The sequence below is a fragment of the Synechococcus sp. MU1643 genome (genome assembly GCF_020514095.1).
Taxonomy (GTDB): domain Bacteria; phylum Cyanobacteriota; class Cyanobacteriia; order PCC-6307; family Cyanobiaceae; genus Parasynechococcus.
In genome coordinates this window covers 1-55,554 of record NZ_VTKY01000004.1, presented here as the reverse complement: position 1 = coordinate 55,554, position 55,554 = coordinate 1, and the positions used below count along the sequence as shown (strand labels likewise).

Annotated in this window: 58 protein-coding genes and 2 pseudogenes (1 of these 60 only partly in view); 32 read left to right on the top strand and 28 right to left on the bottom strand. The window is 62.2% G+C overall.

The annotated features are described in order from the left end of the window. The 11 genes from FZX09_RS07790 to FZX09_RS07745 form a co-directional block, all read left to right on the top strand. Positions 1-1,624 carry the 3' portion of a DNA-directed RNA polymerase subunit gamma gene (locus tag FZX09_RS07790; RefSeq protein ID WP_226401779.1) on the top strand. The gene continues 281 nt to the left of window position 1, outside the view, so 1,624 of the gene's 1,905 nt are visible here — the last part of the coding sequence; its start codon lies beyond the left edge, outside the window; its stop codon occupies positions 1,622-1,624. A gap of 46 nt (positions 1,625-1,670) precedes the next feature. After that, positions 1,671-5,759 carry a DNA-directed RNA polymerase subunit beta' gene (locus FZX09_RS07785; protein WP_226401777.1) on the top strand — a complete coding sequence of 1,363 codons (4,089 nt, stop codon included), beginning with the start codon at positions 1,671-1,673 and terminating at the stop codon, positions 5,757-5,759. A gap of 35 nt (positions 5,760-5,794) precedes the next feature. Further along, entirely contained in the window at positions 5,795-5,947 is a 153-nt protein-coding gene (locus tag FZX09_RS07780; RefSeq protein ID WP_006850847.1) for a hypothetical protein, read from the top strand. Then, complete coding sequence (rlmN, locus tag FZX09_RS07775; protein ID WP_226401776.1) at positions 5,944-7,002, top strand: 23S rRNA (adenine(2503)-C(2))-methyltransferase RlmN; 1,059 nt, start codon at positions 5,944-5,946, stop codon at positions 7,000-7,002. The genes FZX09_RS07780 and rlmN overlap by 4 nt, the downstream gene beginning before the upstream one ends. 10 nt (positions 7,003-7,012) lie before the next feature. Next, complete coding sequence (locus FZX09_RS07770) at positions 7,013-8,767, top strand: sodium:solute symporter family protein (protein WP_226401775.1); 1,755 nt, start codon at positions 7,013-7,015, stop codon at positions 8,765-8,767. 30 nt (positions 8,768-8,797) lie between these two features. Next, positions 8,798-8,923, top strand: a complete 126-nt coding sequence (locus FZX09_RS11915; protein WP_255444647.1) for a hypothetical protein — start codon at positions 8,798-8,800, stop codon at positions 8,921-8,923. Between the two features lie 30 nt (positions 8,924-8,953). Beyond that, positions 8,954-9,766 carry a HEAT repeat domain-containing protein gene (locus FZX09_RS07765; protein ID WP_226401774.1) on the top strand — a complete coding sequence of 271 codons (813 nt, stop codon included), beginning with the start codon at positions 8,954-8,956 and terminating at the stop codon, positions 9,764-9,766. A gap of 74 nt (positions 9,767-9,840) precedes the next feature. Beyond that, positions 9,841-10,044 carry a DUF2997 domain-containing protein gene (locus FZX09_RS07760; RefSeq protein ID WP_115010030.1) on the top strand — a complete coding sequence of 68 codons (204 nt, stop codon included), beginning with the start codon at positions 9,841-9,843 and terminating at the stop codon, positions 10,042-10,044. Beyond that, a complete protein-coding gene (locus FZX09_RS07755) occupies positions 10,044-10,436 on the top strand; it encodes a DUF1257 domain-containing protein (RefSeq protein WP_226401773.1) in 393 nt (130 codons plus the stop codon). The genes FZX09_RS07760 and FZX09_RS07755 overlap by 1 nt, the downstream gene beginning before the upstream one ends. 3 nt (positions 10,437-10,439) lie before the next feature. After that, positions 10,440-10,790: a ferredoxin gene (locus FZX09_RS07750; RefSeq protein WP_226401966.1), complete on the top strand. Its 351-nt coding sequence runs from the start codon at positions 10,440-10,442 to the stop codon at positions 10,788-10,790. Continuing rightward, on the top strand, positions 10,790-11,989 hold the full coding sequence (locus tag FZX09_RS07745) for an aldo/keto reductase (RefSeq protein ID WP_226401772.1): 1,200 nt from the start codon (positions 10,790-10,792) through the stop codon (positions 11,987-11,989). Before FZX09_RS07750 ends, FZX09_RS07745 begins: the two co-directional genes overlap by 1 nt. 9 nt (positions 11,990-11,998) lie before the next feature. Here the strand turns inward: FZX09_RS07745 and rsmG are convergent, their stop codons facing one another. Beyond that, a complete protein-coding gene (rsmG, locus tag FZX09_RS07740) occupies positions 11,999-12,730 on the bottom strand; it encodes a 16S rRNA (guanine(527)-N(7))-methyltransferase RsmG (protein WP_226401771.1) in 732 nt (243 codons plus the stop codon). Positions 12,731-12,755: 25 nt separating this feature from the next. On the opposite strand from rsmG, the gene FZX09_RS07735 reads away from it, so the two are divergent. Beyond that, the gene (locus tag FZX09_RS07735; protein WP_226401770.1) at positions 12,756-13,295 is read left to right on the top strand and encodes a J domain-containing protein; all 540 of its coding nucleotides are present in this window, start codon (positions 12,756-12,758) and stop codon (positions 13,293-13,295) included. Next, entirely contained in the window at positions 13,237-13,509 is a 273-nt protein-coding gene (locus tag FZX09_RS07730) for a DUF3143 domain-containing protein (protein WP_226401769.1), read from the top strand. The genes FZX09_RS07735 and FZX09_RS07730 overlap by 59 nt, the downstream gene beginning before the upstream one ends. Positions 13,510-13,520: 11 nt before the next feature. Here the strand turns inward: FZX09_RS07730 and bioA are convergent, their stop codons facing one another. Continuing rightward, positions 13,521-14,819: an adenosylmethionine--8-amino-7-oxononanoate transaminase gene (gene bioA / locus FZX09_RS07725; RefSeq protein ID WP_226401768.1), complete on the bottom strand. Its 1,299-nt coding sequence runs from the start codon at positions 14,817-14,819 to the stop codon at positions 13,521-13,523. 31 nt (positions 14,820-14,850) lie between these two features. Between bioA and FZX09_RS07720 the strand changes: the two genes are divergently transcribed. Next, the gene (locus tag FZX09_RS07720) at positions 14,851-15,111 is read left to right on the top strand and encodes a hypothetical protein (RefSeq protein WP_226401767.1); all 261 of its coding nucleotides are present in this window, start codon (positions 14,851-14,853) and stop codon (positions 15,109-15,111) included. Between the two features lie 4 nt (positions 15,112-15,115). Here the strand turns inward: FZX09_RS07720 and FZX09_RS07715 are convergent, their stop codons facing one another. From FZX09_RS07715 to FZX09_RS07695, 5 genes are read right to left on the bottom strand one after another with little or no spacing between them, the layout of a single operon-like run. Next, entirely contained in the window at positions 15,116-15,271 is a 156-nt protein-coding gene (locus FZX09_RS07715; RefSeq protein WP_226401765.1) for a hypothetical protein, read from the bottom strand. Then, a complete protein-coding gene (bioD, locus tag FZX09_RS07710; protein WP_226401763.1) occupies positions 15,268-15,927 on the bottom strand; it encodes a dethiobiotin synthase in 660 nt (219 codons plus the stop codon). The genes FZX09_RS07715 and bioD overlap by 4 nt, the downstream gene beginning before the upstream one ends. Further along, positions 15,924-16,736 carry a methyltransferase gene (locus tag FZX09_RS07705; protein ID WP_226401761.1) on the bottom strand — a complete coding sequence of 271 codons (813 nt, stop codon included), beginning with the start codon at positions 16,734-16,736 and terminating at the stop codon, positions 15,924-15,926. Before FZX09_RS07705 ends, bioD begins: the two co-directional genes overlap by 4 nt. After that, positions 16,670-17,356, bottom strand: coding sequence for an alpha/beta hydrolase (locus FZX09_RS07700; protein WP_226401759.1), 687 nt, complete (start codon positions 17,354-17,356; stop codon positions 16,670-16,672). The genes FZX09_RS07705 and FZX09_RS07700 overlap by 67 nt, the downstream gene beginning before the upstream one ends. Beyond that, positions 17,356-18,495 (bottom strand): 8-amino-7-oxononanoate synthase, encoded by a 1,140-nt coding sequence (locus tag FZX09_RS07695; protein ID WP_226401757.1) that lies wholly within the window; start codon positions 18,493-18,495, stop codon positions 17,356-17,358. Before FZX09_RS07695 ends, FZX09_RS07700 begins: the two co-directional genes overlap by 1 nt. Before the next feature lie 54 nt (positions 18,496-18,549). Between FZX09_RS07695 and FZX09_RS07690 the strand changes: the two genes are divergently transcribed. Next, complete coding sequence (locus FZX09_RS07690; RefSeq protein WP_226401755.1) at positions 18,550-19,482, top strand: bile acid:sodium symporter family protein; 933 nt, start codon at positions 18,550-18,552, stop codon at positions 19,480-19,482. An 832-nt stretch (positions 19,483-20,314) separates the two neighbouring features. Here the strand turns inward: FZX09_RS07690 and FZX09_RS07685 are convergent. The 3 genes from FZX09_RS07685 to FZX09_RS07675 all read right to left on the bottom strand — a co-directional run bounded on the left by FZX09_RS07685 (position 20,315) and on the right by FZX09_RS07675 (position 22,002). Next, positions 20,315-20,512, bottom strand: coding sequence for a hypothetical protein (locus FZX09_RS07685; RefSeq protein ID WP_226401753.1), 198 nt, complete (start codon positions 20,510-20,512; stop codon positions 20,315-20,317). A gap of 2 nt (positions 20,513-20,514) precedes the next feature. Further along, positions 20,515-20,691, bottom strand: coding sequence for a hypothetical protein (locus FZX09_RS07680; RefSeq protein ID WP_226401751.1), 177 nt, complete (start codon positions 20,689-20,691; stop codon positions 20,515-20,517). A gap of 1,080 nt (positions 20,692-21,771) precedes the next feature. Continuing rightward, positions 21,772-22,002: a hypothetical protein gene (locus FZX09_RS07675; protein WP_226401749.1), complete on the bottom strand. Its 231-nt coding sequence runs from the start codon at positions 22,000-22,002 to the stop codon at positions 21,772-21,774. Between the two features lie 245 nt (positions 22,003-22,247). Between FZX09_RS07675 and FZX09_RS07670 the strand changes: the two genes are divergently transcribed. Then, a complete protein-coding gene (locus FZX09_RS07670) occupies positions 22,248-25,022 on the top strand; it encodes an RNA helicase (RefSeq protein ID WP_226401747.1) in 2,775 nt (924 codons plus the stop codon). A 2-nt stretch (positions 25,023-25,024) separates the two neighbouring features. Here FZX09_RS07670 and FZX09_RS07665 read toward each other — a convergent pair whose 3' ends face one another. From FZX09_RS07665 to dusB, 6 genes are all read right to left on the bottom strand, one after another. Beyond that, a complete protein-coding gene (locus tag FZX09_RS07665) occupies positions 25,025-26,458 on the bottom strand; it encodes a class II fumarate hydratase (RefSeq protein WP_226401745.1) in 1,434 nt (477 codons plus the stop codon). A 38-nt stretch (positions 26,459-26,496) separates the two neighbouring features. Then, positions 26,497-27,642, bottom strand: coding sequence for a dTDP-glucose 4,6-dehydratase (gene rfbB, locus FZX09_RS07660; protein WP_226401743.1), 1,146 nt, complete (start codon positions 27,640-27,642; stop codon positions 26,497-26,499). Positions 27,643-27,700: 58 nt separating this feature from the next. Beyond that, positions 27,701-28,585: a dTDP-4-dehydrorhamnose reductase gene (rfbD, locus tag FZX09_RS07655; RefSeq protein WP_226401741.1), complete on the bottom strand. Its 885-nt coding sequence runs from the start codon at positions 28,583-28,585 to the stop codon at positions 27,701-27,703. Further along, positions 28,582-29,172, bottom strand: coding sequence for a dTDP-4-dehydrorhamnose 3,5-epimerase (rfbC, locus tag FZX09_RS07650; protein ID WP_226401739.1), 591 nt, complete (start codon positions 29,170-29,172; stop codon positions 28,582-28,584). Before rfbC ends, rfbD begins: the two co-directional genes overlap by 4 nt. Continuing rightward, positions 29,162-30,100 (bottom strand): glucose-1-phosphate thymidylyltransferase RfbA, encoded by a 939-nt coding sequence (gene rfbA, locus FZX09_RS07645; RefSeq protein ID WP_226401737.1) that lies wholly within the window; start codon positions 30,098-30,100, stop codon positions 29,162-29,164. The genes rfbC and rfbA overlap by 11 nt, the downstream gene beginning before the upstream one ends. 122 nt (positions 30,101-30,222) lie before the next feature. Continuing rightward, positions 30,223-31,227, bottom strand: coding sequence for a tRNA dihydrouridine synthase DusB (gene dusB / locus FZX09_RS07640; RefSeq protein ID WP_226401735.1), 1,005 nt, complete (start codon positions 31,225-31,227; stop codon positions 30,223-30,225). Positions 31,228-31,233: 6 nt separating this feature from the next. Here dusB and FZX09_RS07635 point away from each other — a divergent pair, with 6 nt between their 5' ends. Beyond that, complete coding sequence (locus FZX09_RS07635) at positions 31,234-31,701, top strand: DUF1823 family protein (protein ID WP_226401733.1); 468 nt, start codon at positions 31,234-31,236, stop codon at positions 31,699-31,701. Position 31,702: 1 nt separating this feature from the next. Here FZX09_RS07635 and FZX09_RS07630 read toward each other — a convergent pair. Then, positions 31,703-32,086, bottom strand: a pseudogene (locus FZX09_RS07630) (L,D-transpeptidase). 130 nt (positions 32,087-32,216) lie between these two features. Between FZX09_RS07630 and der the strand changes: the two are divergent. From der to proC, 6 genes are all read left to right on the top strand, one after another. Continuing rightward, a complete protein-coding gene (der, locus tag FZX09_RS07625; protein ID WP_226401731.1) occupies positions 32,217-33,584 on the top strand; it encodes a ribosome biogenesis GTPase Der in 1,368 nt (455 codons plus the stop codon). A gap of 3 nt (positions 33,585-33,587) precedes the next feature. Next, positions 33,588-34,496 (top strand): energy-coupling factor transporter transmembrane protein EcfT, encoded by a 909-nt coding sequence (locus tag FZX09_RS07620; protein ID WP_226401729.1) that lies wholly within the window; start codon positions 33,588-33,590, stop codon positions 34,494-34,496. A 14-nt stretch (positions 34,497-34,510) separates the two neighbouring features. Next, complete coding sequence (locus tag FZX09_RS07615) at positions 34,511-34,777, top strand: PipX family protein (protein ID WP_226401727.1); 267 nt, start codon at positions 34,511-34,513, stop codon at positions 34,775-34,777. 4 nt (positions 34,778-34,781) lie between these two features. Continuing rightward, positions 34,782-35,444 (top strand): YggS family pyridoxal phosphate-dependent enzyme, encoded by a 663-nt coding sequence (locus FZX09_RS07610; protein ID WP_226401725.1) that lies wholly within the window; start codon positions 34,782-34,784, stop codon positions 35,442-35,444. Positions 35,445-35,519: 75 nt separating this feature from the next. After that, positions 35,520-36,086, top strand: coding sequence for a cell division protein SepF (locus tag FZX09_RS07605; RefSeq protein ID WP_226401723.1), 567 nt, complete (start codon positions 35,520-35,522; stop codon positions 36,084-36,086). Positions 36,087-36,130: 44 nt separating this feature from the next. Then, complete coding sequence (proC, locus tag FZX09_RS07600; protein ID WP_370624216.1) at positions 36,131-36,907, top strand: pyrroline-5-carboxylate reductase; 777 nt, start codon at positions 36,131-36,133, stop codon at positions 36,905-36,907. Here proC and cobI read toward each other — a convergent pair. After that, positions 36,904-37,614 (bottom strand): precorrin-2 C(20)-methyltransferase, encoded by a 711-nt coding sequence (cobI, locus tag FZX09_RS07595; RefSeq protein ID WP_226401719.1) that lies wholly within the window; start codon positions 37,612-37,614, stop codon positions 36,904-36,906. The genes proC and cobI overlap by 4 nt on opposite strands. A gap of 68 nt (positions 37,615-37,682) precedes the next feature. On the opposite strand from cobI, the gene FZX09_RS07590 reads away from it, so the two are divergent. The 4 genes from FZX09_RS07590 (at position 37,683) to FZX09_RS07575 (ending at position 39,840) form a co-directional block, all read left to right on the top strand. Continuing rightward, positions 37,683-38,243 carry an acireductone dioxygenase gene (locus FZX09_RS07590; protein ID WP_226401717.1) on the top strand — a complete coding sequence of 187 codons (561 nt, stop codon included), beginning with the start codon at positions 37,683-37,685 and terminating at the stop codon, positions 38,241-38,243. Positions 38,244-38,348: 105 nt separating this feature from the next. Beyond that, positions 38,349-38,630 carry a hypothetical protein gene (locus FZX09_RS07585; RefSeq protein WP_226401715.1) on the top strand — a complete coding sequence of 94 codons (282 nt, stop codon included), beginning with the start codon at positions 38,349-38,351 and terminating at the stop codon, positions 38,628-38,630. 124 nt (positions 38,631-38,754) lie between these two features. Next, positions 38,755-39,321: a hypothetical protein gene (locus FZX09_RS07580; RefSeq protein WP_226401713.1), complete on the top strand. Its 567-nt coding sequence runs from the start codon at positions 38,755-38,757 to the stop codon at positions 39,319-39,321. Further along, the gene (locus tag FZX09_RS07575) at positions 39,322-39,840 is read left to right on the top strand and encodes an isoprenylcysteine carboxylmethyltransferase family protein (RefSeq protein WP_226401711.1); all 519 of its coding nucleotides are present in this window, start codon (positions 39,322-39,324) and stop codon (positions 39,838-39,840) included. Between the two features lie 9 nt (positions 39,841-39,849). On the opposite strand, the gene FZX09_RS07570 is transcribed toward FZX09_RS07575, so the two are convergent. The 5 genes from FZX09_RS07570 to hpf are packed head-to-tail and all read right to left on the bottom strand — an operon-like array spanning position 39,850 to position 44,516. Beyond that, complete coding sequence (locus tag FZX09_RS07570; RefSeq protein ID WP_226401709.1) at positions 39,850-41,019, bottom strand: glycosyltransferase family 4 protein; 1,170 nt, start codon at positions 41,017-41,019, stop codon at positions 39,850-39,852. Positions 41,020-41,051: 32 nt separating this feature from the next. Beyond that, positions 41,052-42,431 carry an MFS transporter gene (locus FZX09_RS07565; RefSeq protein WP_226401707.1) on the bottom strand — a complete coding sequence of 460 codons (1,380 nt, stop codon included), beginning with the start codon at positions 42,429-42,431 and terminating at the stop codon, positions 41,052-41,054. Between the two features lie 28 nt (positions 42,432-42,459). Next, positions 42,460-43,233 carry a DNA repair protein RecO gene (gene recO, locus FZX09_RS07560; RefSeq protein ID WP_226401705.1) on the bottom strand — a complete coding sequence of 258 codons (774 nt, stop codon included), beginning with the start codon at positions 43,231-43,233 and terminating at the stop codon, positions 42,460-42,462. After that, a complete protein-coding gene (locus FZX09_RS07555; RefSeq protein WP_226401703.1) occupies positions 43,234-43,914 on the bottom strand; it encodes a 2-deoxyribose-5-phosphate aldolase in 681 nt (226 codons plus the stop codon). A 14-nt stretch (positions 43,915-43,928) separates the two neighbouring features. After that, on the bottom strand, positions 43,929-44,516 hold the full coding sequence (hpf, locus tag FZX09_RS07550) for a ribosome hibernation-promoting factor, HPF/YfiA family (RefSeq protein WP_226401701.1): 588 nt from the start codon (positions 44,514-44,516) through the stop codon (positions 43,929-43,931). A gap of 11 nt (positions 44,517-44,527) precedes the next feature. On the opposite strand from hpf, the gene lipB reads away from it, so the two are divergent. From lipB to queA, 5 genes are all read left to right on the top strand, one after another. Continuing rightward, the gene (gene lipB, locus FZX09_RS07545; RefSeq protein ID WP_226401699.1) at positions 44,528-45,226 is read left to right on the top strand and encodes a lipoyl(octanoyl) transferase LipB; all 699 of its coding nucleotides are present in this window, start codon (positions 44,528-44,530) and stop codon (positions 45,224-45,226) included. Between the two features lie 28 nt (positions 45,227-45,254). Next, a complete protein-coding gene (locus FZX09_RS07540) occupies positions 45,255-47,168 on the top strand; it encodes an AMP-binding protein (RefSeq protein ID WP_226401697.1) in 1,914 nt (637 codons plus the stop codon). Positions 47,169-47,265: 97 nt separating this feature from the next. Next, positions 47,266-47,709 (top strand): YlqD family protein, encoded by a 444-nt coding sequence (locus FZX09_RS07535; protein ID WP_114989554.1) that lies wholly within the window; start codon positions 47,266-47,268, stop codon positions 47,707-47,709. Positions 47,710-47,765: 56 nt separating this feature from the next. Then, positions 47,766-49,085, top strand: coding sequence for a dihydrolipoamide acetyltransferase family protein (locus FZX09_RS07530; RefSeq protein WP_226401695.1), 1,320 nt, complete (start codon positions 47,766-47,768; stop codon positions 49,083-49,085). A 12-nt stretch (positions 49,086-49,097) separates the two neighbouring features. Beyond that, positions 49,098-50,198, top strand: a complete 1,101-nt coding sequence (queA, locus tag FZX09_RS07525; RefSeq protein ID WP_226401693.1) for a tRNA preQ1(34) S-adenosylmethionine ribosyltransferase-isomerase QueA — start codon at positions 49,098-49,100, stop codon at positions 50,196-50,198. Between the two features lie 69 nt (positions 50,199-50,267). Here the strand turns inward: queA and cysK are convergent, their stop codons facing one another. From cysK to FZX09_RS07500, 5 genes and pseudogenes are all read right to left on the bottom strand, one after another. Then, positions 50,268-51,254, bottom strand: coding sequence for a cysteine synthase A (gene cysK, locus FZX09_RS07520; protein ID WP_226401692.1), 987 nt, complete (start codon positions 51,252-51,254; stop codon positions 50,268-50,270). A 96-nt stretch (positions 51,255-51,350) separates the two neighbouring features. Beyond that, on the bottom strand, positions 51,351-52,805 hold the full coding sequence (locus FZX09_RS07515; protein WP_226401691.1) for a PLP-dependent transferase: 1,455 nt from the start codon (positions 52,803-52,805) through the stop codon (positions 51,351-51,353). Continuing rightward, entirely contained in the window at positions 52,802-53,944 is a 1,143-nt protein-coding gene (locus FZX09_RS07510) for a PLP-dependent aspartate aminotransferase family protein (RefSeq protein ID WP_226401690.1), read from the bottom strand. The genes FZX09_RS07515 and FZX09_RS07510 overlap by 4 nt, the downstream gene beginning before the upstream one ends. Positions 53,945-54,053: 109 nt before the next feature. Continuing rightward, positions 54,054-55,442: a photosystem II reaction center protein CP43 gene (gene psbC, locus FZX09_RS07505; RefSeq protein WP_011364942.1), complete on the bottom strand. Its 1,389-nt coding sequence runs from the start codon at positions 55,440-55,442 to the stop codon at positions 54,054-54,056. Continuing rightward, positions 55,426-55,554: pseudogene (locus tag FZX09_RS07500) on the bottom strand (photosystem II D2 protein (photosystem q(a) protein)); the annotation flags it as partial. The pseudogene FZX09_RS07500 and the gene psbC, both read right to left, overlap by 17 nt.

Here is a 55,554-nt window from a genome sequence, read left to right as displayed (position 1 = left end):
GGAGGTCACCGAGAGCCGCGTGCGTCGTCACCGCATGGGCTTCATCAAGCTGGCTGCACCGGTCTCCCACGTCTGGTACCTGAAGGGGATCCCCAGCTACGTGGCCATCCTGCTGGATATGCCCCTGCGGGATGTGGAGCAGATCGTTTACTTCAACTGCTACGTGGTGCTGGATCCCGGCGACCACAAGGACCTGAAGTACAAGCAGCTGCTCACGGAAGACGAATGGCTGGAAATTGAAGACGAGATTTACGCCGAAGATTCCGAGATCGAGAACGAGCCCGTGGTAGGCATCGGTGCTGAGGCCCTCAAGCAACTGCTGGAAGATCTCACCCTCGATGAAGTGGCTGAGCAGCTGCGTGAGGAGATCAACGGCAGTAAGGGTCAGAAGCGCGCCAAGTTGATCAAGCGTCTGCGCGTGATCGACAACTTCATCGCTACCAACGCCCGTCCCGAGTGGATGGTGCTGGATGTGATCCCGGTGATTCCGCCTGATCTTCGTCCGATGGTCCAGCTCGATGGCGGTCGCTTTGCCACCAGTGATCTCAACGATCTCTACCGGCGGGTGATCAACCGCAACAACCGTCTGGCGAGGCTCCAGGAAATCCTGGCCCCTGAAATCATCGTCCGCAACGAGAAGCGGATGCTGCAGGAGGCCGTCGATGCCCTGATCGACAACGGCCGTCGGGGTCGCACCGTGGTAGGTGCCAACAACCGTCCGCTCAAGTCACTGAGCGACATCATCGAAGGCAAGCAGGGCCGCTTCCGTCAGAACCTGTTGGGTAAACGGGTCGACTACTCCGGTCGTTCCGTGATCGTGGTGGGTCCGAAGTTGAAGATGCACCAGTGCGGTCTGCCTAAGGAGATGGCGATCGAACTGTTCCAGCCCTTCGTGATCCACCGCCTGATCCGCCAGAACATTGTTAACAACATCAAGGCTGCCAAGAAGCTGATCCAGCGTGCCGACGATGAAGTGATGCAGGTGCTGCAGGAGGTGATCGACGGTCACCCGATCCTGCTGAACCGTGCTCCAACCCTGCACCGTCTCGGCATCCAGGCCTTCGAACCCAAGTTGGTGGATGGCCGCGCCATTCAGCTGCACCCCCTGGTCTGTCCAGCGTTCAACGCTGACTTTGACGGTGACCAGATGGCCGTTCACGTGCCTCTGGCCATCGAGGCTCAGACCGAAGCACGCATGCTGATGTTGGCCAGCAACAACATACTGTCGCCCGCCACAGGCGAGCCGATCATCACTCCGTCTCAGGACATGGTGCTCGGCTCCTACTACCTGACAGCGCTTCAACCCGGTGCCACCAAGCCCGACTTCGGCGATCGCAGCTGCACCTTCGCGGGTCTGGAGGATGTCATCCATGCCTTCGAAGACACCCGTATTGGGCTGCATGATTGGGTTTGGGTCCGCTTCAACGGTGAAGTTCAGGACGATGAAGAGCTGGATGCGCCCAGCAAGAGCGAATCCCTCAGCGATGGCACGCGAATCGAAGAGTGGAGCTTCCGTCGCGATCGCTTCGATGAAGACGGTTCCTTGATAAGTCGCTACATCCTCACCACGGTGGGCCGCGTAGTGATGAATCACACAATTATCGACGCGGTGGCCGCCGCCTGAATCGAGCCAGACGCCCTTTTCTTCCATTCCTGATCCGCGCGCAGCCATGACCTCGTCCTCGAAATCCCGAAAGTCCAAATCCAGCAAAGCTTCCAAGGCCGCCAAGGAAGTTCCTGTGAGCGCATCGCGTCCGCTCTCGAAGACCCCGCCACCGTTCCGCAATCAGATCATTGACAAGCGGGCCCTCAAACAGCTCGTTGCTTGGTCTTACAAAAACCACGGCACGGCGGTGACTTCGTCTATGGCCGACAACCTCAAGGATCTCGGCTTCAAGTACGCCACCCAGGCGGCTGTTTCGATCTCCGTCGACGACCTCAAGGTTCCAGAGGCCAAGAAGGATCTGCTCGGCCAGGCCGAGGAGCAGATTACGGCTACCGAAGAGCGTTATCGCTTGGGTGAAATCACCGAGGTGGAGCGTCACACCAAGGTGATCGACACCTGGACCGAGACCAACGAGCGTTTGGTCGATGCCGTCAAAAAGAATTTTGACGAGAACGCACCGCTGAACTCGGTGTGGATGATGGCCAACTCCGGCGCCCGGGGCAACATGTCCCAGGTGCGTCAGCTGGTGGGCATGCGCGGCCTGATGGCCAACCCGCAGGGCGAAATCATTGACCTTCCGATCCGCACCAACTTCCGTGAGGGTCTGACGGTTACCGAGTACGTCATCTCCTCATACGGCGCCCGGAAGGGTCTGGTGGATACGGCGCTGCGAACCGCTGACTCGGGCTACCTCACCCGTCGTCTGGTGGACGTTGCCCAGGATGTGATCGTCCGCGAGGACGATTGCGGCACGACCCGTCACATCGTGGTGGACGCCGAGGACGGCAAATTCGGCAGCCGGCTTGTGGGTCGCCTGACCGCCGCCCAAGTGGTGAATGCCGATGGTGAGGTGCTGGCCGAGCGCGACACCGAAATCGATCCGCCGCTGTCCAAGGCCTTTGAGGCCGCTGGCGTGAAGGCCGTGAGTGTGCGTTCGCCTCTCACCTGCGAAGCCAACCGTTCCGTTTGCCGTAAGTGCTATGGCTGGGCACTGGCTCACAACGAACTGGTCGACCTGGGCGAAGCCGTCGGCATCATCGCGGCCCAGTCGATCGGTGAGCCTGGAACCCAGCTCACCATGCGGACCTTCCACACCGGTGGTGTGTCCACCGCTGAAACCGGTGTCGTCCGCTCCAAAGTGGCTGGCACCGTAGAATTCGGTAGCAAGGCGAGGGTGCGTCCCTACCGCACCCCCCATGGTGTGAACGCTCAACAGGCTGAGGTTGATTTCAACCTCACGATCAAGCCGTCCGGCAAGGGCAAGGCTCAGAAGATCGAGATCACCAACGGCTCTCTGCTGTTTGTCGACAACGGTGCTGACATCGATGCCGACGTCACGGTGGCCCAGATCGCTGCTGGTGCGGTCAAGAAGAGTGTGGAGAAGGCCACCAAGGATGTGATCTGCGACCTCGCCGGTCAGGTGCGTTACGAGGAGGCGATCCAGCCCCGTGAGGTCACCGACCGCCAGGGCAACATCACCCTGAAGGCCCAGCGCCTCGGCCGGATGTGGGTGCTGTCGGGTGATGTGTACAACCTGCCGCCCAACGCCCAGCCTGTGGTCAGCGGTGAAACTCAGGTCACTGAGGGTCAGGTGTTGGCCGAAGCCAGCCAGCGCAGTGAGTACGGCGGTGAAGTCCGCCTGCGCGACTCCATCGGCGATTCCCGCGAGGTGCAGATCGTCACCACGGCGATGACCCTCAAGGACTTCAAACTCCTGGAGGAGTCGACCCACTCCGGTGAGATCTGGAATCTCGAGGCCAAGGACGGAACCCGTTACCGCCTCAACACCATTCCCGGCAGCAAGATCGGTTCCGGTGAGGTCATCGCTGAACTGGCGGATGATCGTTTCCGCACCGGTACAGGTGGCCTCGTGAAGTTTGCCCCTGGTTTGGCAATCAAGAAGGCCCGTTCCGCCAAGAACGGTTACGAGGTCAACAAAGGCGGCACCTTGCTGTGGATCCCCCAGGAGACCCACGAAATCAACAAGGACATTTCCCTGTTGATGATCACCGATGGTCAGTGGATCGAGGCTGGCACCGAGGTGGTTAAAGACATCTTCAGCCAGAACGCGGGTATCGTCACCGTCACCCAGAAGAACGACATTCTGCGCGAAATCATCGTCCGCAGTGGTGAGTTCCATCTCTGCACCGATGCCAAGGCGTTGGAGCGCTTCGAGGGGGATGGACAGATGGTCAATCCCGGTGAGGACGTCGCCAAGGGATTGTCTGTCGACACGATGAAGTACGTGCAGACGGTGGAGACCCCTGAAGGCAAGGGGATCCTGCTGCGTCCCGTTGAGGAGTACACCATTCCCAACGAGGCCCAGCTGCCTGAGCTGTCCCACGTGAAGCAGGCCAATGGCCCTCACCTCGGCATCAAGGCCACTCAGCGTCTGGCGTTCAAGGACAACGAACTGATCAAGTCCGTTGAAGGTGTGGAGCTGCTTAAGACCCAGCTGCTGCTCGAGACCTTCGACACCACCCCGCAGATGACGGTGGATGTGGAGAAGGCCCCCGACAAGCGGGCCAAGACCATTTCCCGTCTGCGTCTTGTGATCCTCGAGTCGATCCTGGTGCGTCGTGACACCATGTCCGACTCCAGCCACGGCTCAACCCATACCGAGCTGCAGGTCGAAGATGGCGTATCAGTGAAGGCTGGCGATGTCGTCGCTACCACGCAGATCCTCTGCAAGCAGGCAGGTCTGGCGCAGTTGCCGGAAGCCACCGAAGCTGACCCGGTGCGTCGGATGATCGTGGAACGCCCCGAAGACACCACTACCCTGAGCACCACTGGCAAGCCTGTGGTGAGCGTCGGTCAGCGGATTGTCGATGGCGATGCCCTTGCTGAGGGCGAGACCGCCAGCTGCTGTGGTGAGATCGAGGCTGTTAGCGGCAACAGCGTCACCCTGCGCCTGGGACGTCCCTACATGGTGTCTCCCGATTCAGTCCTGCACGTGCGGGATGGAGATCTGGTGCAGCGAGGTGACGGCCTAGCCCTGCTGGTGTTCGAACGCCAAAAGACCGGTGACATCGTTCAGGGTCTGCCACGAATTGAGGAATTGCTGGAGGCCCGGCGCCCCCGTGAATCCGCAATTCTCTGCAAGAAGCCCGGCACCGTTGAGATCAAGCAGGGTGAAGACGACGACTCCCTCGCCGTCAACGTGATCGAATCCGATGACGCCATCGGTGAATACCCGATCCTGCTCGGCCGCAACATCATGGTGAGCGATGGCCAGCAGGTCACTGCCGGTGAATTGCTGACCGATGGCCCGATCAATCCCCACGAGTTGCTCGAGTGCTATTTCGAGGATCTGCGCAGCCGCAAGCCTCTGATGGATGCCGCTCAAGAGGCGATCGCCAACCTGCAGCACCGTCTGGTGACTGAGGTTCAAAACGTCTACAAGTCCCAGGGCGTCTCGATTGACGACAAGCACATCGAAGTGATCGTCCGTCAGATGACCAGCAAGGTGCGGATCGAGGATGCCGGTGACACCACCTTGTTGCCGGGTGAGCTGATCGAACTGCGTCAGGTGGAAGACACCAACCAGGCCATGGCGATCACCGGTGGTGCTCCCGCCGAGTTCACCCCGGTTCTGCTGGGTATCACCAAGGCGTCGCTCAACACCGACAGCTTCATCTCCGCCGCCTCCTTCCAGGAGACAACCCGGGTGCTCACCGAAGCCGCAATCGAGGGCAAGAGCGACTGGCTGCGCGGTCTCAAGGAGAACGTGATCATCGGTCGCCTGATTCCTGCAGGTACTGGCTTCAGTGGCTTTGAAGAGGAGCTACAGAAGGAGGCTGGCCCCCACCCCGACATCCTTTCAGAGGATCCGGCCGGCTACCGCCGCATGCAGAACCTGCGTCCCGACTACACCGTCGACATGCCCCCTGCGGCTAGCGCCAGTGCGGTGCTGGATGACCCCAGTGACGCCGACCTCGAGGCCACCCGCACCCGCCACAACATCGACCCCTCGGCGAGCAATTTCGCCGCGTTTACCCGTCCGGACGCCGACAATGAGCTGAAGGAAGAGCAGGTGGTCGATGCTGAAGCCGTTGAGGGTCTTCAGGAAGAGGGCCTGCTCTCTGACGAATGAGTTCCGCTCAAACGTTCACCATTGCAGCCCCTTCCATGCTTGAGCCCACTGAGATTCCCAAGAGACGCCTGCCCAAATATGGGTTCCACACCCATACAGAGCGGCTGAATGGACGTTTGGCCATGCTTGGCTTCATTGCCTTGATGGCGGTGGAGATCAAGCTGGGCCATGGTCTGCTGATCTGGTGACCCAGGCTCTGCTGGGTCGCAGCGCGGCCGAGCTGCAGGACTGGGCCGTCGCCCAGGGGCAAAAGCCGTTTCGCGGCCGTCAGCTCCATGACTGGATTTATGCCAAGGGGGCTCGATCCTTGGCCGAAATCACGGTTTTCCCCAAGACCTGGCGTGCCTCCTTGTTGGAGGACGGCATTGATGTTGGCCGACTGAAGGAAGTGCATCGTTCGGTGGCCACGGATGCCACAACCAAATTGCTGCTCTCCACAGAGGACGGCGAAACCATTGAAACCGTGGGTATCCCCACCGACCAACGGCTCACCGTCTGTGTGTCCAGCCAGGTGGGTTGTCCCATGGCCTGCCGTTTTTGCGCCACAGGCAAAGGGGGCCTGCAGCGTTCACTCCAGACCCATGAAATCGTGGATCAGGTGCTGAGTGTGCGTGAGGCGATGGACCGTCGTCCCTCCCACATCGTGTTCATGGGTATGGGCGAGCCCCTGCTTAACAGCAGCGCTGTCCTGGAGGCGATTCGCTGCCTTAATGATGACCTTGGTATCGGCCAAAGGCGCATTACCGTCAGCACGGTGGGTGTTCCGAAAACCCTGCCGCAACTGGCAGAGCTGGCCATGCAGCGGTTAGGCCGCGCCCAGTTCACCCTGGCGGTGAGTCTCCATGCCCCCAACCAGCGGCTGCGCGAGGAGCTGATTCCCACAGCCCATGCCTACCCCTATGACGCCCTGCTTGAGGATTGCCGTCACTATCTGGACGTGACCGGTCGGCGGGTGAGTTTTGAGTACATCCTTCTGGGTGAACTCAATGATCAGCCAGAGCACGCCGCAGAGCTGGCGGATCGAGTTGGCGGTTTCCAGAGTCACGTGAACCTGATCGCCTACAACCCGATTGAGGAGGAGGAGTTCAAGCGACCGACGCCGCAGCGGATTGAGGCGTTTCGTCGTGTTCTGGAGCGACGCGGTGTCGCCGTGAGTCTGAGGGCAAGCCGGGGGCTGGATCAAAATGCGGCTTGCGGTCAGCTCCGGCGTCAGCAGATGGCTCCCAATTCATCGGGGAACTAAAGGTCTGCGAATGACAGCAATCGATTGGCTGCTTCTCGCTTCTTACCTCGTTCTAACCCTGGTGTTGGGGTTGTGGCTGGCCCGCCGCAACAGCGGCGAAGCGGATTATTTCGTGGCTGGCCGTCGTCTGAACGGTTGGTTGGCCGGCGCCTCGATGGCGGCGACCACCTTCTCTATCGACACGCCGCTCTACGTCGCCGGCCTGGTGGGTGCCCGCGGCCTGGCGGGCAACTGGGAGTGGTGGAGTTTTGGTTTGGCCCATGTGGCGATGGCGGTTGTCTTCGCACCCCTCTGGCGCCGCAGCGGTGTGCTCACCGACGCCGCCTTTACCGAGTTGCGCTATGGCGGAGCGGCGGCGGCTTGGTTGCGCGGTATCAAGGCTTTCCTGTTGGCCGTGCCGGTGAACTGCATCGGCATCGGGTATGCCTTCCTCGCCCTCCGCAAGGTGGTGGAAGCCCTGGGTCTGGTGTCGGGTCAACCCGCTGCACTGGGACTGACGGACACGGTCTGGTTGTTGATGGTCGTGGCCCTGCTCGTGATGAGTTACACCGTGGCCGGTGGGCTCTGGGCTGTTGTGGTGACCGATCTGGTCCAGCTCGTCTTGGCGTTGGCAGGTGCCGTGGCCGTGGCCGCGGCTGCGCTCCATGCCGCAGGAGGGATGACGGCGCTGTTGGAGCAACTGCAGGCGCTGCAGCGTCCAGAGCTGCTGTCTCTGGTGCCCTGGACCTGGGATGACTCGGGCTTCCGCTGGTTGCAGGGCAGTGGCATCAGCATCCCGATGTTCACGGCCTACATCGCTGTGCAGTGGTGGAGTTTCCGTCGTAGCGATGGTGGCGGCGAGTTCATCCAGCGGATGCTGGCAACCCGTGATGAGCATCAGGCCAGGCTGGCGGGTTGGGTGTTTCTGGTGGTGAATTACCTCCTGCGCAGCTGGCTCTGGATCGTGGTCGCCTTGGCGGCCCTGGTGCTGTTGCCAGCTGGCGCTGATCTGGAGCTCGGCTATCCCACCCTGGCCGTGCAACTGCTGCCCCCCGTGGCGCTTGGCCTGGTGGTGATTTCCCTGGTGGCGGCGTTCATGAGCACCGTGAGCACCTCGGTGAACTGGGGAGCCAGCTACCTCACTCACGACCTCTATCAGCGCTTTGTTCGACCCTCCGCCGGTCCGCGCGAGCTGTTGTTGGTGGGACAACTCACCACGGTTCTGCTGCTTGTTCTTGGGGTGATCACCGCTTTGATTAGCGACAGCATCGGCACGGTGTTTCGGCTGGTGATCGCCATCGGGTCCGGCCCAGGTGTGGTTCTGGTGCTGCGCTGGTTCTGGTGGCGCGTTAACGCCGCAGCGGAGCTGTCGGCGATGCTCTGCGGGTTTTTCGTTGGGGTGTTCACCTCGGTGGTGCCCCTGGTTCGGATCGAGGATTATGGGGTTCGTATTGCGGTGATCACCGGCCTCTCAGCTCTGGTCTGGTTGGCGGTGATGCTGAGCACACCTCCGGAATCCGACGCTGTCTTGGAGCGGTTTGTGCGGACGGTGCGTCCTCCGGGCCCCGGTTGGTCACACCTGCGCCAGCGCTTCGGTGTCATGCCGATGGAGTCTCTGCCCGCCATGCTGCGGCGCTTTGTGCTGGCCTGCGGTGTGCTGTTCGGCGGTCTGCTCGGCACCGGAGGATTCCTGTTGCATCAACAGTGGACTGGTTGGATCGGTCTGTCGGTGCTGATCCTCTCGATCTGGCAGCTGAGGCGGCGTGTCGATGCAGTGCCGTCTTGAGCAGAATGGCGCCTTGATTGGCGTGTTCCGGTGTCGTTTTTTCGTTCCACACTTCTGCCGGCTCTGATTGTTCTCCTGTTTGCCCTGGCGTTGGTGGCCGTGAGTGCCCGCATCTGGCTTCCCGGTGACATGCTGGCTCCAGCTCCCATGGGTTGAGCCCTGGAATGGCTCCCGTAGCATCCACGCATGACTGACGATCGCAGCCAACAGAAGGACCAGGGGCTTTCCAACCTTTCCGTGGATCCTGATCTGCTGGCGCGTGAGCTAGCGGCCGAAGACGATGTTGATCCGCTTGATGCGATCCAGCTCGACGACGCCGAGCAGGATTCCTCTCTGCAAATTGCCCGGTCTTGTGACCAGGGTCTTGTCTGGTTGCGTGGCAACCATGGAGAACGGCTCCAAGGCCTGCAGGTGTTCTGTGAACACCGCGATCCACGTGCAATCGCCCTGCTGCTGCCCTTGCTCCAGAACTTCTGTCCGGTGGAGCGGATGAGTGCCGTCTATGCCTTGGGTCGCAACCCATCTCCTCCGGCTGTTGAGCCGCTGTTGCAGCTGCTGCAGCTCGATGCCAATGCCTACGTCCGTAAGGCTGCGGCCTGGAGCCTGGGCAATTTCCCAGATGCTCCGGTGCTGAATCCGCTGATCCGGGCATTGCAGACGGATGTCGCGGCGGTGCGCCTTTGGTGTCCAGGCTCACTGGCGGAGGCCGGCAGCCGTTCACCGGTCAAGGCCGACCCCGCGGCGGGTCAATTGCTGGTGAGTCTGCGCATCGACAGTGAAGCGGTGGTGCGCAGCAACTGCATCTGGGCTTTGGGCCGTTTGATGGATCAGTTGGTGCAGCCGCGACAAGCTGAGATCGTTGAGTCTTTGGTGAGTGCCCTGCTCCATGACGGAGAGATTTCTGTGCGCGATGAAGCCAGAACCGCCCTAGAGCAGCTTGAGGACCCGCTGGTCCTAGAACGTCTACAGGCCTTGATCAACGACGGTTTCATCCTGTAACTGGGCTGTGTAACGAGGAAGGCAACACTCGGGGGAGACCACCACTAGATTGCAACGCAAATCGCGCTTCTTCAATGCCCCAAAAGACCATTCGTTTCACCATTCGGCCTGATGGTCGTGTGGAAGAACGGGTCGAGGGTGTTGCAGGCGAGGCGTGCCAGCAGCTCACTGAAGAAGTTGAAGCTGCTCTTGGAACAGTTGAACGTCAGGAGTCCACATCCGAAGCGTTTCTGCAGCCTGAGGTCCAGTCCCAGTCTCTCCCAGCTCATCTGAACTGATGTCGCATTTCAGCACCGTCAAAACCGAACTGCGTCAGCTGGAGCCTCTGGTGAAAGCTTTGGAAGACATGGGTTACGCCCCTGATCAGGGTGAACGCCCTGTGCGTGGTTACCGCGGTCAGACCGTTTCGGCTGATCTGGCCATTGCAGTGCAGGACGGTGGTGATATCGGCTTCCGCTGGAACAGCGCATCGGAGTCCTACGAGTTGGTCACCGATCTTGATCTGTGGAAGCAACAGATTCCTGTGGAACGCTTCCTCTCCAAGCTTGCCCAGTGCTACGCCTTGAACACGGTTCTGGCTGCCACTACTAAGGAAGGTTTTCAGGTTGCCGAACAGATCCAAACCCAAGATGGTTCGATTGAACTCGTGGTGACCCGCTGGGACGCCTGAATCCTGCCTGATCCTTCTTCACACGCTTTTTCTGCTCCAGCCCGGCCGCCGGAGCAATCCACAGGTAGGGAGCCTCTGCTCGGAGGTGACATGCGCGACCAGGCTGTCTGGGTCGACGAAGCCATCTGCATTGGCTGTCGCTACTGCGCACACGTGGCCGCTAATACCTTCGTTGTGGAGCCAAATCTGGGACGTTCCAGAGCTATCCGACAGGACGGCGACTCCACTGAATGCATTCAGGAGGCCATCGATACCTGTCCCGTGGATTGTATCCACTGGGTTCCCTTTGAGTCGTTGGAAACGTTGCGGCAAAACCTGATTCGCCAGAATCTGCAGCCTCGTCCCCAGGGTTGATGGCGCTGCCCACCCGCCGATTCGGCCGAACGGAGCTTGAGATCCCCTTGTTGTCTCTGGGGGGGATGCGCTTTCAGCAGAGTTGGACTGACCTCCCTGCCGATGAAATCACGTCTGCGTCGCAGACTCAGCTCGAGGCGACCCTGAAGCGCTCTGTGGATTTGGGTTTTCATCATGTGGAAACAGCGCGGCACTACGGCAGCTCTGAGCGTCAGCTGGGTTGGGCCCTGCCGCGTATACCCGATCCCTCCCGTCTGCTGCAGAGCAAGGTGCCTCCCCGGCCCGATCCCGACGCCTTCGAAGCGGAACTGGAGCTCAGTTTTGAGCGGCTGGGATGTGATCGCCTGGATTTATTGGCTATCCATGGCATCAACCTGCCGGAGCATCTCGAGCAGACCCTTCAGCCCGGGGGGTGCATGGAGGTGGTGCGCCGCTGGCAGGCGGAGGGTCGCATTGGTCATGTGGGCTTCTCCACCCATGGCCCCACAGCCTTGATCGCAGAGGCCTGCGATTCCGGTGCCTTCGATTACGTCAATCTGCACTGGTATTACATCCGCCAGGACAACAGTCCCGCCCTGGATGCGGCCCGCCGTCAAGACATGGGGATGTTCATCATTAGCCCCACTGACAAAGGCGGCCATCTGCACACGCCATCCCAACGGCTGTTGGAGCTTTGTGCACCGTTGCATCCCATCGTCTTTAACGACCTGTTTTGTCTCCAGGATCCGCGGGTGCACACCATCAGCGTGGGAGCGGCCCGGCCGGAGGATCTCGAGCTTCACCTGGAGGCGTTGCATCTGCTGTCTGATGCAGCGTCCTTGATTGCGCCGGTGGATCAGCGGCTTCGGCAAGCGGCCGATGAAGCACTGGGTCGTGACTGGATGGCCACCTGGTCCGTCGGGCTGCCGCCTTGGCATGCGACGCCTGGGGGGATCAACCTGCCGGTGTTGCTTTGGTTGTACAACCTTCTGGAGGCCTGGGACCTCGAGAGTTATGCCAAAGCCCGATATGGGTTGTTGGGCTCCGGCGGGCACTGGTTCGCCGGCGCCAACGCCGATGGCTTTGATGGGGAGGTCAGTGCTGAAGAGCTGCGGAGCGTCCTGCAGGGGAGCCCATGGCGTCAGCGCATCCCCGAGATCCTGCGCAGCCTCAAGCACCGGCTCAAGGGCGAATCCCAGATGCGCTTGTCGAGCGTCTGAGTGTTCGTTTTATTCCCCGAGGGGATCTCGGCTGGGCGTTCCCACGGCCCTTGGGTAGCTGCGGGGGCAGGGGCCGTTCGGCTGCACCCGCAGAAGATGACGCGTGCCGCGATCACCGGGCAGTTGCCGGTGCTGCACCTCCATCAGACGGCCCTGCAGCAGGTGCAGGGCTCTGTTGAACGGCACGGCATCGGCGTCATTCCACTGTCCCCGATACAGCAGGGCCTGGCCGTCGGTTTTCAGCAAGGGCACGAGGTATTCGGCCACTACAGGAGCTGCCGCCACAGCCCTGGCCACGGCTCGATCGAAGCTGCCGCGGAAGTTGCGATCGCGCCCGGTGGTTTCGATCCGCTCGGTGCGGACCCGCACCCGATCGGCAAGCCCCAGGCTGTTGGCCATGGCTTCCACGGCGGCGGTCTTGCGTCCGACGGAATCCAGCAGGGTCACCTGTGACTGGGGCAGGGCAATGGCGACGGCGAGACCGGGGAAGCCGCCCCCGGTCCCCACATCAATCCAGTGCTGTGGCTCGTTCGCTGATTGGAGTTCCCCCGCCAGTGGCCAGAGGCTGTCGAAGACCTGACCAATCCAGAAATCATCGCCGTTCACCAGGCGCGTGAGGTTGACCCGTTCATTCCAGCTCTGCAGAAGGCCTTGAAGCTCCACCAGCTGGTCGCGCTGCCCTTGCGATGGCTGCCATCCCAGGGCGTCCCAGAACGCCGGTTCAGGCGCGGTGGCGGCCATGGCTGCACCAACAACTCTTCTTAGGATGAAGGACCGGCTGTCCCCTGTGTCCAAAGCCCACCCCAGCCATCACGAACGGCTTGGCGTGCGCCCCGGGGTTGACGCTGAAACCTTGCGCCAGGCCTTTCGACGCCAGTCCAAGGCCCTCCATCCCGACACCACGCAACTGCCGCCCGAGCAGGCCAGCATTGCTTTTCAGGAGCTCAAGGAGTCCTACGACGTTCTGCTGCGTCAGAGCCAAGCAACCCTCGGTCTTGGTGCACAGGCGCCGTCATCGCCCCTGCCCCTGCAGAGTCAGCCCCGCCCGGATGCCTGGCAGGGCATCGGTCAACGAAGGCCACTCTCTGGCGGCGAGTGGTTCTCGCTGGTGCTGTTGAGCATCGCGCTGTTGCTCAGCCTGGTGCTGGGGTTGGGCGTGGCTCTTGCCCAAGGCCGCGACTGGCAGGTGTCGCCGAGTTGGCTGGCGGATGAGCAGACTTCGAAGACATCCTTGCGTTCGCAACCTGATGGCCGCCCTGCCCCCGGAGAGCACCCCGCTGAATCAGCACTCTCTTCCGGCGCTTGAGGCCTGGCTTCAGCAGCTGGGTGCCGTCCGCATGGACGACAACCCCTGCCAATGGATGCTGGAGCGTTCTGAGTGGAGGGCGCTGTTGCTGCTAGAACGGGAGGACCTCAAAGTGGTCTGGCACCCAGGTTCTTTGGAAGCGATGCTGCAGTGTTCGCTGCCCTATGGCCTCTCCAGGGCCGATGTCGAGGCGGCTATTCAGGCGGGTCCCTGAGGCCATAACGTTCAGAGCTGGTCGAGGGCCATTTCCAGCACCGAGTAGCACCGTTCCAGCTGGGCATCGCTGATGCAGAGGGGTGGCAGCAGATAGACGACTTGGCCTAGGGGGCGGAGGAAGACGCCGTTCTCCATCGCCAGCCGTTTCAATCTCGGCCCCGCGGGGTTGAGGTAGCCGGAGGTTCCCTCCACAACGAGGTCGAAGCCGGCAACCGTCCCCGTCAGCCGGGGGTGTTGCACCCTCGGATGGCGTGCCAACCGTTCGAGGTGCGGACGATGCCGTTGTTCGAACTGTTGAAAGGCTGCGGGGTTGCGCTCCATCAGATCGAGGCTGGCGTTGGCCGCGGCGCAGCCCAGCGGATTGGCCGTGAAGCTGTGGCCGTGCCAGAGGGTCAGACAAGGGTCGTCACCGACGAAGGCTTCGAACACCGCTTCGCTGGCCATGGTCACGCCCATTGGCAGACATCCACCCGTCAAGCCTTTGGACAGCGCCATCAGATCCGGCCGGATGCCCGCCCGCCGGCTGGCGAACCAGTCGCCGCAGCGTCCGAAGCCGGTCAGCACTTCATCGGCAATTAGCAGTGCTCCAGCCTGACGGGTGCGTGTTTCCACCTGTTGCAGAAACTCGGGCCGCACCATGGCCATGCCGCCGGCCCCCTGCAGCAGGGGCTCGAGGATCACCGCCGCAGTCGGTGTCTCCAGCACCCGCTCGAGCACCTCCAGTGCTGCCGATTCCTTGGCCTCCACGGCATCGTCATCCCACCAGGTAGCCGGCCAGGGAACCCGGGCAACGGGAAAGAGCTTGTCTTCAAATGGCGCGCTGAACAGGTTGCGTTCGCCAACGGCCATCGCCCCGAAGGTGTCGCCGTGGTATGCCCCGTCGAAGGCGACAATCTGATAGCGCGTTTGGCCCCGGTTGGCCCACCACTGGCAGGCGATCTTGAGCGCCACTTCCACCGCAGTGGAACCGTTATCGGAGAAGAACAGCCGTTGCAGCCCGCAGAGTCCGCTCAGGCGTACGGCCAGCTGTTCCGCAGGCTCATGGGTGAAGTCGGCAAAAATCACCTGCTCGAGGCGGGCGGCCTGATCGGCAATGGCCTTGGCCAACACCGGATGGGCATGGCCGTGAAGGGTGACCCACCAGCTGCTGATGGCATCGATCAGCGGTTCCCCCTTTTCACGAATCAGCAGAGCCCCGTCTCCGGACATCACCCGTTGGGAGTTGGCTGCGCTGGACATCTGGGTGAAGGGGGGCCACAGATTCGGATGGCGGATCGACTCCATGGCAGCAGCGGCAGGTTTTGCCATATTGGATCTGAGGCTGTTGGAGATGCCCCGGATGGCTGCCCCACGCACCCGTCGTCAATCCAAGCGTTTTGTTCCCGCCAGGCAGCCTGAGCCTTCGGCCAAGCGACGTCTCGTTCTCCCGGAGGGCGACTGGCAGTCGATTCGCAGTGATCTCGAACTGCGGGGTTGGTCATCGTCCCAGCTGGAGTTGATCCAGGCTGAACTCAGTCATGGATGGCCGCTGCAGATCGCCGTTCGCCATGCAGCGATGCGACTGGGCACCTGCCCCACCGGTTCAAAGGCCCTGGGCTGAGTCTTCAGCGGCAGACGTCACTGTTCCTTTCCGCCTCTGTGGCAATGGCGCTGCAGTTCACCCAGCGCACCAGCTGCACCTCGATATCGGTGAACAGCACCAGAATTCCAACGCAGAGTGCTGAAACAGCCAGGCTCGCCAGGGTTTGACGTGAATTCACGGGGACGATCGCTTCAACACTCGTCGGAATGTAGTGGTGAGATCCTTCTCGCGCCAAAGCCGCTCCAGAACCGTTGCTGATAGCGAGGCCTGGGGGGGAAGCTGCGCCAGAACGGGGACGTCACCGAACTGTTCGAGGGTCCCCGGGTTGTCGGCATGGAGGGGGCCGTTGAGGATCAGCCCCAACACCGTGAGATTCCGCCGTCTTATCGCTTCCAGGCTGAGCAGGGTGTGGTTGAGGGTGCCCAGCCCACTGCGAGCCACCAGAACAATTGGCAACTGCCACTTCACGAGTTGATCGATCTGGAGCCAGTTGCGGGTGAGGGGCACCATCAACCCTCCAGCTGTCTCCACCACCAGCGATCCCTGATGATCGGGAATGGTGAGTTGTGATGGGTCGAGCGGCGTGCCGTCCAGTTCGGCGGCCCAGTGGGGGGAGACCGGTTCTCGGAAGGCATAGGCCTCGGGCAGCATTCGTTCCGGCGGGAGGTTCAACAGCTCCCGCACCCGTTCGCGGTCTCCGCCGCCCTCCAGTCCGCTCTGAACCGGTTTCCAATAGCTGGCCTGAAGCCCCTGCACGAGCCACGCACTCACTACGGTTTTGCCGACGTCCGTGTCGGTTCCACACACCACCAGGCGACTGACGCTGCCGTTCATCGCTTCACCATGAGAACCCACATCCTCCAGGTCAGGGCGAACCCGGGTGATGCGTTGGCTTGGGGCCAAGCCCGGAAGACGGCCTTCCACTGGCCTGGGGAGAGCCGGCCACTGTTGGTGACGGAGGCGCCAATGCTGCTCATCGGTCGCAGCAGCCGCAGTGGATTGGCGGCGTGTTGGGTGAAGCTCAGGCACTCGTCTCGTTGCACCACGCCATCGGGCAAGGCCGCTATTAGTTGCTCTCGCGCCGGCATGGTCAAGGCCGTGCAGGCCTGATCTGCTGCGCGGGCGGCGTGCTGCCATTGCGGAAAACTTCCGTCCACCGGCACCGCCAGGGCCAGCCAGCCTCCCTTCGGCAGCGCATCCACCCAACGCCGAAGCTGTTGCACTGGATCTGGCAACCAATGCAAAACAAAGCTGGAGGCCAGCAGTTGCGGTGGCTCACTCCAGTCCGGTAGCCCGCGGCTCAGGTCATGCCGCAGGGTGCGTGTTCCGCGGGGGTGGCTGTTCAACATGGCGGCACTTCCATCAAGGCGGATCACTCGCTGCCCCGGGTGAGCGGCTTCCAGGGCTGCGGCCAGATGACCGGTGCCGCTGCCGAGGTCTGCCCAAAGGCCGCGCCGGATGGAGCAGTGGCGGCTGAGTTGGGCTAAGCGCCAGGCCATGGCCCGTTGCAGCTGCGCGTCGCCCGCGTAGGTCGGCGCTGCGCGACTGAAGCGCTCCAGCACCTGGTCGGGGCGAATCACAGGGCCCCCAGCCATTGCTGCACCACCGAGAGCACCGTTGGTGTGATCAGTGCGTGGCCCCAATTCAGATCCCGATGGAGGGTCAGCGGCTGCTGTCTGAGGTCATCGATCAGCTGCAGCGCCGATGCGGCGTGCACCACAGCGTCCCGTTCGCCCTGCACCACCAGCACAGGTACTGCTTCAGGCCATCCCACCGGCAGGGCCTGGCAGTGCGCCAGAAGCTCCAGATCCTGCTGCAGCCGCTGGCGCCCCAGGCTCGTCAAACCTTGCAATAGGGGTGCTGGGGGCAGGGCACTGCGGGCATGGGGTGAGGCGGCTTTGTCGAGGAAGCGTTCAAGCATCGTCAGTTCCTGGTCGGTGTCCAGGGCCGCCTGCATCCCCTGCAGAGCTACCGCCACAGCGCGCCCTGCACGCCCGTGTGGCACGAAGGCGCTGAAGCTGCCCAGCAGCACCACCGCATCGGCTTGCGCCAGAACAGTTGCCGGCAGCAGATGCAGCCCCAGGGAGTGGACGATCAACAGGTTGCATCCTGCGCCGTGGGGCCATGCCGGAGCAACGGCCTCACCGCCGCCGTAGCCCCGGTCTGCGCTTGACCATCTCGCTCCCCCATCTTCAAAGCGTTGACGCCAGTGGGACCAGGTGCCGGCCTGGCCAGCCCAACCATGCATTGCCAGGACCTGCATCATCGAGAGCCGAGGGCTGCGAGCAGTTGCTCCAATGTGCCCTCCGGCAGGTCCCGCCGCAGCACCAGGCGCAAACGGGCGGTTCCCTCCGGGACGGTGGGCGGCCGGATCGCCACCGACAGCAGACCCGCCTGCTCCAGCTGTTGCTGGAGGTCGAGCGCGTCCTGGTCGCCACCGACCAGCAAGGGCAGCACAGGACCGTGCCCTGCTGGTTTTGCCCAGCCCTGGTGCGCCAGAGCTGTTCTCCAGCGTTCCGAGCGCTGGCTCAGCTTGCTTCCCCAATTGGGGTTGGTTTGGATCAAGCGCAGGGCAGCCTGGGCTCCAGCCACCAGCGATGGTGCCAGGGCCGTGGTGTAGCGGAAAGCCCCACTGGTTTGAAGCAGCCGTTCCATCGTGCTGTGATCCCCAGCCAGAAATGCACCTCCGCTGCCGAAGGCCTTACCGAAGGTGCCGCACACCAAGGCCACAGGCTGTTGGAGTCCATGGCAAAGCCCGCGGCCTCCTGGCCCCAGCACTCCCAGGCCGTGGGCTTCGTCCACCAGCAGTTGTGCACCGTGGTGGGCGCACAGGTCGGCGATGCGCTGCAGATCGGGGCTGGTGCCTTCCATGCTGAAGAGGCTTTCGGTCACCACCAGTGGCGGTGTTGTTGCCGGGTTGAGCCGCTGCAGCCGCTGGCCGAGATCCTTAAGATCGTTGTGGGCAAAGCGTTGCAGCCGCGCTCCACTGGTGCGGACTCCGGCCAGCAGCGAGTGGTGGATCAGCCGGTCCACCAACACGGTGGTGTGCCTGTCACTCAGGGCCGTTAGGGCGGCGATGTTGGCTTGAAATCCGCTGGGGAACAGCAGCACCCGGTCTCGGTTCAACCAGGTGGCAAGATCTGCCTCCAGTTCCAGATGGCGTGGTCGGGTTCCGGTGATCAGGCGAGATCCACCGGCACCGACGCCATCGGAGGCCACGGCCTCCGTTGCCGCTGCGAGCACATCGGGGTGACGGCAGAGCCCGAGGTAGTCGTTGCTCGCCAGATCAACGAGCTGGCCGGCTCCGGCGGGATCCTGCAGCTGCCAGGGCTCCTGGCCGGAGTTCAAGCTCCGCAGGCGGCGGCGGCGGGCTGGAGGGATGGGAGAAGCGTGGTCCCGCATCACAACAGTCTGGAATCCGCCCTGAACAAGGATGGTCGCAATCCTCTGATCGTCATGACCTGGGAGCGTTTCACTCTGCTCTTTCCGCTTTGGACGTTGCTGGGAGCTTTGCTGGCCTTGCTGCATCCCCCGCTATTCATCTGGTTTAAGGGGCCACTGATCGCCCTTGGACTCGGCGTCATCATGCTCGGTATGGGGGTTGGGCTGACACCCGCTGATTTCATGCGGGTTGCTCAACGCCCCCGCGCCATGCTGCTGGGGGTGCTGGTGCAGTTCCTGGTGATGCCGGCTCTTGCTGCTGTGATTGCGGCGGCTTTGCACCTGTCTGCCCCGCTTGCGGTGGGCTTGATTCTTGTCGGCTGCTGCCCAGGGGGGACCGCCAGCAATGTGGTGGCTCTGATCGGCCGTGGCGATGTGGCGCTGTCGGTGGTCATGACCACGATCAGCACCCTGGCGGCGGTGGTGTTGACCCCGCGTCTCACGCAGGTATTGGCCAGCCAGTACGTTCCGGTGGACGGTTGGGCCCTGTTCCTGGCAGTGCTTCAGGTGGTGTTGTTACCCGTCACCGTTGGGGTGGTGCTCAAGCGTGGTCTGCCCGGTGTGGCCCAGCGGATTGAGCCGGTGATGCCTCCCCTTGCGGTGATAGCCATCGTGATGATCGTCTCCAGCATCGTGGGCAGCCAGACGGCTGTGCTGCGTCAGCAGGGGGGCGTGCTGATCCTGGCTTGCCTGCTACTGCACGGCGGCGGCTTTCTGCTCGGCTGGCTGATTCCCCGGCTGGCGGGGCAGAGCGTGCAGGCCCAGCGGACCATCAGCATCGAGGTGGGCATGCAGAACTCAGGACTGGCCGTGGTGCTCGCTCGCAGTGGTGGTTTCGCCAGTCCCCTGACGGCGTTGCCGGGTGCCATCTCTGCAGTGATTCACTGCCTGATCGGCAGCGCCCTTGCGGCCTTTTGGAGGCGCCAGCCTTGCATCATTAGAAGGTGATCTGAGGCGTAAGTGGTTTTGGGTGCAACCTGCGGTGATGGCAACCTGATTACTGCTGGGTGTCAATTAACTGCCTGATATGCCTTGATGAAATCTCCAGAAGTACGGCGGCGATCCATAAAAACCTTTTGCTTCTATAGACATGATCACCAGGTGAAACCTGCTGGCATAACACGCTTTTGGTGCCCACCCCACGTCCTTCTGCCAGTTGAATGCCCAGTGCCTATGACACTTCAGGAGTTGTCAAACAATCAGACAGGTTCGTCATGGAAGGTGTGCTCGACTAAGGCTCGAAAAAGCTCTTGTTTTTTGTACTCGAGAAATTCTTGCTCCTCTGCAGGTCCGCCAGGCCAATTTCTCAACGCATCGCAGGTTGTCTTGTACTCAAGCTTGAGAGAGCGCAAATCAAGGTGAAGGCTCGCAACTATTTCCTCGTGCATTCAGCAGAGGCAACTTTTTGAATTATTACAGATGCTCGAAATTGCTTGACGTAGGGCCTGATACAGGTGCGCCATAGCCACTGCTTTCTCTTTCTGTGAGAGGTCTGCTGTGCGGATGCCTCCGTCACGGCATAAGGAGCTATTTGGCGATGGTTCATGGGTCGAATTTTCTGAAGTCAATGACCTCCGAAACTAAGAACTGGGCAGTTGTTGCAGCCGCCATGGGAGCTCAAGGGGCTACTAGTAGCCAGATGTACCGGCGCGCCAAAGCGATGGCAGAAGGAGAGGTAGATCCCATGCCAACGAGCTATCCCGCTGCACCTCACAGCATCTCTGTTGCCTGAGCTGATAAGCCAAGCCCCTGCATTAGCAGGGGCTTGGCTCGCGACTGATCAGCGGCCTTCTAGGGCTAATACTTGATCCATTCTCTTCTCCTCGGCAGTGAGGAAATCGGCCCACATCCCTATGAGAAAGCTCAGAGTGGCTAAGGCCTGTAGCTGCTCTTTCGAGCCAGGGCGGGTGTATTTGAAGTCCATGAACATGCGATCAGCAGCTGCTTGCTGTTCTTGGCATCGGGCATCAATAGACATCGTCAGGACTTGACTTCAGTTTTTTGATGAGCCTGTATGGAGGGTGCTTTAGTTGATTTGCTGAGAGGGTAGTCACCAGCATTGGCGCCGCCAACAAAAACTTCCAATGCCCTGACCGCGACGATCATGCCGCCGCCCAAATAGGCGAGGTTTGCTGGAGCTCTTTTAAGAAGACTCATGCCGCCATGCTACGAGCATTCGTTACATCCCGTAACGAGATCCTTGGGTCTTTGTGTCCATCACCAGCCAAGACCTGATCGCCTTCTTTTGCAGCTTCGGCGTGGCTCTCGAAGCCCTGAATCTCAACAAGCTGGCGCAGCCGTCAAAAGGCTGAGGCCAAGGTTGAAAACCTGGCGACGAAGTGAGTCACAAAGTCAGTATTCACTCAATTCGTGACGCCGGTATCGACAACTGGCTTTTTCGATCGTTGTAGGGCTACCTCTAACAAGAGGGTTAGGCATCCCCACTTGGTCAAAAAGCTCCCATGCCGAGTGTGCGGCAAGACAATCGAACTATCTGAAGTTGCTGCGAAGTACGCGGCTGGCTCAGCTGTACACGCAATGTGCGTTCCCAAGGCCAAGACCACTCGGAAAGGCCCGTCTTTTAAGAAGCTGACTCGCTGGCTGGATCGTGTCTTGAGCGCATCCCACTGCTCCTTCGTGTCGCCACCGTTTCGCCGCTACCCATGCGGTGCACTGCTTTCCAATTGCGGCAACCGTTGCCCTCCCCTCAGAATTAATGAGTCTTCTGACGGGTAGGCCGGCTTGCGTTTCCCGCCTATCACGGGCGAAGTCGCCACAAGACCATGGACATGATGTTCTTCATCGGCGTGAACATCGCTCTTCTCGGCTTGCTCGTCTACGGCCTCATGACGGCCAAAGAGAAGATCAAGGCTGGCCGTAAAGAGATCGTTTGACTTATTGGCTAGCTAGCTGAGACCTCGGCCTGAGGTGGATGGCCTGCTGTATCGGCGCCAGGCGCATTCCCGTAAAGGTGGCGTTTGGCGACACCCGCTCTAGGATCCTGTCTGAATTTGCCGGTCTCCTGGTCGATGGTGGGGGCCCTTGAAGCGGTTTCCGGTGGAGCGGCGCCACACCAGAACGAACGCATCCAGCTTGTCGGCCAGCACCACGTCGAAGCAGGCACAGCAAGGCGGTCAGCCTTGATGGGTGGCGCACCTCCGTATTTCTCGATGCTGCCCCGATCACTTTCAAGGTGTTTACCTCGGCTCTTGCCGCCGTCTGGAGGAGTCGGTCGCCCTAGATCGAGCCCTCTTCATGGAGTTCGAGCAGGAGTCGGGCCGCGAGGCCGCGGGAGATGCGTCGTGCCACGAGCAGATCACAGATCCAGTTGAACAGCGGGGGGGCATCGGTGGTGGATGCCAGGCGATGTTCGAGGGCCTTCAGCTCCTGAACATCGCGGCAGCCCCGCAGGGCATCTATCAGGGTGTCTTCAGCCGGCCGCGGCTTGGTGAGCTGAGTGCTGGTCACAGGCAGTGGTGCTTGTACTCCTCTGTCATGGCACTGGCGGAGTGCCCCTGTCACCCTTCTCTTGTGCAGAGGCAGGCACAAAAAAAGCCCGGGTGGGCTCACCAGGGCTCGAAGCATTCTCCCCATTATTTTTCATGATTTGCCTCGGTTTCGTCAAAGGAGGTCGGCGCATCTGATTGATTGCATTGGCGTGGCTTATCGCTTGTTGGAAAAGAGAGCTCAGCCAGGCTCCTTAAGATCAATTGATGACCCAATCGACACCGGCCACGCCCCGATCAGAGCCCGATGTCGATCGCAGTGCTCCACTGAATTCCTCAGAAATCTTTTCTTTCCAGCTGGATGATTTCCAGCTGGAAGCAATGGATGCCCTCAACCAAGGACATTCGGTCGTGGTCAGTGCACCCACGGGATCCGGCAAAACGCTGATCGGGGAATACGCCATTCATCGCGCCCTAGCCCACGGCCAGAAGGTCTTCTACACCACACCGCTGAAGGCTCTTTCCAACCAGAAACTGCGCGACTTCCGTGATCAGTTCGGTGCGGAGAACGTGGGTTTGATGACAGGTGACCTCAGCGTGAATCGCGAGGCCTCCATCGTGGTGATGACCACGGAGATCTTCCGCAACATGCTCTACGCCGAGGCGGATGAGCACGACGATCCCCTGGCTGATGTGGAAGCGGTGGTGCTCGATGAGTGCCACTACATGAACGACTCTCAGCGGGGCACGGTCTGGGAGGAGTCGATCATTCACTGCCTTCCCAAGGTGCAGCTGGTGGCGCTCTCTGCCACCGTGGCCAATGCCGGGCAGCTGACCGACTGGATCGAGAAGGTTCATGGTCCGACCACGTTGGTGATGAGTGATCACCGGCCGGTGCCGCTGCAGTTCAGCTTCTGTAGTGCCAAGGGTCTGCACCCGCTTTTGAATGACGCCGGCACGGGTTTGCATCCCAACTGCAAGGTCTGGCGCGCCCCCAAGGGGCACAAGCGCAAAGGGCGTTCCCAGAGGCCGCCGCAACCGGAGCCACCGCCGATCAGCTTCGTTGTGGCCCAGATGGCCGAGCGGCAGATGCTTCCTGCCATCTATTTCATCTTCAGCCGCCGCGGTTGTGACAAGGCGGTCCGGGATCTGGGGGTGCAGTGCCTGGTAACCCAAGAGGAGCAGGCGCGCATCAAGGAGCGCTTAACCGCTTACAGCCATGACAACCCCGAGGCCGTTCGGGATGGAATTCACGCTGATGCGCTGCTGCGGGGCATCGCTGCCCACCATGCCGGTGTTCTGCCCGCCTGGAAGGAGTTGATCGAGGAGCTCTTCCAGCAGGGGTTGGTGAAGGTGGTCTTTGCCACGGAGACCCTGGCGGCGGGCATCAACATGCCGGCCCGCAGCACGGTGATTGCGGCCCTCTCCAAGCGCACCGAACGGGGGCATCGCTCCCTGATGGGCAGTGAGTTCCTCCAGATGGCCGGTCGGGCCGGGCGGCGTGGCCTCGACACCCAGGGCTACGTCGTGACAGTGCAAAGCAGGTTCGAAGGTGTGCGTGAAGCAGGTCAGCTGGCAACGAGTCCTGCCGACCCCCTGGTGAGCCAGTTCACCCCCAGCTACGGCATGGTTCTGAACCTGCTGCAGCGCCACGATTTGGCCAAGGCCAGGGAGCTGGTCGAGCGCAGTTTTGGCCGCTATCTGGCGGGGCTTGACCTCGTGGAAGATGAGGAGAACCTCTCCCAGCTGAGGTTGCAACTCAGCCAGATGGAGGGCGTCGCCGGCGACATCCCCTGGAAAGACTTTGAGGACTACGAAAAAATGCGTGGGCGGCTCCGCGAAGAACGGCGCTTGCTCCGCATTCTTCAGCAGCAGGCCGAGGAGACGCTGGCCAACGAGCTGACGATGGCCCTGCAGTTCGCCAGCACCGGCACCCTGGTCAGCCTCAAATCGCATCAGCTGCGGGGGCGAGTCGCGCCCGCGGTGATCGTTGAGAAGGTGAAGGGGCCCGGTCAGTTCCCGCTGCTGCTCTGCCTGACTGATGAAAATGTCTGGATCCTGCTGCCTTGCCAGGCCGTGGTGAGCATCCACGCGGAGCTCAGTTGTCTGCAGGTGGACGGGCTGGAGATCCCGGAGTTGTCCCGTTCCGGCGAGTTGCGCCATGGCGATCAGGCCAGCGGGGGTTTGGCGTTAGCCGTGGCCCACATGGCCCGGCGCCACGACATGACCACCCCGCAATACGACCTGGCTGGGGAGGTGTTGACGCAGGCCCGGCTGGTGCGGGATCTCGAGCAGGAGCAGGAGCAGCATCCGGCCCATCGCTGGGGAGATCGCAAACAGCTGAAGAAGCACCGCCGGCGCATGGAAGATCTGGAACTGGAGATTGCCGAACGGCAGCAGCTGCTGCATCAGCGGGCCAACCGTCACTGGGAGACCTTCCTGGCCTTGATGGAGATCCTGCAGCACTTCGGATGTCTTGATGAGCTAGATCCCACAGAGATTGGCCGCACTGTTGCTGCCTTGCGAGGCGACAACGAACTCTGGCTGGGGCTGGCTCTGATGAGTGGGCATCTCGATGACCTCTCCCCCCCAGACCTGGCGGCGGTGTTCGAGGCGATCAGCACAGAGGTCAACCGCCCCGACCTGTGGAGTGGCTTCCCGCCGCCTGCGGCGGCTGAGGAAGCTCTCCAGGATCTGTCGGGTCTTCGTCGCGAGCTGCTACGGGCCCAGGAACGCGCTGGTGTGGTGGTGCCGGCCTGGTGGGAACCCGAGCTCATGGGTCTTGTGGATGCCTGGGCGCGGGGAACGTCCTGGAGCGATCTCATCGCCAACACGTCCTTGGACGAGGGTGATGTGGTGCGGATCATGCGCCGCACTGTGGATCTTCTGGCCCAGGTGCCCTACTGCGAAGCGATCAGCGAGCAATTGCGCAGCCATGCCCGTACGGCATTGAAAGCGATCAACCGCTTCCCCGTGGCAGAGGCCCAGGATCTGGTGCCGCCCTCCGCTGCGCTCAACCCGGCAACGGAACGGGCGGTCTGAGCTCAGGCTTCCGGAGCGGCCATGGCGCCGGGATTCACCTGCTGATCAAAGTCTGCTGGGGTGATGTGGCCCAGCTCCAAGGCCGCCTGCTTCAGAGTCAGCCCCTGATCGTGGGCATGCTGAGCGATGGCACTGGCCTTCTCGTAACCGATGCTCGGGGTCAAAGCGGTGACCAGCATCAAGGAGCGATCAACGAACCGCTGAATCTGTTCCTGATCCGGCTCCAAGCCCTCCACCAAGTTCTGGCGGAAGCTGGTCATGGCGTCCTTGAGCATGCGGATCGACTGCAGCAGGTTGAAGCCGATCAAGGGCTTATAGACATTCATCTGCAGATGGCCGCCGGCGCCGGCTGCTGCCACGGCTCCATCGAGTCCGATCACCTGGGTGCAGACCATGGCGATGGCTTCGCACTGGGTGGGATTGATTTTCCCCGGCATGATCGAGCTGCCGGGTTCGTTGGCGGGAAGCCGCAACTCCCCTAGACCCGCCCTGGGGCCACACCCGAGCAGACGCACGTCGTTGGCGATGCGGAGCAGGGCCACCGCCAGCAGACGAAGTTGGCCCATCGCATGGACGAGGGCGTCATGGCCGGCCATCACCGCGAAGAGGTTGTCAGCAGGACGGACCTCGACGCCAGCGACCCGGCTCAGCGCCTCCGCCACGGCATGACGGAAGCCCGGCGGTGTGTTCAATCCTGTGCCCACCGCGGTGCCCCCAAGAGGGAGATCGCCGAGGCTGGCCAGACAGTCCTCCAGCCAAGCCTGGGCTTGTTTGAGTTGATCACGCCAAGCGGCGACTTCATCGCCAAGACGCAGGGGCACCGCATCCTGCAGATGGGTGCGGCCAATCTTGACGATTGGCATCCAGGCCTGGGCTTTGGCATCCAAGGCCTGAACCAGGGAATTGAGCGCTGGCAGCAGCCCATCCTTCAGTTGCTTGGCCGCGGCGACATGGATGGCTGCGGGAAATACATCATTGGTGGATTGCGACCGATTGACGTGGTCATTCGGGTGCACTGGGCTGTGACTGCCGAGGGCGGTGCCTGAGGCCTGAGACGCCAGATTGCTGATCACCTCGTTGATGTTCATGTTGGTCTGGGTTCCGCTTCCGGTCTGCCAGACCCGAAGCGGGAACTGATCGTTGTGCTGGCCAGAGGCAATGGCATCCGCCGCCGTGCAGATCAGGTCAACCTGTTGAGGGCTCAGAAGCGCATGCTGGCCGTTCACCGTTGCGCAGGAGCGCTTGATCCATGCCAGGGCCTGGATGATCTCGAGTGGGATTCGTTCGTCGCTTATGGCGAAGTTCTGAAGCGACCGCTGGGTCTGGGCTCCCCAGAGCGCTTCGGACGCCACCTCAATGCCACCCAGGCTGTCGGTTTCAATCCTGAACGGCAGCGTCATCGGTTCCTCGGCGCGATCAAGCGGTGCTTCGATCATCCGTGATCACTGTCCTTTGATCGTGGCGTCGATCTGAATCAACGGTCCGGTGTTGTCCCGTGAGTTGCCACCGTTCCCATACCCAACCTGCTGCCGTCATATCCCGCCCGCTCGCGAACTTTCTTGCACCACCCCTGGTGGGACAAGTACCAGCGCACGGTCTCCGCTAGACCCTGTTTCACATCGTGGCGAGGGGTCCAGCCAAGTTCGGAGCTAATGCGGCTTGGGTCAATCGCGTAGCGGCGGTCATGGCCTGGGCGGTCGGTGACTGGTGTGATTAAGTCCGTGTGGGGAGCTGATGAAGGGCAGCTCTGATCCAACTGCTCGCAGATGGCATGAACGACCTCTTTGTTGGTGCGCTCACCGTGGCCGCCAACGCAGTAACTGCGGCCCGACGTTCCGTGGCAGGCCGCCAGAAGCAGTGCATCGACGTGGTCTTCCACGTACAACCAATCCCGCACATTCAGCCCATCGCCGTAAAGAGGAATTGATTCACATTCAGCCGCCTTCAAGGTGACCACGGGAATCAGTTTTTCCGGGAACTGCCAGGGGCCATAGTTGTTTGAGCAGTTGGTGAGCACCACGGGAAGCCCAAAGGTGTGGTGCCAGGCCTGAACCAGGTGATCGCTTGCCGCCTTGCTTGCGGAGTAGGGGCTGCGGGGGTCGTAGGGCGTTGTTTCCGAAAAGCGCCCCTCGGAGCCCAGTGAACCAAAGACTTCATCGGTGCTGATGTGGTGCATTCGGAAAGCGTCCCGGCGTTCACCGCTCAAGCCCTCGTAGTGGCCCCGCACTGCCTGAAGGAGGTTGTAGGTGCCGTTGACGTTGCTCTCGACGAACACACCAGGACGGGAGATGGATCGATCCACGTGGCTTTCTGCTGCCAGGTGCATCACCAGATCGGGGTCGGCCTCCTGCACCGCAGCCTCAACGGCTGCTGCATCTGTCAGATCTACCTGCTGAAGCCTGTGCCGATCGTTCGCCGCTTCGCCCAGCTCGCTCAGCACCTCCTCAATCGAGGACAGGTCGCTGGCATAGCCCATCTTGTCGAGATTGAAGACGGTGACTGTGGTCTCCCGCAGCAGCCTGCGCACGACGGCGCCGCCAATGAAGCCGGCACCTCCGGTGACCAGAACTCTGCGGCGAGCTTCCAGCAGGTCGGAGGCGGAAGGCATGGATGAAACCATTGGTGAGAGCTTGGGGTGGGGCGTTGTTTGGGGTTGGCGCGTTGAACTCAGTGGCCCTTCATGGCGTTTTGGCTTGCTGCAACACAGCCTGCAGAGCTAGCTGCCAGTGCTCGCCGTTGAGGTCCAGGGCTTCTCGGGTGGCGGTGCAGTCCAGAAGGGAATAAGCCGGCCGTTCAGCAGGCGTCGGGTATTCCGCTGTTGTGATCGGTTGAACGGCTGCGGGAGTGTCGATGAGCCCCAAGTCAGCACCGATTTGGCCAACGGCCATCGCCACGTCGTACCAGCTGGCGGCTCCGGCATCACTCCAGTGCATAACAGCTGGCAACTCGCGCTTACCAGCGATCTGAAGGGTTTGCCAACAGGCTTGAGCGAGGTTGAGGGTGCTGGTGGGACAGCCCACTTGATCGGCGACAACACCCAGTTGATCCCGTTCGCGATGGAGGCGGAGCATGGTGAGGGCAAAGTTCTTGCCCACGGGCCCGATCACCCAGCTGGTGCGCAGAATCAGGCCCCGGCCTCTTGCTCCAAAAATCGTTTGGACCGCTGCTTCTCCAGCAGCTTTGCTGGCGCCATAAACACCAAGAGGGTCACGGGCCTGCTCGGGATGATACGGCGTGCCCTGGGTTCCGTTGAAGACGAAGTCGGTGCTGATCTGGAGCAGGCGTCCCCCTTGTTGATCAAGAGCACGGGCAAAAGCCTCCGGTGCCCCGGCATTCACTGCGTGGGCCAGCTTGGGCTCCGACTCGGCCTTGTCCACTGCTGTGTAAGCACCGGCGTTGAGCACCCAGTCGGGTTGGTGCTGTTCCACGGCGCCGCTGCAGGCTGCAGGGTCAGCCAGTTCAAGCTGCTGACGGCTGGTGGCCACCAGCTCGATTCCCTCAGGGGCGGAAGCGATCAGAGCCTGGCCCAGCTGACCGCCAGCTCCGGTGAGCAGCACCTTCATGGGAAAACGTCTCCAGCCACCTCAGCGGCTTTGAACCCTGCTGCTTCGGCATCTTTGTCCGAGAGGTTCACCTCGGCGCCCTGCAGCCGATCGATCGGCCAGGCAATGGCCAGATCTGAATCATTCCAGACGATGGCACGTTCACAGGATTTGTTCCAGAACCCTCGCGCCTTGTATTGCACCTCCGCAACCTCGCTGAGGGTGAGGAAGCCGTGGGCGAAGCCCTCAGGAATCCAAAGCTGGCATTTGTTCTCGGCACTCAGTTCGGTGCCGACCCAGGCGCCAAATGTTGGTGAGTTGCGTCGGATGTCGACAGCAACGTCGTAAATCGCTCCGACCGTGGCATGCACCAGCTTGGCCTGGGGTTCCGGTGCGAGCTGGTAGTGGAGTCCCCGCAGCACGCCTTGGATCGAGCGGGAGTGGTTGTCTTGGGAGAACAGTACCGATTCGCCGACGGCTTCATCGAATTTGCGTTGGTTCCAGCTTTCGTAAAACCAGCCACGGTCATCGCCGAAGGCCTGGGGCGTGATCAGCAGGGGACCCTGAATCACCGCGCCGGACGGTGTGTTGAGTTGTTCAAGCTGCATGTCTCACCTCCAGGCTGGATTGCAGGGCCGCGTGATCGCTCACGCTCTCCTCGAGCATTTGCAGGAGATAGGAGCCGTAGCCACTCTTCTTAAGGGGCTGCGCCAGCTCACTCAGCTGTTCTGCTGTGATCCAGCCCTGGCGCCAAGCCACCTCCTCCGGGCAGCCCACCTTCAGCCCCTGGCGATGTTCGAGCGTGCGGATGTAGCTGCCGGCATCGTTGAGGGAATCGCAGGTGCCGGTATCTAGCCAGGCCATGCCACGACCCATCAATTCCACCCGCAGCACCCCTTCATTCAGATACATCTGATTGAGATCGGTTATCTCCAGCTCGCCACGCGCTGAAGGCTTCACCTGGCGGGCCCGTTCCACGACGCTGTCGTCGTAGAAGTACAGCCCCGTAACGGCGTAGCGGCTCTTGGGCTTCTGAGGTTTTTCCTCCAGGCTCAGCACGCGGCCATGAGCATCGAATTCGGCCACGCCATAACGCTCGGGATCACTGACGGGGTAGGCAAACACCGTCGCCCCTTGGGCTTGAGCGTTGCTGTTCACCAGCTGGGGCACCAGATCGTGCCCATGGAACAGGTTGTCTCCCAGCACCAGTGCAGCCGGGTGGCCCGCCAGGAAGTCGGCACCAATCAGAAACGCCTGGGCTAAACCGTCCGGGCTCGGCTGCACGGCGTACTCGATCGTCATGCCCCAGCAGCGGCCGTCGCCGAGCAAGCGCTGGAAAGACTCCCGGTCGTGAGGGGTCGTGATGATCAGCACCTCACGGATCCCGGCCAGCATCAGGGTGCTGAGCGGGTAATAAACCATCGGCTTGTCGTAAACCGGTAGCAGCTGTTTGCTGACGGCCTGGGTGATCGGATGCAGCCGTGTGCCACTCCCGCCAGCCAGGATGATTCCCCGTCGCTTGGATGCGGTGCTCATCGGCTGGCTCACCGGCGTGAAGTCGGCGCCATTACAGCATGAGACCCCTTGCGACCACTTCATTTCAGCCGATAGCAAAGCCGCCATAACAGATCACTCCTCTGTGGAGTGGTCTGCACTTGTTATTCCGCGGAGGCGGCAAGGGCGTCGATCTGCTGCGTCAGCAGCTCCCTGGCCTGGGCGGGCGTGGGGGCTCGCATGAGGTCACTACGCAGTCGCGAGGCGCCGGGGAAGCCCGTGCATGTCCAGCCCATGTGTTTGCGGGCGATCAGCAGCCCATGGTCTCCGCGATCCTCCACCAGACCGTCCAGTTGATCCCGGGCCAGTGCAAGCCGTGCTGATGGGTTGGGTGTGGCAGGGATCGCACGACCGGCCAGGGCGGCGTCGATCTGTCCCACCAGCCATGGGGCTCCCATGGTGCCTCGACCCACCATCACCCCTGCTGCGCCAGTCTGATTCAGGCAGCGCAGGGCCTCGTCGGGGTTGTGGATGTCGCCGTTCGCGATCAGGGGGATCGTGAGGGCTTCTCGGACTTTGGTAATTGCGGTCCAGTCCGCAGCGCCCTTGAAACCCTGCTCGCGGGTTCGTCCATGCAGCGTGAGCAGTTGTGCTCCTGCTTGTTCCAGCTGTTGGCACCAGTGCACGGGATCGGTATCAGTGCCACACCAACCCAGGCGTGTTTTCACCGTGACGGGCACTGCCACGGCACCCGCCACCGCTTCCACGATCTGAATGGCCAGTTCGGGATCACGGATCAACCCGGAACCGCCCCCTTTGCGGGCAATCTTCCGCACAGGGCAGCCCATGTTGATGTCGATCAGAAAGGCACCACTGGCTTCAGCCCGTCGTGCTGCATCGGCCATGGCCTGGGGGCGATGGTCGAACAACTGCACGCCGATTGGGCCGGATTCTTCGGCGAGCGACTCCACCTTGCAGAGCCCATGCCCCATTCCAAGGCTGGTGGCATTCACCATTTCGGTGAACAGCAGGGCATCAGGCGCCCAACGTCGAACCAGGCCGCGAAACACCCGATCGCTCACCCCTGCCAGCGGTGATTGCAGAACGCGGCAGCGCAGCTCACGCGCGGTTCCGTTGCCGGGAAGCTGCAGGGGCGATAAAGCAATCATGGGTCCATGCTGCACAACGCAATCGACATGCCCTGGCCGCTGAGTCGTTCGTTGCTGATTCAGATCCTCGAAGACCGCTGCAGCGATCGCTTTGTCTGCGAAAGGGTTTGGGAACGTTTGGGCTATAGGCCTGCCGAACCGCAGTGGTGCAGCGGCCCCGACACACCACCGGATTGGGCGGAGGCCTTCCCCCAGGCTCCCGAGTTGATCGCCGAGCGTCCGGCGTCGGTTCGTCTGACCCGCTCGGTTCCCAAAGAACACAAGCAGCTGCTCAAGCAACAGCTCAACTTCGCGGGGTACCGGATCGGTGAGTTGTATCCCCGCCGCACCCGGCGAGCCACGGCGGTGAACTGGTTGCTGGCCTGGCTGGCACAACTAGGAGAACCCCTGCCGGAGCAGGGGCCCTTGGGCCCGGAGCTTCCGCCTCCTGCCGATCCGGTGCAGGGGCACCCCGGTGATCTGCCGGTGGGCTGACTCAGGCCTGAATCGTGATGGGTGTGCCTTTCGGGGTGTTGTGGAACAACCAACGGGCGTGGTTCATCGGCATGAGTACACAGCCATGGCTGCGTGGCACGCCGAAGGGTTGCTACGCGTTCTCCTGCCAGGGGGCGGCGTGCAGGCAGATGGCCTCATTCTCACTGACGCACATCGTGAACGGCACCCCTGGAACGGTGTAGGTGCGTCCAAACATCGTTTTGGAGCGGTACTTCGTATAGACCTTGCTGTAGAAGATTGGTGTTGGCGTTGAGGCCTTGCCGGTGCTGACTGGAATCACTCGGACCACTTCCTGGTCGCTGTTGTAAACGGTCAGGCGTTGGTCGTAAAGGCCGACCACAAGACTGGCAACGAGCTCGAGCATGGCGAGGGATCACACTGAACCCGCCCTAGTCGTCTCAGTTGAGACTCATTTGTCTCCCTCCGAAAGAATTTCGGATCTGCAGTGGGTTTATGACGTCTCTGTAGGGTGAAAGATTGGCCTGAGCAGACCCTTGGCGCGTCCCGTCGTCGCAATCATCGGACGCCCCAATGTCGGTAAGTCGACCTTGGTGAACCGGTTGTGCCGCAGCCGCGAAGCCATCGTTCACGATCAGCCTGGTGTGACGCGTGATCGCACTTACCAGGATGGTTATTGGGGCGATCGCGAATTCAAGGTCGTTGACACCGGTGGGCTGGTGTTCGACGACGACAGTGAGTTTCTGCCGGAGATCCGGGAGCAGGCGGCTCTTGCGCTCGAGGAAGCCAGTGTGGCTCTGGTGATCGTGGATGGTCAGCAGGGGCTCACGGCCGCTGACGAATCCATCGCTGAATTTCTGCGCAGTCACCGCTGTCCCAAGCTTCTGGCGGTGAACAAGTGTGAGTCGCCGGAACAGGGCCTGGCGATGGCTGGTGAATTCTGGGGTCTTGGCCTGGGTGAACCCCATCCGATCTCGGCCATCCACGGAGCCGGCACCGGAGAATTGCTAGATCAGGTGCTTACCTTTTTGCCTCCGAAGGATCAGGAAGGTGACGAGGAGGAGCCGATTCAGATGTCCATCATCGGACGGCCGAATGTCGGGAAATCCAGTCTTCTGAATGCCATCTGCGGTGAGCAGCGGGCAATTGTCAGCCCGATCCGAGGCACCACTCGCGACACGATTGACACCAGCATTATTCGTGAGAATCGTCCTTGGCGCCTGGTGGACACGGCGGGTATCCGCAGGCGTCGCAGCGTCAACTATGGCCCGGAATTCTTCGGCATCAACCGCAGTTTCAAGGCCATTGAACGCAGTGATGTCTGTGTCCTAGTAATCGATGCCCTCGATGGGGTGACCGAGCAGGATCAGCGCCTGGCGGGCCGCATTGAAGAGGACGGCCGTGCCTGCGTGGTGGTCGTCAACAAATGGGACGCGGTGGAAAAAGACAGCCACACCATGACGGCGATGGAAAAGGAGCTGCGCTCCAAGCTCTATTTCCTTGATTGGGCCCCGATGCTGTTCACCTCGGCGCTCACGGGCCAGCGTGTGGAGAGCATCTTTGCTTTGGCCGCCTTGGCCGTTGAGCAGCACCGCCGCCGCGTTACGACATCTGTCGTGAATGAGGTGCTGAAGGAAGCGCTGAGTTGGCGCAGTCCCCCCACCACCCGTGGTGGCCGCCAGGGAAAGCTGTACTACGGCACCCAGGTGGCCAGCCGGCCCCCCAGCTTCACTCTGTTTGTCAACGATCCCAAATTGTTCGGAGAGACCTATCGGCGCTATGTCGAGCGCCAGATCCGCGAGGGTCTCGGCTTCGATGGCAGCCCGCTGCGCCTGTTCTGGCGGGGCAAGCAGCAGCGTGATGCCGAGCGCGACCTGGCCCGTCAGCAGAGTCGCAAAAGCTGAGCCATGGACTGGTTGCGCCAGGTCCCCATAGGCCAATACGTCGATGGCTCCACCGGTTGGCTTCGGCGCTTGGACCCTCGGCTGAAGCTGGCCTGGTCCCTTGTGTTTCTACTCACGCCTGTACTGGCAGGACCTTTTTGGCGCGTTGGTCTGGTGGTGGCTCTGGTGCTGATCACCCTCGGCAGTGGTCTGGCCCGCTCGCTGTGGTGGCGGTCTGTTCTGTTGTTGACGGCCTTGGCACTTGTGGTGGGCCTGTTGTCGATGTTGTTGCCTGCTGTGGATCCCCCTGCGGCCTTCCCTCTGCGCAATCCGGCCGAGCTTCCGGGGCTCGAGACGGAAGGTCCCGCCTGGGACCTTCTGCGTCTCGGCCCCCTGCAGTTGGGTGGTCTCCAGCTGGGCCCTCTGGTGGTGGATCGAGCCTCGGCGGTGCTGGGGCTGCGAACGTCGACCTTGATCTTCACCGTGATTCACAGCGTCAATTTGATGCTGATCACGACCCCTCCAGAGGATCTGGTCTGGGCCCTCAGTTGGTACCTGGCTCCGTTGAAGTGGTTGGGGTGTCCGGTGGAACGGCTGGGGTTTCAACTGCTGCTGGCGCTTCGTTTCCTGCCTCTGGTTCAGGAGGAGCTCCAGAATCTGCTCCGTTCCCTCGCCAGCCGTGCCGTCAACCTGCGCCAGTTGGGGTTCAAGGCCGGTTTCGGTTTGGTGCTGGCCGTCGGAGAGCGGCTGCTCGCCAACATCCTTCTCAGAGCTGAGCAGGGAGCCGATGCTCTAGTCGCCCGTGGTGGTCGAATTCTTGGTCCTTCGTACTTCCGTATGCCTCCCGATCGTCCTGCTCCCCTGCTGAATGGCCTGGCGATAATCGCTCTGGTGTTGGTGATCGGGCTTCGGGGTCAGTACGGTGCTCTGTGACAATCGATTAGGGCATGGCGTCCGAGCGATATCTGAATCACCCCACCTTCGGGATGCTCTACAGGGTGGCTCCGGCTGGAGAAGGCCGTGACGTGTACGCCACGCTGTATGCCCAGCGCATGTTCTTCCTGGTGACGCTCCAGCCCCGTGGCGCCCAATTCGAGGTGATTCCCTACGGAGACGCGCGTCACCACGCTGAGGTGCACCTGGGCCGCTGCCGGCGGAATGGGTTAGAGGATCTGGACTCCTGGACTCAGCTGTTCGATCAGACGTTCATCTGAACCCTTGACCGATTCACTCGCTGCGCGGTGGCAGGCGCTCAATCTCGACCGTCCTTCCTCCGCCAGGCTCCTGGCTGTCAGCAAAGGGCACCCAGCAGCCGCTGTGCGATGCGTGGCTGAACTTGGGCAGTTTGATTTCGGGGAAAGCCGCGTTCAGGAGGCTCTGCCGAAGCAAGAGGAGCTGATCGATCTGAACTTGCGCTGGCATTTCATCGGTCGCTTGCAGAGCAACAAAGTGCGGCCGGTAGTGAAGGCTTTTGATGTCATTCACTCGGTGGATTCCCTGTCGCTGGCTGAACGGGTGTCGCGCATCGCTGTGGAGGAGGCCCGTCAGCCTGACGTTCTGCTGCAGGTGAAACTGCGCCCCGATCCCAGCAAGGGGGGGCTGTCGGCCGATGAACTAAGCACCATTTGGTCAGACCTTCAGGCTCTGCCGGGTTTACGGGTCTCGGGTCTGATGACCATGGCGCCGCTCGACATGGCCGTGGAGCAGCGCAAGCACTTGTTTTCCGACTGCCGTGCCTTGGCCGATCAGCTTGCTTTGGCGGAGTGCTCGATGGGGATGAGCACGGATTGGAAAGAGGCGGCTGCAGCGGGCAGTACCTGGCTCAGGATCGGTTCGGCACTGTTCGGCCCGAGATTGGTGTCATCAGACGCTGCGAATTGACTTGCCCCGCCGCAGCGAAAACGGTATCCAGGGACATGGTTTTCGAACCTCATTCAGACCGAGAGGAATCCCAAGGTGTCGCTGATCTCCCGTCTCCGTGCCGTCGTCGCTGGCGATGACTATCTCGATGGCGAATTGGATGATTTCGCTTACGACGACGAGCAAGACGACCAGGATCAGCGCGCCCTGCAGGCTGATGGTGGTGCGTTAGCAACCATTGGTGACTCCAACCCGTTTGATCTCGGTGGTGATCTGCCTGGATCCAACGTGATCGGCATGCCCGGCATCAGCAATGCTGCGTCCGAGGTGAATGTGATGGAGCCCCGCAGCTTTGATGAAATGCCTAGGGCCATTCAGGCTCTGCGGGAACGCAAGACCGTCATCCTCAACCTCACGATGATGGAGCCCGATCAGGCGCAGCGTGCTGTTGATTTCGTTGCTGGTGGCACCTTCGCGATCGATGGACACCAGGAGCGCGTCGGCGAAAGCATCTTCCTGTTCGCCCCCAGCTGCGTCACAGTAACCAACACCGGTCAAGACGAAGCCTCAGCTCCAACGGTCGTGAGCCGTGAGGCCGATGTGGCGGATATTGACGAATCCGCCAGCGCCCCCTCGCCTGCCTGGGGGGCAGCTGCACTCTGAAGCGCCCCGTGCAGCCCGCTTTCGGTGTGATCGGCCTGGGTCGTATGGCTCAGGCTCTTGTGGTGCCTCTTTTGGAGCGTGGACGCATTCCTGCCGATCGGCTGTTGGCAGTCGTTGGAGGATCTGGCTCGCTCGAGCAACGGAGTAGGGCCTTGCCGGCGGGCATCGGTTTGGTTGCCGCTGATGATCCTTTCGCTCAGCAGGTCTGGACGGCCCCGGTTCAGCTGCTTGCGGTGAAGCCGCAGCAACTGGATGCTGTTGCAGCAGCTGCGGCACATGTTGTGGGTCAACCGCTGCTGATCTCCGTGTTGGCGGGGGTGTCTCTGGCGCGTTTGCAGCATTTGTTTCCCGGTCATCGCTGTGTGCGGGCGGTGCCCAACACCCCTGCGCTGGTGGGAGCAGGTTTGACAGCTCTGGCCTGGGGGGAAGGGATCGACGAAGGGCAACGTGACCAGGTGCGGCAGCTGTTCGCCGATGTGGGCGAGGTGCTGGAGCTGGCGGAAGTCAAGCTCGATGCCTTCCTGGCCCTCACCTCATCGGGCCCTGCCTTTGTGGCCCTGGTGGCGGAAGCCATGGCTGATGGTGCTGTTGCAGCCGGTCTTCCCAGAGACCTGGCCTTGCGGCTGAGCCATCGCACCCTGGCTGGAACGGCTGAGCTGCTGGACCGTCGCGATTTGCACCCTGCCCAGCTCAAGGACATGGTCACCTCGCCAGGGGGCACCACGATTGCCGGCGTCCGCGCGCTGGAACGCATTGGTCTGCGCTCCGCCTTGATCGAAGCGGTTGTCGCTGCTGCAGAACGCAGCCGAGAGCTGGCCTAGGGCAACACCTCCGGCCATCCCTGACGGATCAGCAGCAGCGAGAAGTAGGGGCGGGGTTCGGCCGCGAGGGCATCCGCGCAGCAGATCTGCTGGTTTGGCCAGCCGACCCGTTCGGCAAACAGCGCTTGCTGCAGCAGACCACGCTGCTTCAGCAGGGGTTGCACCCAACTCCAGCGCCGGCCCAGCTTCAGCAGGGCAAGAACTTGCCCCGTCGCCGCGGCGGTGTCCAGCACCTGCTCCAGCTCCTCGGGGGTGTCGGGGCAGGGGCGCAGCAGCAGTTGGTCCTGCTGAAGAGCGAGGGGCCAGAGGCCGGCAGCCGCGGCTGCCGAGCAGGAGGTGATGCCAGGAATCACGCTGATGGGACAGTTGGGCCATGCCCGACGAAGGGCCAGCAGCGCATAGCTGCAGCTCGCAAACAGAGACGCATCTCCTTCGCAGAGCAGCGCCACCTGTTGGCCGGAACGGACAGCCTGCTGCAGCTCCTGTGCTGCTGCCCCCCAGGCGGAGCGACGCGGTTCGGCGGCTTCCACCATCGGGAACAACAACGGCAGGCGATGATGGTCGCTGCGGATCCAGGCGGCGGCGATTTTGGCGGCCATGCTGTCGCTCCCCGGACGGACCACCGGGTAAGCGACCACCTCCGCTTTGCGGATGGCTTCAACGGCGGCCAGGGTAAGCAGAGAAGGATCACCGGGGCCGACTCCCACCAGCGTGAGACCCCCAGTCGTGGTGGGATCGATGATGGTCAGCAGTCGATGCGCCTGGGGTCCAGACGATGAGTTGTCTCAGCATCTTTCCAGACGAAACCGCAGCCCATGCTCCGGATGAGCAAGTGCCCGAGCTGGAGAGCCATGATCCAGCGGAGATTCAGGCGGAGCTCAGCCGCCGAGGCATCGGCTTTGAGCAATGGCCAGCTGAGCAGGGCCTGCCAGAGGGGGCCGATCAGTCCGCCATCCTTCAGGCCTATGCCGATGCTATTGCCCTGGTTCAAGGCGATGGCGGTTACGCAACGGTCGATGCGATTCGGATGACGCCAGAGCATCCTGATCGTGAGCTCCTGCGCCGCAAGTTCCTTGAGGAGCACACCCACGCCGAAGACGAAGTGCGCTTTTTTGTGGAAGGGTACGGTTTGTTTGTGCTGCACATCGGTGCCGAGGTGCTCAGCGTGCTGTGCGAACGGGGCGACCTGATGCGGGTCCCTGCCGGGACCCGTCATTGGTTTGACATGGGCTCTCATCCCCGGTTTTGTGCCGTGCGTTGGTTCAACAACCCCGAGGGATGGGTGGCGCAGTACACCGGCAGCAGCATCGCCCAGCGTTTTCCCAGGCTTGACTAAGTGGGCCTCCAGGAGATCTTGATGCGCCTCCATCGCTCCTTTGCTGCTCTGCTGCTGGGTCTGCCCATGGCAGCACCCATCGCTGTTGTTGCTGAATAGGCTTCCTTGGTACTTGAGGTTCAGCGGCGGGTTGCGGTGGTGGTGCTGGTCCGCCGAATTCGCGGCTATGCCGCCATGGCCAAGGCCAGCAGCGACTGCCAGGTGGAGAAGTGGCGTCTTTCGCGCCGCCAGGCCAGGCAAGCCCTGGCGATCTCGCTCGAGGAGTTGGGCATCGGTCGGCGGATGCTGGTGAATCCCCTGGTGGTTGCTATCAGCCCGCGCCTTCAGCGCCTGCTGGATGACAGCTGTGCCCTGGATCCAACCAAGCAGGCTGAAGCATTGCAGTGAGCCGAGAACGAACTCTGGGCCTTTCTCGAGTTGGGTCTCAGAGCGGGACAATGAGAGTGCTGGCTTTTATTTCCTTAGCGAATAAAAACCGCCCATAGGGTTCCGGCCTGTTTGCCTGACTGCTGTGGTCGTTCGGTCTTGTCTCGAGTTGAAGCTGCTGGCGCTGTTGGTAGTGCCCTGTTCTGCGGCCGAGATGGATCTGGCCTCCGCATCCACGGTGCTAACCACGTCGCTATCCACCTCCATCCCAGCCAATGAGTCGGTCTTGGTGCTGAACCGCACCACTCGATCGCTAGTACGTACGGGCGATCCCATCTGGAGCCTGCGTCTGGAAACCCCAGGTCAGCCCGTGCAGCGCTTCGATGCTGTGAGTAGTCGGGCTCACCGTCAGAACGCAGATCGCAATCGTTCTGGCACCCGCGCGCCGCTCTCCGCCGGTCGCTATCGCCTCGGGCCGATGGAGCCCTTGGGTCCCTCCGATCCGCGGGAGCTCGGGCCGATCTGGATCGGAATTGAACCGCAGTTCCCTACGGGCCGAGGCCACCTGGGCATTCATCTCGACCCCAGTGCCAACCGCAATGCCAACAGCGGCACGCTCGGCCGTGTCGGCTTGATTTGCTGGGACGACATGCAGACTCTGGCCGGTCTTGTGCAGCACCGTAACGTCCGAACATTGGTGGTGAGCGAGTGAATGTTCTCCGATTGGGGCTTCAGTTGGGGCGGCTGGTTGGACAACCGCCGGGGTGAGTGGTGGCTGCTGGCCCAACTCCTGCTGATCGCGGCCCATCTGCTGCCGGTCTGGCCTGCTCCGGCCAGCTTCGGTGTGACGATCTGGCCCAAGCCCTTGTTTGGGCTGGGCTTGCTGCTGTTGGCTTTTGGCCTGTTTCGGTCCATTGAGGCGTTTCGCTGCCTTGGGGCCAGCCTTTCTCCGCTGCCGGCGCCCAAGCCGTCGAACCAGTTGATCGCCACAGGCACATATGCCATCTGCCGGCATCCGTTGTATCGGGCTGTGTTGCTGTGTTCCGCAGGAGTGGTGCTGGCCACAGGCAGCCTGCTTCATCTGTTGCTGTTGGTCAGCCTCGCGGTTGTGCTGCGGGGCAAAGCCCGCTTTGAGGAGCAGGGGTTACGGGCGCTGCATCCTAATTACAGCCAATATGCTGCGGTCACTCCGGCAATTTTGGGCTGGACTCCTGGATTGGACTGGCGCTGATTGGCTGGCTCAGGCGGCGACCGTGCTGGCTTGCACCAGGTCGGCATAGAGCTGTTCGAGGGCGTCGATGTTGCTTGAAATCGTGTAGCGCTCTAAGGCGCGGAGTCGGGCTTTGCGGCCCAGTTCAGCCGTTAGCACCGGCTGGTCCCTGAGCACCGGTAGCAGGGTGCGCAACTGGGTGGTGACGCCCTGGGTGCTCAGAACGATTCCCGCCCCTTGCTCCAGCACCTCGCCATCGGCACCGGCATCGGTGGCCACGCATGCTGTTCCGGTGGCCATCGCCTCCAGTAAGGCCAGTGACAGGCCCTCTACAAGGCTTGGCAAGATGAAGACCTCAGCGCACTGGAGCAGGGCAACCCGGGTGTCCAAGTCTGGCTCGTGGCCCCACCAGAGGATTCGATCGTCGTTGAACTGGTTCATCAGGCTGTTGCGCAGCGGGCCGTCGCCGACGATCACCAGCCGACAGCCATCCGGTGAGACCAGACGCCAGGCCCGCAGCAGAGCTTCAACGTTCTTCTCCGTTGCCAGGCGCCCCATGTAAAGCACGATCCGTTCTCGGCCCAGCCGCTGCCGAACCTGTTGATGCATTAGCGAAAGGGTGCCGGGGCTAGTGGGGCACCAGCGGTCGGTGTCCACACCATTGGGAATCACCGTCAGACGATCGGGTGGAACGCCGAGGCGCTCGAGAAAATCCGCTTGAAGCTGTGAAAAAACGATCACCCGCTCATAACGAGCCAGGGCCGGTGCGTACAGCTGGTAGGTGAGCTGTTGGGTGCCCGCCGTCAGGTTGCGCAGGCCTGCATCGAAGGGAGGATGAAAGGTGGCGACCAGGGGCACGCCCAATTGCTGGCAGAGCTCCGGCAGGCGGAAATCTAGGGGCGAAAGGGTGAGGCTGGCGTGCACCAAGTCGGGCTGCAGCCGCTCCAGGGATTCCCTCAGCTCCCGCTGCGCCCCTGGGGAAGGGATCGTATAAACCTGCGATTTGACCAGATAAGGCAGGCTGACGTCCGGGTCGTTAGCCAGCAGAGATGTGTTGTCGCGCTCTGGGCTGCGCGGATTATCGAAATGGATGAAGTGCACCTGATGCCCGCGCTTTCGCAGGGCTTCCGTGGTGCTGATCCCGTAGGACACATTCCCGCAGAAGGGAGACTTCTTGCCGAGCCACGCAATCTGCGCCAAACGGGTTGGGCCTCCTCAGGCGGAAGGGCAAGTTAGCAGCGTTGCCACGGTCGCTCGATCAGGGCCGCCACCAGTGCCAACCCCGCCAGCAGCCACAGCACTGGTTGAAGACCAATGCTGCTCACCAAGGTGCCCGCCAGCACCAGCGGCAGACTCAAGGCGATGTTGATCAAGTTGTTCTGAAGCCCGAACACCCTGCCGCGCTCGGTTTCGGGGGTTTCTTCTTGAATCGTGGTCTGCGCTGGTATCGCTACCAGAGCTGCTCCAATGCCGAGGATGCCGCAGAGGCTCAGGGTGAAGGGCAGAGATCCCCGCAGTTGGCTGAGCAGCACCAAGGTCCAGGTGATGGTTCCAAGGCCTGCTGCAGTTAGTCGGCGGCGGCTGAACCGATGGCCCAGCTGAGCGATCACCACGGCTCCGATCGCCATGCCCAGACCACTCATCGCGAGCAGGGCACCAAAGCCTGATGCCCCCAGGTTGTCGATCAGGGCCGCCAGCTGGAGCGCCAACACGTAGAGCGCCGCCAACAGGCTGTAGAGCAGCACCAGGTGAATCATGGCGCCGCGCACCGACGGCACCCGGCGCAGAACCTGCAACCCTTCGCCGATCTCCGCCCACACCGATGTGTTGGAGGCGGGCTTTGGGGCTTCCTGCAGCTTCAGGCGCGACAGGCTGAGGGCCGCGAGGCCGTAGCAGAGCGGTAGCAGCAGAAACTCGCCGCCATCGATGCCGAGGATCTCCAGGCTGCTGTGCAGGGCGCGAAGAATCGGTTCCCCCAGGGCGAAGCCCAGGATCGTGGCCCCCATGCTGGTGGCTTGGTAGAGGGAGTTGGCTGCCAACAGGTGTTCTCCCGGCACCACCACAGGAATTGTGGCCTGTTCCGAGGGGGCAAAAAACTGCGTCAGGATCGACTCCAGGAAGGTCATGCCCACGAGCCCCCAGTAGCCCCAGGGGAGACCAAGCCAGACGGGCCCTGGCAGAAGACAGAGCGGTGCGAACACCACCAGCAGGGCTCGTACGGCATTGCTGGCCACCATCACCCGACGCTTGGGCCAGCGGTCAGCCCAGACCCCAGCCACCGTCCCCAGCAGCATGGCCGGGATAGTGTTCGCCACAAAGATGCCTGTGGCCAGCAGGGTGATCACCTGGGTGCGTGTGCTGATGTCAAGGCCGTAACCGGACGCCATTTCCGCCAGCACGCCACTTCCCTGCCCCTTCAGCAGCAGGTGCTGATCGATCAGGAAGACCATCAGCACGATGTAAAACTTGTCTGCTAGTTGGGAAAAAATCTGGCCGAGCCAGAGTTTTCGGAAGTCGTTGAGGCGAAGCACGGCTTCCAAGCCGCGCTTCCCCTCCGGATTGCTGCCGGTGGGCAGAGCGGGTTCAGGGGTGGTGAGGCTGGGTCCGCTCAAGGGGCAATTGCATCGCGGCCATGATGGCTCACGCGCCTGCCAGCAGCGTCTCTCGAAGCATGGCCAGGGCTTTGCTGGGTCGGTTCAGATGCGTCCGGCTCCAAATCTCGACCAACCGAAGCAGTCGGCGCCATACGGCTGGGGGGCCCATCAGCTCCCCATCCCGGCGACGGGGTAGTTCGGCCCTGGTCAGTCGCTGGAGTAGGGCCATTTCGGAGGGATTCAGCTGGATCGCCGCCCCAGGCTGCTCATCGATCGCAAACCCGTCCTGCGGCAGCAGGCTGCAGCGCCAATCCCACTGCCCCAGCGGTGGGTCCAGGCGATCGCCCGTGATGCAGCACGTCTGCAACGGCAGTCCATAACCGCCCAGAGTGAGCAGATGGATGCAGGCCTGGACCGTGCAGGCCAGCACCAGCTCCGGGTCGGCTCGGTGCTCCTCCAGGCGTTCCAGATGCAGCTGCATCGTGGCAAGCAGCCCCTCCACGGGGTCCTGGGCCGCCAGTTGAAGGCACAAATCACACAGGGCCTGCGCCGCAGCCAGGGTTTCCAGCTGTTGTCCGAGGCCTGAAAAACTGCGCAGCACCCGCAGTTGTCGCACCCGGGCTAGGCCACTGCGTCCTCCCACCTGCAGTTCCAGCAGGGTGAGAGGGGCCGCGGCGGCCAGACTGCTCTTGGGACGGCGTGCCCCAGGAACAGCGAAGCGACTGACGCCCTCCGCATCACTGAGCAGGCTCAGCAGGCGGTCGTGCTCGCCGAGGGGGCCCACCTTGAGGGCGAGTCCGGTGAGTCGTCGTTCTGCCATTCAGACCGCGGGGCGGCGCTGGGCCTGCAGCAGAGCCGGCGCGCTGCTGGTGCCCAGCAGATCGGCCCCCGCTAACAAAAGCTCCCCCGCATCGCTGAGGCTATGGATGCCCCCGGCCGCCTTGATGGCGCAGCGGTTGCGGATCAGCTGTTTCAACTGGCGGATCTGATCGGCATGACATGCCGGACCGAAGCCGTTTCCGGTCTGCAGTCCCGCAGCACCAGCATCGATGGCGGCCTCCACGGCCAGCTCCAGTTGTTCGCTTTCCAGTCGTGCCATGTCCAGGATGGCCCGAATGGGAAGCCCCAGTTCGCATAGAGCGGCGAGTTCCTCGGCAAAAGTGCCTGAATCGCCATTGGCCAAGGCGCTGAAATCAGGCACCACATCGAGCTCCTGGGCGCCATGGGCGGCACACCACTCCGCTTCGGCCAGCTTGAGTTCAGCGGGAATTGCCCCGAAGGGAAAGCCGATGGCCGCCACCAAGAGGGGGCCGGCGTCGGTGGTCCCGATGCGTTTCCGCAGCAGCGGCAACTGACGCGGTGTAGTGCAGATGGCCCGCACGCCCTCCTGAATCCCGGAATCGCAGAGGGATTGCAGCTGGTCCCGGGTCAGCAGGGGGTCGAGGATCGCCTGATCAAGCCGGGGAGGCAGTTCGGGGAGCTCTTGGGCTGGATCAGCCATGGCGGGCTGGGAGGTCAGTCACGAGACTGAATCACGCCATACCCCCCGTGGTTGCGTCGGTAGATCACCTGCAGTTGATTGCTCTCCTTCTCCCGGAACAGGTAGAAGTCGTGGTCGATCAGATCCAGTTGACGGCGCGCCTCATCCAGGCCCATGGGCGGCATGGAGAAATATTTGCGTCGTACACCCGGATTGGGCAGTTCCGCCTCACGCCCTTGAAGAAGGGAGGCTTCAACGGGTGATGCATCGTTGACCACATCTGTGCTGGGGGTGTGGCTGGCGCTGTGGCCGTGGCTGTGGTGGTGATCGCTGTGGCGTTCCTTCCAGCGGCGCAGTTGGCGGGCCAGTTTCCCGGCGGCCAGATCGATGCTGGAGTAAAGGTTTTCACTGCGTTCTTGGGCGCGGATCACCGTGCCGTTGGCAAAGACCGTCACTTCAGCGGTCTGCTGCGGCACACGGGGATTGCGGGCCACTGAGAGATGGACGTCTGCCTCGCGAACGGCATCACCGAAGTGCGCCGTCGCCCGCTCAAATTTGGTTTGGGTGTAGTCCCGCAACGCCGGCGTGATCTCGAGGTTGCGACCATGGATCAGCAACTTCATGCTTCGCTCCTGTGCCGGTAGTTATCGGCAAGCTAGATACGGCGCACGATTCGGCCCACCCCCAGCGTGCATTTCTTTTCGAGCCCGGTCATCCGGTTCGATTCGATGCGGCCTGGTCGGCGCAACAGCGCTGGCAGAGCAGTCTTCTGGCTGATCCATCGGCGCCGGAGGCGGTTTGGATCCTGCAGCACAAGACTTGCTACACCCTCGGCCGCGGTGCCAGCGAGGAGCACCTGCATTTCGATCCCCTCGACCCACCAGCACCCCTGTACCGGATTGATCGTGGCGGGGAGGTGACCCATCACCTGCCCGGCCAACTGGTGGCCTATCCGGTGTTGGACCTTCGGCGCCGAAATCCCGATTTGCACTGGTATTTGCGCCAGCTGGAACAAGTCGTGCTGGATGTTTTGGCGGAGTTGGGCTTGGAGGGTCAGCGTCTGCCGGGGTTGACCGGCCTCTGGTTGGACAACCGCAAGGTTGCCGCTATCGGTGTGGGCTGTCGCCGCTGGATCACCCAACACGGCCTGGCGCTGAACGTTGATTGTTCGATGCAGGGGTTTGAGCAGGTCACCCCCTGTGGTCTCGCCGGTCGCGCGGTCGGGCGGCTTGCCGACTGGTTACCAGGACTGACGTCGGCTGAGGTGCAGCCGCTGTTGCGGCAAGCCCTGGCCCATCGTTTCGGTCTGGTCTGGGAGGAGGAAGCGAGATAGACCTGAGCTGTTTCAACCCCTGCCTCGGATGACGGCCAGCTGGAGCCCGATAACCCGCGAAACTGACGCTTTGCAGCGTCATGCCCATGTTCAGAGGTTGTCGAGGGTTGACGCGGTGTGGCCCTGGCTCGCCGACCGCTACGGGCTGATTGCCGCGGTCGATGCGCCCCATGCGGCGCATCCCGAACGCTTCAATTTCGGCGAACTGGCTGAGCGGATCGCTACAGCTGCCGCCGCCTTTCGGCGCCATGGCGTGAAGGACGGCGATGTAGTGGCTCTGTTTGCCGAGAACAGCCCCCGCTGGCTCGTGGCGGATCAGGGGCTGATGCGTGCAGGTGCCGCTGATGCCGTGCGCGGAGCCTCTGCCCCTCTGGAGGAGCTTCGCTACATCCTCATGGACTGCCAGGCGACGGCCCTCGTGGTGCAGAACGCTGAGGTATGGCATCGTCTGGCCCTCTCCCCAGACCAACGGGCTCAGCTGCTCTTTGTGCTTCAGCTGGAAGGAGAGCCTGCCGAGGGCAGCATCGGCTGGGAGGCGTTTCTGGCGTCAGCTGCTGGGCTTGATCCCGTTCACCCGGCAGGGGGGCGAGACGCCGTGGCCACTGTTCTGTACACCTCGGGCACAACCGGGCAACCCAAAGGGGTCCCGTTGACCCACGCCAACCTGCTTCATCAAATGAGCTCGCTGGCCTGTGTCGCCTATCCCGAGCCCGGTGCTCCGGTTCTCAGTGTGCTGCCGATCTGGCATGCCTACGAGCGCAGTGCCAGCTACTACTTCCTCTCCTGCGGCTGCACGCAGACCTACACAACTATCAAGCAACTGAAGAAGGATCTGCCGCGGGTCCGGCCTATCGCGATGGCCACCGTGCCGCGGCTGTGGGAGGCGGTTCAGGCTGGATTTGAGGATGTTCTCAAGACCTTCCCTCCGTCCCGGCAGCGCCTGCTGCGGGCGGCTTTGGCCAACAGTGCTGCCCAGCGCAAAGCCGTGCGAACGGCGCGCAACCTCCTGCTGGAACCGGTGTCAGCCTCCGGCCGGCTGCGTGCTTGTGGCTCCGCTTCCCTGCGCTGGCCCCTGCATGCCCTGGCATCGACCTTGATCTGGCCGAAGCTGCGGCGACAGCTCAGTGGTGGTCAGCTCGCCTATCCCATCAGCGGTGGTGGTGCCATCGCGCCTCACATCGATGCCTTTTTTGAAGCTGTGGGGATTGAACTGCTGGTGGGCTATGGCCTCACGGAAACCAGCCCTGTGGTGAGCTGCCGAAGGCCCTGGCGCAACATCCGCGGCAGCTCTGGCCTGCCGATGCCCCAGACCGAATTCCGGATCGTCGACCCCGACAACGGCCAGCCCCTGGGCTTCCGGCAACGGGGGCGGGTGATGGTGCGGGGGCCGCAAGTGATGGCGGGCTACCTCGGCAAACCCGAGGCCAGCGCCAAGGTTCTCGATGCCGCGGGATGGTTTGACACTGGCGATCTCGGCATGCTCCTGCCGGATGGTTCCGTGGCCCTCACCGGCCGGGCCAAAGACACGATTGTGCTGAGCAGTGGCGAGAACATCGAGCCCGGCCCACTAGAGGAAGCCCTGGTGGCCAGCCCCCTGATCGAGCAGGTGATGCTGGTGGGCCAGGACGAACGCCAGCTCGGTGGTCTGATCGTTCCCCGGGAGGAGGCGATCGTGGCCTGGGCGGCTGAAGCCGGGGTCAACGTGGCGCAAGACCTGGGCGGCCAACCCGGTGATCCGGCCCTGCTGCGCTTGTTGATGCGCGAATGCAACCACTTGCTCAAGCAGCGGTCTGGTTCCCGTGGGGATGAACGGCTGGCCGGGGTGGTGCTCGTGGATCCCTTCAGCATTGAGAACGGACTCCTGACCCAGACCTTGAAGCAGCGCCGTGATCGCATCACCAGCCGCGATCACCACTTGATCGATGCCCTTTACGGACGTTGAACGCGGCGCTGCTGAAGAGGCTCGGGGAGCGGTCGGTTTCCCGGTGATTGACCCCACTTAAAAGGGCTGACACGCTTTGGACGTCTCCCAAGAATCCATGTCCGACGGCACTTCCCTGACGATCAAGCGTCCGATCACCGTCCGCGCCGTGGTGACACCCACTTGGAAAGAGGAAGCAGAGCGCGAACTCAGCAATGGCATTGCCACCGCTGACCAACAGCTAGCTCAGTTGGAACAGGAAGGTCAGGACGTGGTCGACCAGGTGCGTCGTCAGAGCGCTAATCCCCTTGATCCCAGGGTTCAGGATCAGGTGGCGCAGATCCAACAGCAGGTGGCGGCCAAGCGTGCCGAGCTGGAGGAGCAGAAGCGCAACCTGCTTCAGCAGCAGGCCCAGGTGCGTGAGCTGGAAATGGACCAGATAGTTGAGCAGGGTCAGCTCGAGAGCAGCTGTGAGCTGAAGGTCGGCGACAACCTGGTGCAGAAGATGCAGGTGGCCATCGTTGTGAAAGATGGCGTTGTGCAGTCGATTGAGGAAGCCTGATCGGCTTGCCTCTGCTGACTCGTAAACTCCCCTGATCTGCCCTCCCGGAGACGGTTTTGGCGACCACAGACATCTTCATGCCTGCCCTCAGCTCCACCATGACGGAGGGGAAGATCGTCGAGTGGCTGAAACAGCCCGGCGACAAGGTGGCTCGGGGGGAGTCGGTTCTTGTCGTTGAGTCCGACAAGGCGGACATGGACGTTGAGTCATTCCAGGACGGCTACCTCGCTGCGGTCTTGATGCCCGCTGGCAGCACGGCACCGGTGGGTGAAACCATCGGTCTGATTGTCGAAACCGAAGCTGAGATCGCTGACGCGCAGGCCAAGGCCCCCAGCGCTCCTGCTGCGGCGTCAGCCCCTGCACCGGCTCCCGCTCCGACGCCAGCTGCAGTCCAGGCCCCAGCCCCGACCCCTGCGCCGGCTCCTGTCGCCGTCCTGGCGACTTCGGCAGCGGTGGTGAACAACGGCCGCATCGTGGCGAGCCCTCGGGCCAAAAAGCTTGCCTCCCAGATGGGAGTGGATCTGGCCACGGTGCGCGGCAGTGGCCCCCATGGCCGGATTCAGGCGGAGGACGTTGAGCAAGCCTCTGGGCAGCCCATCTCCGTGCCCCGGGTGGCGGAAGGAACAGCCCCCGCAGCTTCTGCGGCAGGCGCACCAGCAACAGCGGCCCCAGCCGCTCCGGCTGGCAACAGCTTCGGGCGGCCCGGCGAGACCGTGGCCTTCAACACCTTGCAAGGTGCGGTGAATAAAAACATGGAAGCGAGCATGGCGGTGCCTTGCTTCCGCGTCGGCTACACCATCACCACCGACAAGCTGGATGCCTTCTACAAACAGGTGAAGCCCAAGGGCGTCACGATGACGGCGCTGCTTGCCAAGGCTGTGGCCGTCACCCTGGCGCGTCACCCCCAGGTGAATGCCGCCACCACACCCGCTGGCATGGCCTACCCGGCCGATGTGAACGTGGCTGTCGCGGTGGCGATGGAAGACGGTGGCTTGATCACGCCGGTGCTGCGCAATGCCGACCGCACCGATCTCTATGAGATGTCGCGTCAGTGGGGTGATCTGGTTAAGCGCTCCCGCAGCAAGCAGCTGCAGCCGGAGGAGTATTCCACGGGCACCTTCACCCTCTCCAACCTCGGGATGTTCGGTGTTGATCGCTTCGATGCGATCCTTCCCCCAGGCACTGGGGCCATCCTTGCCGTCGCCGCATCACGCCCAACAGTGGTGGCGAACAAGGACGGGTCCATCGCCGTCAAGCGTCAGATGCAGGTCAACCTGACGGCGGATCACCGGGTGATTTACGGCGCAGACGGCGCAGCATTCCTGAAGGATCTCGCCGCCCTGATCGAGAGCCGTCCTGAAAGCCTGGCGCTCTGATCGGTCGCCCGCGTGCCTGACCCCAGGGACCTACAACTCAGCAGCTACGACTACCCGCTGCCGTCCGACCGCATCGCCCAGGCACCGGTCGAGCCCCGGCACAGCGCTCGGTTGTTGATGGTTCCGCCCCAGGGGGAGCCATCACCGGAAGCAGCTCACGGCCAAGTGTGGGATCTGCTGGAGCAGTTGCAGCCCGGTGATCTGCTGGTGGTGAACGACACCCGAGTGCTGAAGGCCCGTCTGGCGGTGCGTCGTTCCGGGGGAGGGTTGTCCGAGTTGCTGGTGCTGGAGCCACGGGGGGAGGGCCGCTGGCTGTGTCTGGCCCGCCCTGCCAAGCGCATGAGGCCCGGCGACAACCTCACGATTGATGGCACCTCGATAAGTTTGAAGGTGCTCGCGGAAGATCCCGCCAGTTGTGGACGGGTGGTGCAGTTTCCCGGTGATTGCAGGGATGCCGAAACCATTGAGGGCCTGCTGAATGACGTGGGCGAAGTTCCTTTACCGCCCTATATCGAACGGCACGATCCCAGCGACAGCCAGCGTTATCAGACCCGCTACGCCGATCGCCCCGGTGCGGTCGCTGCCCCGACTGCGGGGTTGCACTTCAGCGATGAACTACTGGCGGGGTTGCATCAGAAAGGGGTGGAGCTGGCCCGGATTACCCTGCATGTGGGCCTCGGTACCTTTCGCCCCGTTGAAACTGAAGACCTCACCGCCTTGGAGTTGCACAGTGAATGGGTTGATGTTAGCCCCGCTGTGGTGAAGGCGGTGCAGGCTTGCCAAGGCCGTGTGATTGCGGTGGGTACCACCTGTGTTCGAGCTCTGGAGGGAGCCGCTCAGGCTCATGGCGGTGTCCTGAAACCCTACACGGGGCCGGTGGATCTGGTGATTCAGCCGGGTTATCAGTTCAAGGTGATTCAAGCCCTGCTCACCAACTTTCATCTGCCCAAAAGCTCCCTGCTGCTGTTGGTGAGTGCCCTGATCGGCCGGGAAACTCTGCTGAAGCTCTATACCGAAGCGATCGAGAGGAGCTACCGCTTTTTCTCCTATGGCGATGCCATGTGGATTGATGCAGCGGCGGTTCAGCCCCAGGCCCGCCCACCGGCACGTTGAGACCTGAACGGTGATTCCATAAAAAAGCCCCGTCAAGGACGGGGCTCCAGATCTGACTGCTGGAAACGATCAGGCTGTGACGGGTTGTTCGATGATGCCGGTCGGCACCTCGGCGAACATCACTGAGGAGAGGTAACGCTCAGCCAGGTCAGGCAGCACCACCACGATGGTTTTACCGGCGTACTCTTCTTTTTCTGCCAGACGAATGGCGGCAGCGGCGGCGGCACCGCAAGAGATGCCCACCAACAGTCCTTCCTCCTGGGCCAGGCGCAGAGCCATCGCGACGGATTCCTCGTTGGTCACCTGCTCCACCTTGTCGACCACGGAGAGGTCGAGGTTTTTGGGGATGAAGCCGGCACCGATGCCCTGAATCTTGTGGGGACCGGGTTTGACGGCCTCACCGTTCATGGTCTGGGTGATCACCGGGCTGTTGGTCGGTTCAACGGCCACGGCTTCGATCGCCTTGCCCGCTTCATTTTTGATGTAGCGGGAGACGCCGGTGATGGTGCCACCGGTGCCGACGCCGGCCACCAGCACATCAATGGCGCCATCGCAGTCGTTCCAGATTTCAGGACCGGTGGTCTTGAAGTGGATTTCGGGGTTGGCGGGATTGTCGAATTGGCCGGGCATGAAATATTTGGCCGGATCGCTTTCAGCGATTTCCTTGGCCTTGGCAATCGCACCGGGCATGCCCTTGGCTGCTTCGGTGAGGATCAGTTCAGCCCCGAGCACGGCCATCACCCGACGCCGCTCGATCGACATCGACTCGGGCATCGTCAGGATCAGCTTGTAACCGCGGGCAGCGGCGGTGAAGGCCAGAGCGATGCCGGTGTTGCCGGAGGTGGGCTCAACAATCACCTTGCCCTTGGTGAGCTTTCCGCTTTTTTCAGCGTCCCAGATCATGTTGGCGCCGATCCGGCACTTGACGCTGTAAGCGGGGTTGCGCCCCTCAACCTTGGCCAGCACGGTGGCCTTGCAGTTTTTGGTGACGTTGTTCAGCTTGACCAGCGGGGTGTTGCCGATGGCCTGACTGTTGTCGTCGTAAATGCGGGACATGGAGCTGATGTAGAGGGGCCCGAAGTAAACAAACTAATGATCAAAAGCCTCTGCTCATCCGGTTGTTAAGGGCTTTTTCAGAGTCTTACCGGTCTCTCAGTCAGCAAACGCTTGCTTAAACCGCATCCACAGCGCGTCGGGGTCTTCCAGACCCACCGAAACTCGCAGCAGATGAGCCGGCACGCCGCACTGTTCTGCCCAGCTCAGTTCGTCGTAGTGGGCGAGCTGGGTGTAAGGGCAAACTAGGCTGAAATCGGTGCCAAGGCTGGGCCCTTTGCTGATCCGAAGCGCGTCGTAAACCCGCTTGGACTGCTCTTGGACTCCCTTCAGTTCAAAGGAGAGCAGGCAGCCATGGCCAGCTCCTCTTCGCATCAAAGCGCGGAAGTTGGGGCAGCTTTTCGGATGCAGCACCCGTTGCACGTCTGGGTGGGCCTCGAGCCGTTCCGCCAGTACCAGAGCGTTGGCATCGAGTTGTGGCACCCGCTGGAGCACATCCCGGCTGGCAATCTCCAGGGCGATGGCATCGGCATCGCTAAGCGGGGTGATGCTGGGAACCGCCTTCAGCAGGGAGGACGCCCAGGGCGACTGCGGACTCACCAGAACACTGCCGGCCATCACATCACCGCGGCCCGCGAAGCTCTTGGTGAGAGAGGTGAAGATCAGATCGGCATAGGGCAGGGCATTAAGGTTGATTCCAGTGCCGATCGTGTCATCGGCAATCACCGGAATGCCGCGGTTGCGGGCCAAGGCCGACACGCCTGGTAGGTCCATGCAGCGCAGCAGCGGATTGCTCGGCAGCTCCACGATCACCGCCGCCGGCTGGAGCCGATCCAGCGCCGCTTCCACCTCAGTGAGGGTCTGCGGTTGCAATAGCGCGCCACCGTGAAACACCACGCGCGGCTGCTTCAGCACATCCACGTAGGGAAAGCCCAGCTGCAGCGTGGGACGACTCGGCCGCAGCGTTTGGATGGCGCTGAGCGCTGCATGCAGGCCGGCCATTCCCGCCGGATGCAGGCTGATCTGTTGGGCGTCGACGCCATGGATGCCAGCCAGGCGCTCTCGAATAACCCCGCGGGCCGCTTCGCCGGATTCACTGCTGGGGGCCGCCTCTTTCCCCAAGGCGATGGCTGCCTGGCGGGAGGAGAGCCCCAGGCCGGTGTGCTGCCAGAACGCTTTGGCATGAGGGCTGGCCGCTGCATCGCTGCGCAGGCAGGACACGCCTGCAATGGCGATCAACTCCGAGCCGCTCTCCGGTGCCTTGCGTTGGCAGTGGGCCAGGGCCGCCAGGGCAGCGGCTTCGGTGGGATAGGGCCAGACAGTGGTGTTTGCAAGCTCTGATGGCTGAACCAGTTCTCGGATTAGCGGATGCTGGCCGAAGCGGGGATAGACCGTCTGCAGGGCATCGCGGCAGGCCGGATCCTTTTCCTCGTAGGCGATCACATCGCGCCAGCGCGGCAGCGCCACAGACACCGCATGGGGGGAGTCGGGCAGGGGACGGCCGAGATCAGAGCCCTGCCAGGCCGGATCGCTGAGCAGATTGCGGGGACTCACGCCAGCAGCTCCAGGGCCTGGTCCAGATCGGCCTGCAGATCGGCGAGGTCTTCGCAGCCCACCGAGAAGCGCACCAGGCCGTCGTCAATGCCCAGCTTGGCTTTTACCTCGGCTGACACCGCGGCGTGGGTCATGGTGGCGGGGTGGCAGATCAGGCTTTCGATGCCACCCAGGCTTTCGGCCATGGTGAACCAGCGCAATTGTTTGCAGAGGGCATAGGTCTGCTCCTGGCTGGCGTTGAAGCTCACCGTCACGATCGCTCCACCGGCGCGCATCTGACGGGTCGCCACCTGATGCTGCGGGTGATCACTGCGGTGGGGATAACGCACCCAGTTCACTTTGGCGTGCCCCGCCAGTTGATCGGCCAGGGCCGCGGCATTGGCCATCTGCTGCTTGAGACGCAGCGGCAGGGTCTTGATGCCTCGCGTGATCAGCCAGCAATCAAAGGGTGAGGGCTGCAGTCCCAGGGCCTTCTGGGAGAACACCATCTTCTTGTGCCACTCGGGATCGTTGGTGCACACGGCTCCACCGAGGGCATCGGAGTGGCCGTTGATGTACTTGGTGGTGCTGGTGAGCGAGAGGGTGGCGCCCAGATCCAGGGGGCGCTGCACCAGGGCGGTGGCGAAGGTGTTGTCGACCACCACGGGGATGCCGAGGGCTTGGGTGATGGCGCAGACCGCCTCCAGGTCAATCACCTTAAGCAGTGGGTTGGTGGGGCTCTCCAGCCACACCATCGCTGGCTTCTGGGCTTGGATCTGCTCCAGTGCAGCCGGCTGGGTGAAGTCCACCCAAGCGGTTTTCAATCCGAATTTGGCGAACACCTGCTCGAACAGACGCACGGTGCAGCCGTAGAGGTTCTCTTCGCAGAGCACCAGATCGCCCTGTTTCAGTTGGGAGACCACAGCGGTGATGGCGCTGACGCCGGAGGCAAACACGGTGGCGTGGTCGGAGCCTTCAACCGAGGCGAGCACCCCATCAAGGATGCGGAAGTTGGGGTTGCCGGAGCGGGTGTAGTCGAATCCGCCAGCGTTGCCATGGGCAAAGGTGCTGGTGGGGAAGATCGGCGGCATCACCGTGCCGGTGTCTCCCGCAAAACTGTCGCCGTGGTGGATCACCCGGGTGTTCAGACCTGTGTTCACGGACGATCCATCGATTCGGACAGGCTAAGAAATCGCCTCTCCCATCCCAATAAAAAACCCCCGCCGTATGGCGGGGGTAGATGACGATCGCTTGGATTGAACCGGTGGATCAGTCGAGGTCGGGCATGCCGAGCACAGGCTCAGCCTTGCGGTCGATGCCTTTCTCGAAGCCAGCAGCAGCAGCGCGAGCGCGGCCGGCGTGCCAGAGGTGACCAACTAGGAAGAAGAAGGCAAGCACGAACTGCGTTGCACCCAGCCACTGGCGAAGGTTCACGTAGTTCACCGAGTTGGGCTCGGTGATGATGCCGCCCACGGAGTTGATCGAGGCGTTGGGAGCGTGGGTCATGTACTCAGCCGCACGGCGCACTTGCCAGGGCTGAATATCGTTCTGCAGCTTGTCGAGGCTGAGACCGTTGGGCCCACGCAGGGGCTCCAGCCAGGGACCACGGAAGTCCCAGAAGCGCATGGTTTCACCACCGAAGATGATTTCACCTGTGGGTGAGCGCATCAGGTATTTGCCAAGGCCGGTGGGGCCCATGGCGGAACCGATGTTGGCGCCCAGGCGCTGGTCACGCACCAGGAAGGTGAAGCTTTGAGCCTGGGATGCCTCAGCGTTGGTGGGGCCCCAGAACTCGGAGGGATAAGCGGTGTTGTTAAACCAGATGTATGCCGAAGCGATGAAGCTCATGAAGCTCAGAGCGCCAAGGCTGTAGCTCAGGTAGGCCTCACCGTTCCAGATGAAGGCGCGACGCACCCAGCCGAAGGGCTTGGTGATGGCGTGCCAGATGCCACCGAAGATCAGAGTCAGACCCAGCCAGATGTGGCCACCGATAATGTCCTCCATGGAGTTCACACCGATGATCCAACCCTCTCCACCGAAGGGAGCGCGGAACAGGTAGCCGAAGATCACACCCGGATCGAGGGTCGGGTTGGTGATCATGCGGACGTCACCGCCGCCGGGTGCCCAGGTGTCGTAAACGCCGCCGAAGAACATGGCCTTGAAGACCAGCAGCAGGCAGCCGACGCCCAGAAGGATGAGGTGATAACCAATGATGTTGGTCATCTGGTTTTTGTCACGCCAGTCCTGAGAGAAGAAGGAGGAATAGTTCTCCAATATCTCAGGGCCACGCAGGGCGTGATACAGGCCGCCGAGGCCGAGCACAGCGGAACTGATCAGGTGCAGAACACCGACCACGAAGAACGGGAAGAGATCAGTGACCTCACCGCCGGGGCCCACGCCATAGCCAAGGGTGGCAACGTGGGGCATGCAGATGAAGCCCTGCTCATACATGGGCTTGTCGAAGGTGAAGTGGCTCACCTCGAACAGCATCATTGCGCCGGCCCAGAACACCATCAGACCAGCGTGGGCCACATGGGCACCAAGCAGACGGCCGGACAGGTTGATCAGGCGGGCGTTGCCAGACCACCAGGCATACCCGGTGGATGGAAGGTCTTTGCCGCCAGTGGCGCCAAGACCGGGATTAGAGAGCGTTACCACGGGGCAGAACCTCTTCAGGGAAGACGAAGTTTTCGTGCGGCTGGTCAGCCGGTGCCATCCAGGCACGCAGACCTTCATTCAGAAGGATGTTCTTGGTGTAGAAGGTCTCGAA

Excerpts from the sequence above, each read along its gene's own strand:
- FZX09_RS07685 (WP_226401753.1), bottom strand. The coding sequence starts at position 20,512 with ATGTCTATTGATGCCCGATGCCAAGAACAGCAAGCAGCTGCTGATCGC.
- FZX09_RS07695 (WP_226401757.1), bottom strand. The coding sequence starts at position 18,495 with ATGCGGGACCACGCTTCTCCCATCCCTCCAGCCCGCCGCCGCCGCCTG.
- FZX09_RS07615 (WP_226401727.1), top strand. The coding sequence starts at position 34,511 with ATGGCGTCCGAGCGATATCTGAATCACCCCACCTTCGGGATGCTCTAC.
- FZX09_RS07730 (WP_226401769.1), top strand. The coding sequence starts at position 13,237 with ATGGCCGCCCTGCCCCCGGAGAGCACCCCGCTGAATCAGCACTCTCTT.
- FZX09_RS07755 (WP_226401773.1), top strand. The coding sequence starts at position 10,044 with ATGTCGCATTTCAGCACCGTCAAAACCGAACTGCGTCAGCTGGAGCCT.
- rfbD (WP_226401741.1), bottom strand. The coding sequence starts at position 28,585 with ATGAAGGTGCTGCTCACCGGAGCTGGCGGTCAGCTGGGCCAGGCTCTG.
- FZX09_RS07780 (WP_006850847.1), top strand. The coding sequence starts at position 5,795 with ATGCTTGAGCCCACTGAGATTCCCAAGAGACGCCTGCCCAAATATGGG.
- FZX09_RS07680 (WP_226401751.1), bottom strand. The coding sequence starts at position 20,691 with ATGAGTCTTCTTAAAAGAGCTCCAGCAAACCTCGCCTATTTGGGCGGC.
- bioA (WP_226401768.1), bottom strand. The coding sequence starts at position 14,819 with ATGGCAAAACCTGCCGCTGCTGCCATGGAGTCGATCCGCCATCCGAAT.
- rfbC (WP_226401739.1), bottom strand. The coding sequence starts at position 29,172 with ATGCAGCTTGAACAACTCAACACACCGTCCGGCGCGGTGATTCAGGGT.
- FZX09_RS07555 (WP_226401703.1), bottom strand. The coding sequence starts at position 43,914 with ATGGCTGATCCAGCCCAAGAGCTCCCCGAACTGCCTCCCCGGCTTGAT.
- recO (WP_226401705.1), bottom strand. The coding sequence starts at position 43,233 with ATGGCAGAACGACGACTCACCGGACTCGCCCTCAAGGTGGGCCCCCTC.
- rfbB (WP_226401743.1), bottom strand. The coding sequence starts at position 27,642 with ATGGTTTCATCCATGCCTTCCGCCTCCGACCTGCTGGAAGCTCGCCGC.
- bioD (WP_226401763.1), bottom strand. The coding sequence starts at position 15,927 with ATGAACGGCAGCGTCAGTCGCCTGGTGGTGTGTGGAACCGACACGGAC.
- FZX09_RS07720 (WP_226401767.1), top strand. The coding sequence starts at position 14,851 with ATGGCTGCCCCACGCACCCGTCGTCAATCCAAGCGTTTTGTTCCCGCC.
- cysK (WP_226401692.1), bottom strand. The coding sequence starts at position 51,254 with ATGTCCCGCATTTACGACGACAACAGTCAGGCCATCGGCAACACCCCG.
- FZX09_RS07785 (WP_226401777.1), top strand. The coding sequence starts at position 1,671 with ATGACCTCGTCCTCGAAATCCCGAAAGTCCAAATCCAGCAAAGCTTCC.
- FZX09_RS07635 (WP_226401733.1), top strand. The coding sequence starts at position 31,234 with ATGCTGCACAACGCAATCGACATGCCCTGGCCGCTGAGTCGTTCGTTG.
- proC (WP_370624216.1), top strand. The coding sequence starts at position 36,131 with ATGGCTCAGGCTCTTGTGGTGCCTCTTTTGGAGCGTGGACGCATTCCT.
- rsmG (WP_226401771.1), bottom strand. The coding sequence starts at position 12,730 with ATGGCCGCCACCGCGCCTGAACCGGCGTTCTGGGACGCCCTGGGATGG.
- FZX09_RS07670 (WP_226401747.1), top strand. The coding sequence starts at position 22,248 with ATGACCCAATCGACACCGGCCACGCCCCGATCAGAGCCCGATGTCGAT.
- FZX09_RS07590 (WP_226401717.1), top strand. The coding sequence starts at position 37,683 with ATGAGTTGTCTCAGCATCTTTCCAGACGAAACCGCAGCCCATGCTCCG.
- FZX09_RS07745 (WP_226401772.1), top strand. The coding sequence starts at position 10,790 with ATGGCGCTGCCCACCCGCCGATTCGGCCGAACGGAGCTTGAGATCCCC.
- FZX09_RS07770 (WP_226401775.1), top strand. The coding sequence starts at position 7,013 with ATGACAGCAATCGATTGGCTGCTTCTCGCTTCTTACCTCGTTCTAACC.
- FZX09_RS07760 (WP_115010030.1), top strand. The coding sequence starts at position 9,841 with ATGCCCCAAAAGACCATTCGTTTCACCATTCGGCCTGATGGTCGTGTG.
- FZX09_RS07690 (WP_226401755.1), top strand. The coding sequence starts at position 18,550 with ATGACCTGGGAGCGTTTCACTCTGCTCTTTCCGCTTTGGACGTTGCTG.
- FZX09_RS07735 (WP_226401770.1), top strand. The coding sequence starts at position 12,756 with ATGAAGGACCGGCTGTCCCCTGTGTCCAAAGCCCACCCCAGCCATCAC.
- FZX09_RS07575 (WP_226401711.1), top strand. The coding sequence starts at position 39,322 with ATGTTCTCCGATTGGGGCTTCAGTTGGGGCGGCTGGTTGGACAACCGC.
- dusB (WP_226401735.1), bottom strand. The coding sequence starts at position 31,227 with ATGATTGCTTTATCGCCCCTGCAGCTTCCCGGCAACGGAACCGCGCGT.
- FZX09_RS07700 (WP_226401759.1), bottom strand. The coding sequence starts at position 17,356 with ATGCAGGTCCTGGCAATGCATGGTTGGGCTGGCCAGGCCGGCACCTGG.
- FZX09_RS07620 (WP_226401729.1), top strand. The coding sequence starts at position 33,588 with ATGGACTGGTTGCGCCAGGTCCCCATAGGCCAATACGTCGATGGCTCC.
- FZX09_RS07535 (WP_114989554.1), top strand. The coding sequence starts at position 47,266 with ATGTCCGACGGCACTTCCCTGACGATCAAGCGTCCGATCACCGTCCGC.
- FZX09_RS07665 (WP_226401745.1), bottom strand. The coding sequence starts at position 26,458 with ATGATCGAAGCACCGCTTGATCGCGCCGAGGAACCGATGACGCTGCCG.
- rfbA (WP_226401737.1), bottom strand. The coding sequence starts at position 30,100 with ATGAGCACCGCATCCAAGCGACGGGGAATCATCCTGGCTGGCGGGAGT.
- FZX09_RS07765 (WP_226401774.1), top strand. The coding sequence starts at position 8,954 with ATGACTGACGATCGCAGCCAACAGAAGGACCAGGGGCTTTCCAACCTT.
- hpf (WP_226401701.1), bottom strand. The coding sequence starts at position 44,516 with ATGAAGTTGCTGATCCATGGTCGCAACCTCGAGATCACGCCGGCGTTG.
- FZX09_RS07540 (WP_226401697.1), top strand. The coding sequence starts at position 45,255 with ATGACGGCCAGCTGGAGCCCGATAACCCGCGAAACTGACGCTTTGCAG.